Genomic DNA, 56,699 nt, shown 5'->3' with positions numbered 1-56,699 from the left:
CGTTGCGGTTTACGCTATTCTCGGCGGTATGAAGGGTGTGACATACACTCAGATCGCTCAGTACTGCGTTTTGATTTCCGCTTACACTGTACCGGCTGTGTTTATTTCTTTAAACCTGACGGGCTCTCCGCTGCCGCAAGTCGGTCTGTTCTCCGGTACGGAAGACGGCACACCGATGTTGACGAAGCTGAACCAGGTTATTACTGATTTGGGCTTTGCGGAATATACCGCGCAGAAGGGTGGAACGATGAATATCATCTTCTACACGTTCTCCCTGATGATCGGTACAGCGGGTCTGCCGCACGTTATCATTCGTTTCTTCACGGTACCGAAAGTCCGTGATGCGCGTGCGTCTGCTGGTTGGGCATTGGTCTTCATTGCGTTGCTTTACACAACAGCTCCGGCGGTTGGTGCTATGGCTCGCTTGAACCTGATGAACGCTATTCAAACTGGTGAAGTTGGATCGCCCGACGGTAACTTGGTCTATGCTGAACGTCCGGATTGGTTTAAAAACTGGGAAGCCACTGGCTTGCTGAAGTTTGAAGACAAAAACGGCGACGGCAAAATCCAGTACTACAATGAGAAAAACAAGGAATTTGCTGCGAAAGCCGAAGCTTGGGGCTGGAAAGGCAACGAAATGGTTAAGGTTGACCGCGACATCATGGTTCTGGCGAACCCGGAAGTTGCGCAACTCCCGAACTGGGTCATTGCCCTTGTTGCTGCCGGTGGTTTGGCTGCGGCCCTGTCCACAGCGGCTGGTTTGTTGTTGGCAATTTCTTCTGCCGTTTCTCACGACTTGCTGAAGTCTACCTTCATGCCTGAAATTTCTGAAAAACAAGAACTGTTGGCTGCGCGTATTGCGATGGCTGCTGCGATCTTGCTGGCCGGTTATCTGGGTATGAATCCTCCGGGCTTTGCGGCACAAACCGTGGCACTTGCCTTCGGTCTGGCGGCATCTTCTATCTTCCCGGTTCTGATGATGGGTATCTTCTCCAAGAAGATGAACAACAAAGGCGCTATTGCCGGTATGACAACGGGTATCGTTTCCACCTTGGTATATATCTTTACATTCAAAGGTTGGTTCTTTATTCCGGGGACAAACATGCTGGCGAACACGCCTGCGAACCACCTGTTCGGGATTTCTCCGGAAGCCTTCGGTACAGTTGGTGCAATCCTGAACTTTGCGGTTGCGTTCATCGTAATGAACATGACTGAGCCGGTTCCGGAAGAAATCGAGCACATGGTTGAAGACATTCGTATCCCGAAAGGTGCGGGTGCTGCTCAAGACCACTAAGATTTTATTTTAGTTGTCTGAATAGACCACAATTTAAGACGGGCTCTGCTGTTGGCAGGGCCCGTTTTTTATTTTTATTCTCCATATTCATAAAATGCATATCCGATCCGATAGGGTATCGCTTGACGAATGGTGGGAAAGAATTCAATCTACAACAAACTCATACCAGACCGTATGAAATTTGGTATTATTTCCATGTTGTAGGGGGCACTATATGGACATTGAACTTATTGAGATCCGGGATTTTTTAAAACAACATCATCCTTTTGATCTGTTGCCGCAAGAGGCGTTGGAAAAACTGCCGAAAAGCATTGAGGTTCGTTATGCCCGACGGGGAACTGTTTTGTTCGAACCGGGTGAAGAGAATAAATTCTTGTGGGTTGTGCGCACAGGCGCCGTTGAAACATTAGACCCGGAAGGCAATCTGCTTGCGCGTTTGTCGGAAGGGGAATGTTTTGGTGTACGCGCGATTTTGCGCGGTGGCATTGCGGTAAACCGCTGTGAAGCGATTGAGGACAGCCTGCTGTATTTGATGCCGGTAACGGAATTTGACCGCTTGCGTGAAGCCTATCCGCAATTCGCATTCTTTTTCTCCCCGATGGGGGGGGATCGTTTGCGTTCTGCACGTGAATTGGCGGAAACAGGTGGTGAAAACGGCATGGGGTTGATGTCGGCAAAGGTCCGCGACATGTTGAAACGCGCCCCGGTGACAACATCTGCCGATGTGACCATCCAACAGGCCGCCCAGCAAATGTCCAAAGAGGGGGTTTCCTGCCTTCTGGTAACGGATGGCGGGAAATTGATCGGGATCGTTACGGACAAGGATTTACGCAACCGGGTGGTCGCCAAGGGCATTGCCTACGATCACCCCTTGTCTGAAATTATGACAACCGATCCTATTTTCATTCAGGCTGATGATTATCTTTTTGATGCCTTGCTGACGATGTCGCGGAGCAATATTCGCCATTTGCCAATTATTGATAATGGTGAGGTTGCGGGCGTTGTCACCACGACAAATATTATTCAAAAACAAACGACGTCGATGGTTTATCTGGTGGGCGATATTTATAAACGCAACAGTATCGCCGGCTTGCGCGAGGTTGTGAAACAGGTCCCGGCAATGGTGATGAATTTGGTGGATACCGGGGCGAGTGCCCATAATATCGGCCATGTGGTCTCAACCGTTACCGATGCAATCGCCACACGCTTGTTGCAACTGGCAGAAGAGAAATTCGGCGAACCACCTATACCTTATTCATGGATTGTTGTCGGTTCCGAAGCACGCCATGAACAGACCGCGTTGTCCGATCAGGATAACGGACTGGTCTTGCATGACAGCTACGACGAAACCCTGCATGGGGAGTATTTCCGCAATCTTTCGAAATTCGTCAGTGATGGCTTAAATGATTGTGGGTACATCTATTGTCCGGGGGACGTGATGGCGACCAATGATAAATGGCGCCAACCTTTATCGCAGTGGAAAAAATATTTCGCCAAGTGGATCGATACACCGGAACCCGAAGCCCTGATGCTGTCGAGTGTCTTTTTCGATATGCGCAGTATTTATGGGGATGAAAGCCTCTATACGAACTTGCGTGAATTCGTTCTGAAAAAAGCCACCGGCAATCGTATTTTCCTGTCTTTCATGGCGGGCAACGCTTTGACACACCAACCGCCGCTTGGCTTTTTCAAGAATTTTGTCCTTATTCGCGGGGGGGAAAATGATCACACATTCGATCTCAAACACAATGGGGTTGTGCCGATTATTGATCTTGCACGGACCTATGCGTTGGATGCGGGATTGAGCGAGGTAAATACCGAAGATCGCTTGAAAGCGGCTGTTGAAAAGAAAATCATTAGTCAAGCGGGTGCAAATGATTTGTTGGATGCGCTGGAATTCATTAGTATTACGCGTTTGCGCCACCAAGCTAGACAAATCCGCAATTCGCAAAAAGCGGATAACTTTATGCCACCGGATGATATGTCGCATTTTGAACGCAACCATCTAAAGGATGCTTTCAATGTGGTGAAAACCATGCAGTCGGCTTTAGCTTCTGCCTATACCTAGAACATTTTAATTTAATGCAAATGCGTCGGTGCAGGTTGAGATAACCTGCTCGGGATTTGCTCTAAGAGACGACTGTTATGTGGAAAAGAATATTCGGCCCGGACCTGCGTCGTGAATGGTATCTACTCAAGATGCCGGAAGGGCCGATGAAACAATTTTATCGAAAACCGATCCCCTGGCCGGAGACTGATTACCGGGAACTGGAATATCTGTGCATTGATCTGGAACTGACCGGATTAAACCCGCATACCGATGAAATCCTCAGTATTGGTTTTGCGCCTATTGTCGATCAAAATGTTGTGTTATCTGAATCTGCACATTATTTGGTTCGCCCGTCAGGAGATTTACCAGAAAATTCGGTTGTTGTGCATGGCCTGACGGATGACCGTCTGGCCGAGGCCGAGCCACTGGAAAATGTTTTACCGCATGTATTGATGGCTTTATCCGGGCGGGTTTTGCTGGCCCATCATGCACCGATTGAACTGGGTTTTCTGAATATTGCGTGTGAACGGCTCTATGGATATCCGCTTTTGACACGGGCGGTGGATACGCTTGAGCTTGAAAAACGCAACCGCTTACAACGCAACCAGCCGATTGATGGCGGTGTTCTCAGGCTGGCGAAGGCGCGCGAAACGTATAATTTGCCACGTTACAGGGCACATAACGCTTTGGTGGACGCGGTTGCCTCCGGTGAATTGTTCCTTGCCCAAGCCGCGCATAAGGCGGCGAAGGGTGAAAAATTGATGCTACGTGAACTTATGTTCAAAAATCGTTGAAAAAGTAGCGAATTTGATAGGAAAAGCTTGAGTTTTTTCTACTTTCTGCGCATTTTCTCAGACCTAGTTTTTTAAGAACGAGAAAAGATTTTTCCTATGTGGGATATTATTATTGCGCTTTGTTTGGTTGCGGTTGTTTGTGGGCCTGTTTGGGCGATTTCGCGTTATTTACGTGTTGATCTGCCCAAGTTTGTTTTACCGATGCTGGCCGGGATTTCCTTACTCACTTTCAACGCTTACATGCGCTACACATGGGGGGATCGCACGGCGGCGGCCTTTCCGCCCGAAGTTGTTGTGTTAAAAGAATATCGTTTCTCTTCCATCTTTGAACCGTGGACCTATCTGGTGCCGCGCGTTTCACATTTTATTGCAGCCGATACCACGCAAACACGCACCAACGAAGAACATCCTGAAATCATCATGGGGGCAACCGTTATGATGCAGGAACATCAGGAAACATTGAATATGACGGTGCTGGTAAATTGCGAGAAAGATATCGTTGCGGTATTGCCGACCAAGCAAATTGCACAAGGCCAAAATCCACTTGAACTCGCACAGTGGTCCGGGAAAAATGAATTCCCTTATATCGCGGATTTTTATTGCAAGAAGTAATCGTCTTTAAGGGTTACAAAGTGCCCTGCTTGATGTAATCACGGATTTTTAAGTCTTTTTCGACCATATGTTTGACGATCAGGGCGCGCAGGAAATTGACGGACGGTGAGAGCTCAGCACCGTCTTTCCCGTCTTGCAAATCCGTGAGGATCAAATCAGCATCTTGGCGCAGAATTTCGTGATGTTCTTTGTGGGCGCTATATTCCGGGAAGCCGATATTTTTCATAATCTGTTCTTCATAAGCAAAATGTTTAAGTGTTTCGCTTATGATGTGTGTGTACTGTTCAACGAGAACAGTTTGCGATGAACCTGTTTCCATCGCGTCAATAAACTCGTTGAACAACTGGAAAAGCGCAGCGTGTTGTTCATCGAGGCTGAGAATCTCGGTACTGAGTTTCTCATTCCAGTCGATCTTCTTGGGCACGAGTAGTTCTTTCTAAAATTTTTGGCACATATTGCCTGCATTTTAGAATCATTTCAAGTGGAAAGCCGGCTTATTCAATCAACCGGGCGGCTTGGCGAATGACATCGCCGTTGGCGTGGGGGTGGAACATATGTTCACTCAGGTAACGTCGCCATGCTTTGGCCCCGCGTTCCCCTTGGAACAGGCCAAACAGATGCTTCGCCATATGCCGGACATAGACGTCATTTGCAACTTTGTCATCGACATAAGGCAGAAAGGCGGCAAGGGCCTCTTCACGGGTGATCACAGGGCGCGTGTCGCCATAAATCAACTGGTCGGCATTTGCCATGATGTAGGGCGTTTCATAAGCCGCCCGTCCGATCATCACACCATCAACTTTGTCCAGATGGCTGGCGGCTTCTTCAACCGTTTGAATGCCACCGTTGAGGATAATCTCAAGATGTGGGAAATCTTTTTTGACCATATGCACGATATCGTGGCGCAGGGGTGGGATCTCCCGGTTTTGTTTGGGGCTTAAGCCTTTCAGCCATGCCTTGCGCGCATGAATGATAAAGGTTTCGCACCCGGTTTGCGCCACCCGCTCAATAAAGGTACAGAGCAATTCATAACTATCCAGATCATCAATCCCGATCCGATGTTTGATGGTGACGGGAATATCACTGGCATCCTGCATCGCCTTGATGCAATCAGCCACCAAATCAGGTTCCGCCATCAAACAGGCGCCAAATCGCCCGGCACTGACCCGATCACTGGGGCAGCCAACGTTCAAATTAAACTCGTCATAACCCCATTCTTGTGCGATTTTACAACATTGCGCCAACTGCGCCGGATCACTACCGCCCAGTTGCAGGGCAATGGGGTGCTCAATATCGCTGTAATCCAAAAACCGCCCGGGTCCGTCCTTGCTGAAAATAATCGCCGGTGCGACAACCATTTCGGTATAGAGCAACGTTTGCTTGGTCAACCCCCGCATAAAGACCCGCTGATGACGATCCGTCCATTCCATCATCGGTGCCACGGACAGCCTGCGGTCTACCTTCCCCTGTTTTCTGGGTGTATTGCTAGACTTTGGCATTTGGTTGGACACGGTGCAGGCTTTCAACAATGGCAGAAAATATTGGCTTAAAAGATACGTGAGGCTGTAAAAAAGATTGGATGGTGACGTATTATTTTGCCTGTATTTAGTCTAAAATCCTCTAAATTAAAACTGAAAACTGCGTTTGCAAATAAAGATTGTTGTAATTTATATCTTTTCTATTTTTGAATGTTTACGTTATTGTGTGATATATAAGCTCTAAGTAAAACGTAAACTATATAAGGGTCTTTATATGTGGAATATTTTAGATTGGCTTATAGCCAATCCAGCTACGGTTTCAGCGCTAGTATCGGCTGCTGCTACTGCTGTGATTTCTGTTTTGACAATAAAGCTTGCCAATGAAAATACAAAGATGCGTAAAGCCTCAACGGAACCACATGTTGTTGCTTACCTTTCACCGGATCAATCTGGGAATGGCGCTATTAATTTTATCATTGCAAACGTTGGTCAAGGGCCAGCATTTGATGTCAATTTCATTTTTAAGAATGATATTGATAATTTTAAAGCAAACGGGGTGGCTGTTGGAAATCATACAGGAAGAACCCCACTAAATACTTTGCCTCAAGGGGAAAAGTACATAAATTTCTTTGCCATTATTCAGGTTCTTGCAAGCGAACCTTATCTTAAACCGTTCGAAATCCAGTTAACTTATAAAGGGATTAATGAAAAAATAATTAACAAGAAAACGACGATCGACGTTAAGCAATTTTTAGGAACGAATGTGCCACGGCGTTTAGGTGTGCATGATATTGCAGAGAGTTTACAAAAAATTCAGAAACATATGTGCTCTAAGTAAGCCTATGACAATACGCGAAGGCTTGAGTATATATGTGATTTTTATAAGGACGTCTATCTCATCACAGGCGATGCTTCGGCGGTGTTCTGTTTATTTTAATACAAAACCATAACGACTTCGCACGAAAAAAACATTCAGGCCGGGCCGCCGAAAACGGACCAGTTGTAGTGGGTGGAGAGGTCTTCCAGGGCTTGGGTACCGAGCAGGGAGTTTCCGCATGAATCAAGGCCCGGGGACCAGACGGCGATAGAGGCCTGATTGGGCACGATGGCGAGGATGCCGCCGCCGACACCGCTTTTACCGGGAATGCCGACACGATAGGCGAATTCACCCGACCCATCGTAATGGCCGCAGGTCATCATTAAGGAATTGATGGAACGCACCCTTTGTTTGTCGATCATATGATGTTTATCAGTACCGCCACTGAGAAAACGCCCGGCGCGGGCCAGTTGTTCACAACTCATTTCAATGGCGCATTGGTGAAAGTACGTGCCCAATGTGCAATCGCAATCATTTTCAATATTCCCCATAGATTTCATAAAATGGGCGAGGGAGTAATTGCGGTGTCCGGTCTGGTTTTCAGATTTCGCCACGGCTTCGTTAATATAGATATCGTCATCTGAGGCCGCCGCGCGTACAAACATCAGGATTTCCGCCAAGGCTTCTTTTGGGGTGCTGCCGCTCAGGATACTGTCGGTGGTAACAATGGCCCCGGCGTTAATGAAGGGATTGCGCGGAATGCCGTGTTCTGTTTCCAGTTGAATGATGGAATTGAACGGATTGCCCGATGGTTCCTTGCGCACACGTTGCCACAGCTTATCGCCCAACCGCCCCAAGGCAATGGCAAGGGTAAAGACCTTGGAGATGCTTTGAATGGAAAATTTGGTGGTGGAATTCCCCGTGCTGAATTGCCGTCCGTCATTAAAACAAATGCTGAGGGCAAATTGATTGGGGTCCACGCGGGCCAATTCGGGAATATAGTCGGCAACCGAGCCTTTTTGTGGCGTTTTTTGCAGGCGCGTACCCAGTTTATCCAAAAAAAGCTGTAAATCCTGCGGGTGTTTGTCTGTAACGAACATGACGTGCGTCACCTATCCTCTATTTTAAATGTGAAGGAAAAAGGCATGGCATGTTCACGAAGGGATGTCCACCATATTTGAGTTATTGGTACTACCTATTTGTTTGTGGCTTTTAAGGGAACAGGTGTAAAATCAATTTTTATGCCTTATTTGACTGTAATAAAACTTTAAACAATAAAAATATATCGAAAAACGATAAAAAAATATTGACTATCAAAAGGCGTGCTGATACCTATCCTCATATTGGTCCCAGTTGGAGGTAAGAGGATGTCGGTTCGAAAATCAGTTTTTCATGTGGCGCTTTTTGCTGTCCTTCTTTTGGTGCTGCAAGGTGCGTACACATATTATTTCAAAGTAAAATTAATGGACTGGATCTGGCAGTTGTAGCCGGGGCAAGGGTATAGGTGGTTTGCGTGTAATGAATGAAGTGAAATTAACAAGGCTGGTCCTGATTTTAAGATGGTTAATTATCTCCGTTATGATCTTGCAGATCGTTGAGGGTGTAAGTCTGTTTTTGACCGACCAGGATGTTTATCTCAAATTTGATGGCGAGATATGGAAGCGAAGTATTTCTGCCTTTGAAAATATGGATCAGATATTTATTGGCCTGATTGTATTCATTCCGATTTTTGTTTTGCTCTGGGGATTATTTCAGTTGATCAAGATGTGCAATCTTTTTGATCAAGGGGTGATTTTTGCGCACGAGACAATAATCTGTTTTAAACGGTTCTCTGTCAGCTTAATTGTTTTATCCGGTGTCGAAACGCTTGGAAATCCAGCCCTTTTAATCTATTTTTGGGTGCGCGGTATCTATGATAAGTTCCCCGACATCGGGATTATGCTGATCCTGGATACGCTGGAAATATCGCTTTTGGCATTCGGTGTGCTGTGCTTTTTGATCACGCGAATTATGGAAATTTCGCTGGAGCAGAAAGAAGAATTGGAATTGACCATTTAAAGAATGGGTTTGGGCAAGGAACACTCAATTGGGGATTGTTGTAAATCTGGATGTCATGTTGGCAAAACGAAAAATGAAGCTGGGTGAACTGTCTGAAATTGTAGGGGTAACCAATGCGAACCTGTCTGTTTTGAAAACAGGAAAGGCGAAAGCCATCAGGTTCAGTACGTTGGAAGCAATTTGCCAAGCTTTAGATTGCCAACCGGGCGATATATTGGAATTTGTAAATGATGATGAAGAAGACGTATAAGTCGATTGTTCTTCCCGCGAGTCTTTTTTTCCTTTCAATGAACGGCATAAACACGGCTTTTGCAGGGGAATATTCTGCAACAGCTGGCCTTGGTGTTGCTTATTCAGCGGAATATGAAGGTTCAAATGATGGGGAATTGCGCGTTGTTCCCATTGCCAGTGTCGGTTGGGAGATGGACAAAATCAAACTCAAAAACGAAAAGGCGATAGAAGTAGGTCTTTTAAGTGCGGAACTTAGCCTGTTTGACGGACTTGATGTGGGGCTGGTACGACTATATCGCCCCGAAGGTATGTATCGGGTGAATGCCGGTGTTGTTTATTCAGGTGGTCGTGATGAAGATGACAATGAGGCCCTGCGCGGTCTTGGCGATGTCAATGGTCATGTCCTTGGGAAAATTGCGTTTACCTTTGCCCAAGAGGGCGTGGGGTGGAATGCGGGCGCTGTGATTTCCCAAGATGTCAGTGATGAAACTGAAGCGACTATGTTGGACCTTGCTGTGGGTTATACTTTTGGTCTTTCAGAGACGGTTTCATTGTCAACGCAAGCCTCAGCCAATTTTGCAGATGATGATTATATGCAAAGTTATTTTGGTATTAGTCAGCAACAAGCAACACGTTCCGGCTATGCCCGCTATGATGCGGAAGGTGGCTTGAAGTCTGTTGGCGTACAAGTGGGCTTAAACTGGGGAATTACGGAAGAGATCGGGTTTGGGGTATCTGCCAATTATACAAAGCTGACGGGGGATGCCGCAGATAGTGTTCTGGTAAAGACCAAAGGGGACGAAAATCAATTTTCCGGTTTTATGGGCATTACTTATAGCTTTTAAACCAGTTTAGAATAAGTTCTGACCCTAAAAAGCAAAAGGCTCTGACGGCGGTGTCGTCAGAGCCTTTTTCATTTACTTTTTTTGATTACAATTTTATGCTGCAAAGCAGCAATCGGAATGCAGAGACAATGCCTGATTGATGAGGGCATATTGATCGGATGGAAAGATGATGGAAAAGCCGCACACAGATCAGAACCAAAAATCGTGGCATGCGTTATCTGCCGAAAAGTTGTTGGAAAGTCTTGATGTTTCAACGGGTGGGCTGTCGCATGACGAAGCGACAAAACGGCTCGTGAAATATGGACCTAACCGCCTACCGGAAACTGCCCGACGCAGTGGGTTTATGCGGTTTTTGCTGCAATTTCATAATATTCTGATTTATGTGCTGATTGGTTCTGCTGTGATTACGGCTGTGTTCGAACACTGGATTGATATGGGTGTCATCCTGGCGGTGGTTGTCGCCAACGCCGTTATCGGTTTCATTCAGGAAGGCAAAGCGGAAAAGGCGATGGATGCAATCCGCTATATGCTGGCGCCTCGTGCCAATGTGCTGCGTGAAGGCGAAAGGTATAGTATTGAAGGGGATACGCTTGTTCCCGGTGATGTTGTCTTACTTGAAGCGGGGGACAAAGTGCCCGCTGATCTCCGACTTTTGAGCGCACATGGCTTGTCGGTACAGGAGGCAATTCTGACCGGTGAGTCCGTACCTGTCGATAAACAGACAAATCCGGTTCGCGGGGATGTTGCCCTGGGGGATCGTTCTTGTATGGCCTTTTCCGGTACTTTGGTAACCGCTGGTCAGGGGCGTGGGGTTGTTGTCGGCACCGGTAGTCTGACCGAGATCGGGCGCATCAGTGGCCTGCTTTCAGAAGTTGAGACGCTGACCACGCCGCTGGTTGCACAGATGGGGGTCTTTGCCAAATGGTTGACCCTTTTGATTTTACTGATTGCTGCGTTGTTGCTGGTCTACGGATCTTTTGTCGGTCACTATGAATTTACAGAGATGTTTATGGCGGTGGTCGGGTTGGCTGTCGCGGCGATTCCCGAAGGTTTGCCTGCTGTTCTGACTATTACACTGGCGATTGGTGTGCAGGCAATGGCGCGCCGCAACGCCATTGTGCGGCGTTTGCCCGCAATTGAAACATTGGGGGCGGTATCTGTGATCTGCACAGACAAAACCGGGACACTTACACGTAACGAGATGATGGTGGCTTCCGTCCTCACCGGCAAGCATCTGTTTGCGTTGGAAGGTGATGGGTATGCGCCCAAAGGGTTGCTTAGGCTGGAAGAAACACAGGTTGCACCGTCTGAACATGCTGTGTTGGAGGAACTCGCACGGGCCGCAGCACTCTGTAACGATGCGTTCCTGCGCGAACATGATGGCGTATGGACCGTGGAAGGCGACCCAATGGAAGGTGCGCTGCTTGCTTTCGCTGGGAAAATGGATGTCGATGCCCGCAAAACGCAGGCCGTGTGGACACGCACCGATGCCATTCCGTTTGATGCCAAGCACCGCTTTATGGCGACATTGAATCATAACCATGAACATCATGCCTTCATATTTGTGAAAGGCGCGCCGGAACAGATCCTCGCCATGTGTCAAGATCAACGCAGCATGACCGGTGGGTTAGAACCGCTGGATATGGATTATTGGCATGGAAAAGCCGAAGCCATTGCCGCCTTGGGACAACGTGTTCTGACCTTTGCCGTGAAAGCGGTGCCGTCAGAACATACGGTGCTGGAACATAAGGATGTGGACGGGACGCTCACCCTGCTTGGCATGACGGGAATGATTGATCCGCCCCGTACGGAGGCTATCGCCGCTGTCAAAGAGTGTCATAGTGCAGGGATTCGGGTAAAAATGATTACCGGTGACCATGCGAAAACAGCGGCCGCGATTGGTCAAAAAATCGGACTTAAAAATTCGGAAAAAGTTCTGACAGGTAATGATCTCGATGATATGGATGAGGCTGTGTTGCGTCAGGCTGTTCTGGATTGTGACATCTTTGCCCGCACCAGCCCGGAACATAAACTGCGCCTAGTTATGGCATTGCAATCGCATGGGATGACCGTGGCGATGACCGGGGACGGTGTGAATGATGCACCTGCCCTGAAGCGTGCCGATGCGGGGATCGCTATGGGGATGAAGGGGAGCGAGGCGGCAAAGGAAGCGTCGGAACTGGTGCTGGCCGACGATAATTTTGTTTCTATTGCGGCCGCCGTGCGTGAAGGTCGCACCGTTTACGACAATATTAAGAAGGTTATCAGCTGGACGCTTCCCACCAATGCGGGCGAAGCGATGACGATTATTGTGGCGTTACTGGCCGGAATGACGTTGCCGATTACACCTGTTCAAATTCTCTGGGTCAATCTCATTACCGCCATCACATTGGGGATTGCGCTTGCGTTTGAACCGACAGAAGAAAGCACCATGCGCCCCCCGCCGCGCCGCCGCGATGAACCGTTGCTCACCAGTGGGCTTGTTTGGCACATTATATTGGTCTCAACGCTGTTTCTTTGCGGTGTATTCGGCATGTATCATTATGCCGTTGAACGGGGATATTCGGTCGAACTTGCCCGTACCATTGCCCTTAACACGCTGGTTGTGATGGAAATATTCCACCTGTTCTTTATCCGCAATATCTACGGTACCTCGCTTACATGGAAGGCGGTGCGTGGAACGAAGATCGTCTGGGCGGTGGTTCTTGTTGTCGTCGTGGCGCAGTTCGCCGTTACCTATTTACCGCTTTTACAGGCGGTATTTTCTACAGAACCTATCCCGTTTTTGGATGGAATGCTGATTGTTGGTGTTGGCGTCGCGCTGTTTGCAATCGTGGAAACCGAAAAACAAATTCGCCTTCGGATATCACCGAACGTGACGAATGATTACACCGGGGTTTAGAGCGTTCCAGGTTTGCACATTATTCCAGTCTAAAACCAACCTTAAGGACAACCTGATAATGACCGACTTTACCATCGGTAATATGTCCACGGGTTTCCTTGACTTCGAACCAGTCCATATTCTTGATGCTTTTGGAGGCTTTGGCCAGTGCGGTGTCGATGGCGTCTTCGATACTGTCTTTTGAGGAACCAACAATTTCGACTTTTTTGTAGACATGATCGCTCATTTTACATTCCCTGTTTCTGAATTTCGAAATTACTCATCTACATCATATAAGTTTTTTAATAATTTTTTACAGGGGAAAATTTATTGATATGTATGATTCGCAAGTGGAGCATAACTTGTAATTGATTTAATTTTTTGTTTTTCATTAAAGAGTAAGAATTTAGGATTTGTTGAGACATAAAGTCTCATTTGAAGTGTGATTTTTTTATTTTATTCACTTGATTTAAGTCTGTCAGATAAAGCTGCCATAAATATATAACAAAAATATGTGCGCAAAAAATTTTAAATATTAATGATCACAAAAACAGTCACATACAATTGTCTTTAAAATTATTCTTAAACTACATCCAACTTGAGGAAATAGTGGTAAGACATCTCTTTGGTGCATTGCAAAAGTCATTGTAACTTATCCATTATTTTAAATTGATTAGAGTTAATGTAATTTACAACAAACAACTGGAATAAGGGATTGTTAAAGAATATAACCTACCCTGTAAGTATATTATATTTTTGTATAGGTCTTGAACGGAGTATCTGATGGGCGGTCTATCCGAAGCTTTAACAGGTGTCGAGCGCACCTTTAAGGAAGACGAAATTATCGTGAGCAAAACGGATATGAAAGGTCGGATTGTATATACCAACCAGACATTTCTAACGGTTGCTGATTACACGGAAAAAGAAATGTTAGGGCAGCCTCATAGCGTGATCCGTCATCCGGATATGCCCCGATGTGTCTTTAAGCTTTTGTGGGATACGATTTCACAAGGAAAAGAACTTTTTGCCTATGTGATGAACCGAACCAAACATGGTGATCATTACTGGGTTCTTGCCCATGTGACACCAACGTTTGAAGAAGATGGAAAAACGCTCAGGGGATATCATTCCAGTCGGCGTGTGCCCGATCGTGATGCCTTGGAAAAAATTAAGCCTCTCTATGCAGAATTGCTACGCGAAGAACAACGTCATCCCAATAAAAAAGACGGCATGAACGCCGCTTATCAATTATTGATCGGAAAACTTGCAGATGCAGGAATGGAATACGATGAATTTATTCTCTCGCTCTAAGGCGGAAAGATATTCGCTGATCGCGTTGACAATGACGCTTGTTGCCACGGTTTATTTGTTTGTCACACAAGGTGTTTCTGTGGGCCTTGTTGGATTGGGGATCGTGTTTTTTCAATCCTTGTCTTTATATCGGACGGTTCAGGCGAACAATCTGGTGGAAAGAATTCGTCATGTGGCGCGTGAAGCCGCTTGCGGGCGCATGGATGCACGTATTTTGAATATTGAGGGAAATGGCAATATTCATAAATTGATGCATGATATCAACCATTTGCTGGATCAGACTGAAGCTTTCGCCAAAGAAGCTGGTGCGGCGCTGGAATATGCCGCAAAGGGTCGCTATTTCCGCAAAATTATTTTACGCGGCATGAATGGTGATTTCATTACCCATGCGGGCATTGTGAATAATGGTTTAAATGCGATGGGGCAGAAAACACGCGATTTTGTTGAGGGGGCCAGCACGATCGGGTCCAACATCAAGGGGGTCGTCAGCGGTGTGTCGTCTGCGGCACAGGAACTGGATGCATCCTCGCAATCGCTTGCCCATTTGGCGGAACAAACCAGTGCCTTGTCTGAAACGGTGCGCGCAGCAGCCAATAGTGCCTTTGGCAATGTGGAAAGTGTGGCTGCAGCCACGGAAGAATTTAACGCCTCCATTCACGAAATTCATACACAGGTCACGCGGTCTGCCCAAATGGCATCGGCCGCCGTACAATCCGCCGCGCAAGCCAGCGATGTCATTGAAACATTGCATGAAGCAACGGGTCGCATTAATGAGGTGGTGAGCTTGATTAATGATATTGCCGAACAGACCAATATGCTGGCCTTGAACGCAACCATTGAGGCGGCAAGGGCAGGGGAGGCCGGTAAAGGCTTTGCAGTTGTTGCCGGCGAAGTCAAAAATCTTTCCAACCAAACATCACGGGCCACACAGGAAATTACCGGACAGGTTCAGGCCATGAAAAAGGCAACGGATTCTGCTGTGGAAGCCATTCAAGCCATTAGTCAGTCTATTGAGGATATCGACGCAACAGCAGGTGATATTGCGGCGACCGTAGAACAACAAAGTGCAGTGGTTAAAGAAATCAGCGCCAATTCGCAATATGCGGTTTCCGAGGTAAGTACCGTTGCCTCAACCATTGGCGAAGTGGCAGACGGGGCATCGGAGTCCAATTCTGCTGTTACGCAAATTCGGGCCGCAGCCAGTGAGCTGGCGCAACAATCACAGTTGCTTTCAGATGATGTCGGTGGTTTTGTCGACAGGGTGGTTGCCACAAACTAGGCCGGATAAGAAAGGCTACAAAAAATCCCCTGCACGATAGGATCGGCAGGGGATTTTTCTTTGCGAAAAACGCTGTGCCTAATGGGTCATAAAGACCGGTACGGTCATATGTTTCAGCATATGGCGCGTCACGCCGCCAAGGACAACTTCACGCCATCTGCGGTGGCCATAACCACCCATGACGATCAGGTCGATCCCGCTGTCGGCGGCATAGGAAAGCAGTGCATCACCGGCAGACAGATTGCTGGAAGCCAGATGTTCGGCCTCGGCATTGATGTCATGGCGGGCAAGGTGCAGGGAAATATCGGCACCCGGAATATCACCGTGATGAGAATTTTTCGGATCAACGGCAAGGACATCGACCTTATCGGCTTTTTCCATCAAGCTAATCGCATCGTTGACGGCCCGTGTTGCCAAACGACTACCATCCCAAGCAACCATAATATGTTTGCCAACCGTTTCAAAGGAACCGGAATGAGGGATAATCAAGACCGGACGACCGGAGCGCAAGAGAATTTGATCGGGCATTTCACTGGCACCCGGATCTTCAAGCGTTTTGGAATCTTTTTGGCCTAAAACGGTGAGGTCGGCGTAACGGGCATGTAACATGACCTGTTCAACCATATCGCCTTCCACGCAGCGCCATTCGGTTGGAACGTTATTGCCGTCTGTTATGGACGCGAACATGGTTTGAATTTCTTTGGCAGCATTTTCAGAAGCCGCAACCTGCGCTTTGATAACCTCTTTGCTCAGTTGTGCTTCGATAAAGCCGGGGATCATTGGCTTTGTCATAACGTAAAGTGCCGTCAAATGGGCATTGTGAAGCTGTGCAAGCTTAAGGGCTGCCTTGATGCGTTCTTTACAGCTGGGTGAATGATCGACATGCACGAGGATATCTTTGAGGGACATGAGTGTCGTCCTTATTTTTTGTTTTAACAGAGAAGCGTGCGAACCTTTTTTTAAGGGTGGGACGCATTTTTTTATTGGTAATACCTTTATAGTCCCCAATTGTACAAATGCTATGATTTACATCAAGACTTTATTGTAGAATTTGAAAATGAGCATGAAAAAAACAAAAGATGGACACATTGAGGTCACAATCATTGGTTAGGACATTACAGCAGATACAAGGGGTGCCGGGTGCTATCCCCCCGGGTGGAGAAGAAAAAATGAATTACGAAAACTTTTTTGCTGAACGTATTGCCGACCTGCAAAACGAAGGCAACTATCGCGTCTTTGCCGATCTGGAACGCAAAGCAGGCGATTTTCCGCATGCAAAGAATTACCGCGCAGATAAAGTTGCGGATGTCACAGTCTGGTGTTCCAACGATTATCTCTGTATGGGGCAAAATGCGGAAGTTTTGGCTGCCATGCATGAAGCGTTGGACAAATGCGGTGCGGGCGCGGGTGGAACGCGCAATATTTCCGGGACCAACCATTATCACGTTTTATTAGAAGAAGAACTGGCGAACCTGCATAAAACAGAAGCCGCGCTGGTCTTTACCTCTGGCTATGTCGCCAATTTTACGACCTTGTCGACATTGGGGTCAAAAATGCCGGGAATGTTGATTATTTCCGACGAATTAAACCACAATTCCATGATTGAAGGCATTCGTCTGGGCCGCAGTGAAAAAACTGTTTTCAAACATAATGACTTGGAAGATCTGGAACGTATTCTAAAAGAACAGCCCCATGATCGTCCTAAAATGATCGCTTTTGAATCTGTTTATTCGATGGATGGGGATATTGCCCCGATCAAGGAAATTTGTGATCTGGCAGATAAATATAATGCCATGACCTATATCGACGAAGTTCACGCCGTTGGCCTTTATGGTGAGCATGGTGCCGGTGTTGCCGAGCGTGAAGGCCTGATGGATCGTTTGACGATTATTCAGGGCACAATGGCAAAAGGTTTTGGTGTTGTCGGGGGCTATATCGCAGGGTCCAAGGCCATGTGTGATTTCGTGCGTTCCTTCGGCCAAGGCTTCATTTTCTCGACCTCTTTACCGCCGGCAGTGGCGGCGGGCTGTTGTGCCTCCATTCGTTATGTGTCCCAGCATAACGAAGTGCGTATCAAACATCAGGCCAATGCCCGTATGTTGCGTGACAAACTGGATGCTGCAGGTATCCCGCATATTGAAAACCCCAGCCATATTGTACCGGTTATGGTGGGCGATCCCGTTTTATGTAAACGCGCCAGCGATATGCTGATGGAAAAATTCAATCATTATGTCCAGCCGATCAACTTCCCGACAGTTCCAAAGGGAACGGAACGTTTGCGCTTTACGCCGTCACCGTTCCATACGGAAGAAATGATGGATGATCTGGTCTCCTGTTTGGTGGAAGTCTGGCAATCACTTTCCTTGAAAAAGGCTGCGGCTTAAACATTGACATAAACGTTTAACCTGCAAACTTAAAGGGCGGTATCTGAGGGGGTATCGTCCTTTTTTGTTTCTTGCAAATCGTTCGCAAATCAGGCATATCTCAACTGCATTGCCACTTGTTTTGTGGTATGGTTTTGATCGGGAAGAACAGGATCGCGAAATTATGTATGCTGATAACACATTAACGCCAAAAGAAGCCGTGCGGCTTTGCGCTTTGGGGACATTGGCCCTAAGCAATGAGGCGATGCGTTATAGTGTACTTGCCCATGCCGCGCGTCATTTTATGAGCCGTGTGACCGGTCCATCATTGGAATTGATGGGAACGTCACTTGAATTGCTGAAATTTGAAGGCTTAATCGCGCCCAGTGATGGTCAAGGCATGGAAGATGATGCCGCGATGGACCTGACCGAAAAAGGCCGGACGGAGTTGCGAAAACTGCTGACTGCGCGTGTGCGTGCAGAAAGTAACGATCTGAATAAACTGATTATTACGCTTAAATTCCGTTTTCTGCATCTTTTGCCGTTGGAAGAACAATGTAATCAGGTTGACAGTTTGTGTGATGCAGCGCAGGCCGAGTTATCGCGCCTGGGGGATTTGCGCGACAATCATTGCACGGAAACTGGACATCTCACGGCTTGGCTGGATCACGATCTGGATTTGGTCGAAAAACGTCTGGAGTGGTTGGAAAGCTTGCGCAATGACCTATATGAAAAGGCCTTTCCAAAAGATTAGACGTTAATTTTTAGCGACGGACACACCGTAGTCGATATTTAATTTTCGAAGCAGGTGGTGATAACTGCCATCATGTCGCATACGTTCAACAATCAGATCAAATTCTGCCAGAAGGTCGCGGTTGTGTTTGGATTGCTTTGATAACAATAGATAAAATTTTGGACTTTCTGCCATCACTTGTGGATGGGGTTTAATCTGGTCTTGCCAGCCGTTATTTTTGATGATGTCAGATAAAATATGGTCTGAATGAATAACGATATCCATGCGCCCGACGGTCAGTAAACGCAAGCAAGCTTCAAATGAACGTGTCACATGAAATTTGATATTATGCTTTTCGTAAAACCGTTTGCCCCATTGATTGCCGTGAACGTCGCAAAATCTAAATTGCGAGAGTGTTGAAATATCAAGAGTGGTCTGCAAGGCCTTGGATGCAGGTGAATTAACTTTGGTAAAGGGGCGGAAACTGAGTGTGAAAACAGGTTGTCTTGACTGATAGCTATATTGCGCACGTTCAGGGGTGGCTGATGTGATAAGCAAGTCTGCACGTCCATTCCAGACTTCTTCCTGTGCCCGTTTCCAGGCTTTACCATTATTAACAACTGCATAGCCCATTTTTTGGACGAGGATGGCATCCATCAATTCAGGAAGAACGCCTTTCACACTGTCGTGTTGACCATAAGAAAGTGGTGGATAGGAATCTGCGTAGTTGATATGAAGAAGATCGCCTTCGGCTCGCGCTGTTAAGGCGGAGCCAAGTGATATACATAAAGCTAGCATGCATATCATGTTGCGCATTTCTATCTCTCTCCAAAGTTTAATCTAGGGGGTAGCGAATGCAAAATTATATGCCGATTACCAGAAGCGCACAATTCAGGAATATACCTAATCCGAATGTATTACCTTTTGAAGTTTGTTCTTTTAAGTGGTGAATTAAAAGAGATGCTGACCGCCTGTAAGCCACATTTCTGTGCCGGTAACATAAGAAGAATCTTCAGAACATAGATAGTAAATTGAGGCGGCGACCTCGCTGGTGGACCCCATGCGGTTTAAAGGAATACGGGGAATAAGGGTTTCATATTCTGGCTGGATCATATCGGTCTGAATTTCACCGGGGGCAACGGCATTGACGCGCACACCAATTGTCGCAAATTCGTTTGCCATTTCGCGGGTCAGTGCGGATAAGGCCGCCTTGGAAATAGAATAGGCAGAACCGGCAAACGGGTGAATATAATGACCGGCGATTGAGGTAACATTGACAATGGCCCCGCCGCCACGATGCAATGCCGGGGCAAAGCCGCGCGAAAGTTTAAGGGGCGCATAGAAGTTAAGGTCAAACACCTTTTGCCACGCGTCCAAATCCCCGTTCAGACAACCCAGTCTTTCTTTATAAGGTGTTTTTGGCGACATTCCGGCATTATTGACAAGCGCATGTAGCGGATCGTCGCCGAGGAGTTTATTGGCTTCTTTGACAAAGTCGGCGAGACTGGCATCGTCTCCTAGATCGGTGGGATAATGAAAGACATAATTGGGGTCGCTCATACATTCCGGCGGCATTTCCGTTCGGGCACAGGTAATCACCCGCCACCCTTTGTTTAGAAAATATTTCGCGGTGGCATGGCCAATTCCTTGGCTTGCCCCTGTAATCACGGCTGTTTTTTGTACGCTATTTGTCATAGGATGGAGATTACCCGCACTTTTCAGTCAGGACAATCAGAAATGCAACAGCGTGATGTCATTGATTTTCTTTCCCGACCCGAGAGTTATGGATTGGCAGCGGGTGAAAAGGTGCAGCGTCTTGATACACATATTTCCATTGTGTTTTTGGCGGGGGACTATGCTTATAAACTAAAGCGGGCCATCCAGTTGCCTTTTGTTGATTTTCGTACGATTGAAAGCCGACAACATTTTTGTGAACTGGAATTGGAGATCAACCGCACTTTTTCCCCAAATCTTTATATTGAGACGCTTGCGGTCGGCGTTGAGGATGGTTTTGCCTTAGGTGGCAACGGCGAGGTCGTTGATTGGTTGGTCAAAATGCATCGTTTTGATCAATCCAATCTGTTTGACAGGTTGTGCGAAGAAAATAAGCTTGAAGAAGATGCGTTGCTTCGCTTGGTCGACCGTGTGTTTGAATGTTACGAGCACGCAAAACGAGACTCTTCGTTTGGAGGGCTGGGAGGTATGCAACGTGCGTTTGAGGGACATTACCTTGCCCTTGATGCCTGCCCCGCCCATGTGTTTGAACAGGGCCAGATAAGTGATCTGAAACAGCGCGTTTCTGAGACTCTCGGTATGTGTGGCGAGTTATTGGAGGGGCGCAGGTACAATGGGTTTGTGCGTCATTGTCATGGTGATTTGCATCTGCGCAATATCTGTTTTTTTAATAATGCGGTCACCCTATTTGACGCCATTGAATTTGAACCAGATTATGCCGTTATTGATATTTTGTATGATCTATCCTTTTTATTGATGGATTTGATACATCGCGGGCGTTCTGACTTTGCCAATCTGGTGCTGAATAGATATTTGGCGCTGAGTGGTGATATTTCAGGTTTAAAAGTTTTGGGGGTGTTTTTATCGTCACGGGCCACGATCCGCGCTCATGTCAGTGCGGTTGCTTCAAAAAATCAAAAGACGAAAAGAGAGACAGAATTTTTAGAAAAAGAAGCCCGTTGTTATTTGCAAGAAGCGCGACAATTTTTGAAAAAACAGTCTCCCACCTTGATTGCCATTGGCGGGTTGTCAGGGTGCGGGAAATCTGTTCTTGCAAAAGGGTTGGCCCCCCACATCGGGCATGCCCCCGGTGCGTTTGTTGCGCGCACAGATATGATCCGCAAGCGTGTGCTGGGTGTAAAACCGTGGGAAAAATTATCACAAGATGGCTATAGCCGTGCGGCGACACAACGGACCTACAAGCAGCTTTATCAGGAAATTGAAGACGCCTTGCAATCTGGAAATAGCGTGATTGTGGATGGTGTTTTTGCCAAGCCGGGAGAACGCAATAAACTGGAAAAGCTTGCGGCAAAGTTGGGTGTTTCTTTTTTGGGCTTTTGGCTTTCAGCGCCATTGGATGTTTTGGAACAAAGGGTCACGCATCGTCGAAATGATGTATCGGATGCAGATGTGTCTGTGGTACGTATGCAGGCGGGTTATGATATTGGCAAGATGGATTGGGTAAAGCTGGACGCAAGCCAAGATATTGAAAGCGTTTTAGAAAAATCCTTATCGATACTTGATGCAGGTCTGGAAAGTTGTAAAAATTAAGCGTATCCTTATGTAAGTTTTAAAGACAGGAGGTTGTCATGAGCATGAAGTCCATCTTAGCCCCCATTGACGGGACGGCCACATCGAACGGTGTGCTACAGGCGGCCTTTGTTTTAGCGGGCGCATTTAAGGCCCATGTCAATGCATTGCATGTCCGACCGGACCCAAAAGCAGCTGTGCCACTGCTGGGCGAAGGGATGTCAGGCGCCATGATCGAAGATATGATTTCGATGGCGGAAAAAGAAGGCAATGAACAACGCCAAAAAGCACGTACCCTTTATCTGGATATGCTGGCAAAGCATGACGTGAGTGAAAGTGATATGCCGCTTGCGGGTGTCGATATGAGCGCCAGTTGGGTTGACGATCAAGGCCGCGAAGACGAAGTCATCGCCCATCATGGTCGTCTTGCCGACCTGATTCTCGTTTCCAAACCGCAACAGGATAATGAAGTTTATACGACACTGGCCCTGAATGCAGCGTTGTTCGAAACCGGGCGCCCGATGTTGTTGCTTCCGCCGTCCTCTATGACGGCTTTCCCGCAAGTTGTGACGATTTGTTGGAACGGGTCTATGGAGGGTGCGCGTGCGGTTGCGGCTGCCTTGCCCTTTATTAAAATGGCAAAAACCGTCCATATCATTACGGCAGATACATCTTCTACGGATGGTCCTGTTGGTGAAAATTTGGCTAAATACCTACGCTGGCATGGTGTGGAAACGGAGTCTGTCTTTTTCTCTCCGGCCGGTAAAACTGTTGGTTTGGCCTTGTTGTCTGAAAGCAAAAAACTGGGTGCGGAACTGATGGTTATGGGTGGATACACCCACAGCCGTATGCGTGAATTGATCTTGGGCGGGGCGACTCGTGATGTGATTGAAAATGCGGATATCCCGGTTGTTATGGGCCATTAAAACAGGGGAAGTTGACCCGTTTCGGGTTTGATTTCCAATCTGGTAAAAGCAATATTGCGCGGCGTTTGCAAAAGGCCGCGCAATTCTTGTGTTGGAATGGAACTGTCCAGCCAATCGCGGTAGTGCGCAGGCGCAATCAGGATAGGCATGCGATTATGGATATCCGCGATTTGTGAATGGGGCGGACAGGTTAAGACGCAAAAACGATCCTCTTGCCTTATAGCGCCTAGGGCAAAGCACTCAATGCCTTCAATGGAAATCCGGGTTTTATGTTTTACAACGCCGTCTTTTCGCCATTCTGTCCAGGCCTGAACCGGGATTAAACATCTGTTATTGCAGGCTTTTGCAAATGTTTCTTTTTCCAATACGGTTTCGGATCGGGCATTGATAAGCAGTTGGGTGGACCAGTCAGCTTTAAACCCCCAACGTAAAAGGCAAGCCTGTTCAGGTGCGTCTATGATCAAGGCACTGTCGTTGGGACGTGTTTCTTGATTTTTGCGTTGTTCTTCCGGGATGACATTCAGGTGGAAATGTTTTTTAAGAAGAAAATGATCATAAAGATTGTCAAAATTGGAACACATAAAAATTACCTGAGCTCTTGGTGTAAGTGCAATTGGCGTAGTATAAAAGGCATGCGTTGATTTTTCCAATATTGCTATTTTCTCTAGGTTCTGTTCCCCATGTCTTTAACACTTCCGTCAAATGTGACAATTGATGCCCAGCATATATGGTGTCAGCTTTTCGACAGTGCAAAACGGTTTGAAACGGCGCGCCCCGCCCTGTTTCTGGATCGTGACGGTGTTATTGTGGAAGAAGTTCACTATTTACATAAAGTTGATGATGTCGCGCTCATTGATGGGGCGGCTGCGGTGATTGCACAGGCAAACGCAGACAACAGGCCTGTGATTATCGTTACCAATCAGGCAGGTATTGCCCGCGATATGTTTGGATGGGAAGAATTCAATGCCGTGCAGGAACGTATGCTTGACCTGCTGGCACAAGAAGGGGCCTTTGTGGATGCGGTTTACGCTTGTCCACATCACAAGGTGGGGAAAGCACCGTACAATCATCCCGACCATGAGGCGCGCAAGCCTAATCCGGGTATGTTAACGCGTGCAATGCAGGTTATTGATGTTATATGCGAACAGTCGTGGATTGTCGGTGACAAAGCCGGTGATTTGCAGGCCGGACGTGCTGCCGGTCTATGTGGCGGGGTCCATGTTCTGACAGGGCATGGCGGGGATGACGGCGAAGCTGAGCGGGCAAAAGAAATCGCTACCAAAGATTTTTATATCAAGTCAGTAAAATCAATTAAGGATTTATTTGGTTAATATTTCAACTGTTTGATGTACACTTATTATCAATACGTTATGGGGTGGTGAATTATATGGTGTGTACGTAAATAACCGTAGAAAAAATATAACTAATGTGTATAATTGGTTCATTGTCCGTTTCTGGTGGGGGAATAACGGATCTTTCAAATGGCACATTTAGATCGATATAAACTTTTCTTCGAAGCATCAACAGATGCAATGCTGACTATTCAAGATGACTGCTTTGTTGATTGTAACAATGCAGCACTGGAGATGCTTGGATTAAGCGATAAGCAATCTTTAAAAAACCTGCATCCGGGTGATATTTCACCGCCACGACAGCCTGATGGTCGCCTCTCTTTTGAAAAAGCGGGGGAAATGATCAATAAGGCGTTTGACAATGGAACACACCGTTTTGAATGGGTGCATTGTCGGGGAAACGGGGATGAGTTTGCGGTTGAGGTTGTGCTTATTTCTGAAAAATCATCGCAAGGAAATTTCCTTCATGTTGTCTGGCATGACCTGTCTGCACGTCACGCGTTAGAAGCGGCCCTGTGGGAAGCCAAGCTGTTGGGTGAAGCGGTCAATCAATCGGGCGCCAGCACCCTGATTACGGATGTGGAGGGACGCATTGAATATGCCAATGCTGCTTTTTGCGAAATTAATGGATATCAGCTGGATGAAGTGATCGGGCAGACGCCGGGACTTTTAAATTCCGGCCAGCAAGATCCTGCGTTTTATGAAGATATGTGGCAAGTCATTAAGGCGGGAGAAACGTGGAGCGGTACTCTGCGCAATGTGCGTAAAAACGGTGAGCCTTACTGGGCCAGGTTGAAAATTTCGCCCGTCAAAGATGAAACAGGCAAAGTCATTAAGTTTGTCGGTATTGAAACTGATATCTCTGATTTTATCGAAGCAAAAGAAAAAGCGGAACAGGCCAGTCGGGCGAAATCGGATTTTCTGTCATCCGTCAGCCATGAATTGCGCACACCGCTTAATTCTATTCTTGGGTTTTCCCAATTGATCGCCTTGAATAAAACGCATCCCGTATCGGAGCGACAACGCACACAACTGGACCATATTCATAATGCGGGAACTCATCTCCTTCATTTGATTGATGAAGTTCTCGATTTGGCAAAAATTGAAGCCGGGAAAATGGCTTATCGGATCGAGAAGATTGAGATCAACGATATTTTGAATGATTGCCTGACTTATATTGATACAGCGCATAAAGAGATGAACGTGTCGCTGCATGATGAAACATTCAAACCGTTGCCCTGTATTAAGGCCGACGGTATGCGCGTGCGTCAGGTTTTGTTAAATCTGTTGTCGAATGCCAAGAAATATAACCGCAAGGGCGGAATGATCCGGGTCAGAAGTGAACAGCTGGACAATGGTTATTTGCGCATTGTGGTTGAAGATACCGGATATGGAATCCCTTATGAATTACAAGATCAGATATTTCAACCTTTCAACCGTTTAGGGGCTGAACGGTTGGATGTGGAAGGGGCTGGTATCGGTCTGGTTCTGACCAAGAAAATGATTGAAGAAATGTCGGGACATATAGGATTCTCCAGTGTGGAGGGGGAAGGGTCTTCTTTTTGGCTGGATTTTATCATAGCTGAGGAGATCAAACCTGTTTTTGACCCTATTCATATTGAACGCAGTGACTATATGCTCAGCTGTTGTGCAGCTAAGCACACGATCCTGTATATTGAGGACAATCCCTTGAATAGAGAATTGATGGATGGGTTTGTCTCTGAAATCCCAAATCTGGATATGGTTATGGCGACGACGGCTGAGCAGGGGATTGAAATGGCCAAGGTCCGTAAACCCCATTTAATCTTGATGGACATTAATTTACCGGGAATGGATGGTTTTCAAGCTTTCCAGAAGCTTCGGGAAATGGAAGAAACCATGAAAATCCCTGTGGTGGCCCTCAGTGCGAACGCTATGCCTGATGCTATTGAAAAAGCGGGTCAAATCGGTTTTCAAGACTATATCACCAAGCCATTCATGTTGGATGATGTGATGAAGGTTTTGGATAAACATATCGAAAACTAGGCGTAACGTCTGAGATTACGCCTAGTTTTCTTGTTTCTTATAAATGACTGGTGAAGACTTTTTCATCCACTTGAGGAATATCTTTCAGACAATCGAAGACCGCATTGGCGTCTTTGGCAACACTGAATAGATTGCGTGCACTGTTATGGGCAAAACCTGATGAAATTGTTGCCTCGACCAAGTCTTGAAAAGGTTTCCAGTAGTCTTTCGTATCCAGAATAACAATCGGCTTATCATGCAAGCGAAGTTGTTTCCATGTCATAATTTCAAAGGTTTCATCCAATGTGCCTAATCCACCGGGCAGAACGATAAAACCGTCAGATCGTTCAAACATGGTGCGTTTGCGGTTATGCATGCTGTCTGTGATGATCAGTTCGCTCAGGTTGGAATGACCGACTTCGTGTTTTTGCAGGAATTCCGGGATCACGCCTGTGACTCGACCGCCATGATCCAAAACTTCCTGCGCGATAACTCCCATAATTCCGATAGATCCGCCACCATAGACAAGTTCAATGCCTTTTTCAGCCATTGCACGGGCCAGTTTTTTTGCTTCTTCAACAAATGCGGGATCGTTTCCGTTGCGTGAACCACAGAAAATACATAAGGATTTAGGTGTGAAACTCATTTTGGCCTCTTTGCGATTTGGTAATGATTTAACGCTATGTTTACACCATGCTTAATTCAATAAATAGCTCCTTGTTGTTTAGTTTTTTCTTTCCTGCCTTCACTCTGTTGGGGGGCGTGCCGCTATTGCGATGGGCAACGACGGGGGAAAACAAAGATATTGTGGGATCCTTCGCCGTTGGCCTTGCCTGCTGGATCGGCGTGATTTGTGCTTTTGGGCAAGTGGGGGAACCTTTTCAGTTCGGCATGAATGCTCTTGCCTATGGGGTGGGGATAATCACGTTGGGTGGTTTGTTTGCCGCATTGTTCCTAAGGCATCCGGTGTTGCGTATGTGTGCGGGAGTGTTGCTTTGTTTCGTCTGGGTTTGGGTGATAACCGGCATGACGACACAGATGGATATGTTTATTAAGGCCTTGCTGGCTGGATCTGTCTTGTTGGTGTTATCGCTTATTTTCACATTCAAGATGCGTGCGGAATTTGGAAACCCCGAAACACCCCTTTCGTGGTTGATTACACCGTTGGTTTTAAATTGCACTCTAGCGGGCTTTGCTTTTTATCTGGGCGACCAAATGGCAGGTCATTTTGCAATAAGTTTGGTCGTTGTTGTCGTTGGGACCATTATTTGGGGGCATGAACGTACACCGGGTGCGTTAAGTGAAAATGCCGTGTTTCCTATAAGCTTGTGTACGGCAACTCTGGTTTGGGACATGTGGTTGCAGGGGCATTTGCCATTACTTTCCATTTTCTGTTTTGTTCTGGTTTTATTTAGCCATTATGGCGCGGAACAGGTCCTTAATCGTGCGCCGGCATGGCTACAAAAATCAGAACCACTGATTAGAGTCGTTGTATCGTTGCTGCCCATAGGGTTAAGTGTTGTGTTTTTTGATATTTTGCGCTCTTTATAAGACTTCTTGAATTGCGCAAATGATGTTTTAAGGATACCCTGTCAGCTTAATTCAAGGTTTAGGGCATATCCTTTTTAAAGGCGGAGAGAGTACGTTGCGTTCAATCGTTTTAATCGGCTTGGGGCTTGCAGTTGTTGCATTGGCGATCTTTTTAACCTTGTTTAATGACGAGGAACCGATAGCTCCCCAACCTCAGGCAGAAAGGCAACAAAGTCAGCAATCTGCAAATACTCCCTCTAAACCGGCGATGCAGCCGCAAAAGACCGAGAATACGGCACCGAGTTTTGATGTTGTGCGCATAAATCCCGATGGGGATGTTGTCATGGCAGGGCGCTCTACACCCAAGGCGGAAGTCACCGTTCTTGATGGTGAGAATGAATTGGGAATGGCCAAATCTGATGACCGTGGGGAATGGGTTTATCTGCCGACCAATCCGCTGGAAACAGGGGAACGCCAACTGAGCCTGAGTGCATTGAATCCGGACGGTACAATCCAAAAATCCGAGGATGTTGTGGTCCTTGTTGTACCAGAACGCAAAGGGGATCAGACCTTGGCCGTGTCTATGTCAAAAGATGGCAGCGGTCCGGTTACCGCCTTGCAGGTGCCCGGGGCGGAAAGTTTAACGCTTTCTATTGATGCAGTGAACTATGACGATAAGGGGGAATTGTCTATTTCCGGTACAGCACCGGAAGGGGGCGCGGTTTTCCTTTATCTGGATAACGAGTTTTTAGGCAACACGGCGGCCGATGATAAAGGGCATTGGGTTGTCGCACCGTCACGGGTTGTCGAACCGGGTGTATATCAATTACGTGCCGATCATGTGGATGAAAATCGAAAAGTTTTAAACCGGGTGACTATTCCGTTCTCTCGCGCGCCAAACATGAGCAATGTCCCACAAGATCGCCAAATCGTCGTTCAGCCGGGCAACAGCTTGTGGCGTATTGCGCGTCGCATTTACGGGACAGGATTTGATTATGCGGTTATCTATCGCGCCAATAAAGAACATATCAGTGACCCGAACCTGATTTATCCGGGGCAGGTTTTTGAAATTCCGGCGCAGTAAAGCAAATTGAGCTCAATAAAAAAAATCCCCATCTTGTGCGGGGATTCTGCTTATTGACAAAGCCACTAAACTGTCATCCCCGACCCTGATCGGGGATCCATTTTTGCTCAATGAGTAATATATAGTCCATTGATTTTAAATGGATCCCGCATCAAGCGCGGGACGACGGATTTTGGTCAATTATTTACTAAAAACACTTTGTCAGCAGTCTGAAACCCCGTCTTGTGCGGGGATTTTTTTATGTTTTGAAATGCCTGTTTAGTTTGGCTTCAGCTTAATGACGGGTTTTACCTTGAGCTTCACACTATTGGTTTTCAATTTTAGCGTGACTTTTTCTTCCTCCATCCGCTCCTGTGGCTCATCGGTGAGCGAGGGGGCCGGAACGGTTTGTGGCGGAAGTTGCTCGATATAATTCTTGGGCGCGTGAAAGGCCAAATCTTTTGGCGGCTGAAGGGTATGAACCAGTTGCAGGTAGGGTTTAACGCGTAACAAAACTTTGGTGGTTTCTGCCAATAAGATTTTGGGGGATATATTTCCCTCGAACGTCAGTTTGTCAATCAGGATAATGTTTTGATTATCATCGATCTTAACACTGCCGCCTAACGCTTTTCCCGCCGCTTTGACAACGGCCAGAACGTTGGCACGTGCAAAAGTACTTTCATACGAATAAGGCAGTTTTCCAATGATGCCATGAATATGCAGAAAAGATTTTGTTCCTTCCGGTTTGACATGGACGGCGAACCAATATCCTTGATACTGGACCATAAAATCGATTTGAGAGAGTTTGTTGTCCTGAATGATTTTACCATCTTTGGCGTGCAAATTATCCGTTACGGACAATTCCCTTGTTGTTGAATTCGAAAATTCAACCAGACTTCTCGCTTTGGAAGGGAATGTGTTTGGATTGCTCACTGCTATCAGCCCGTAAAATCAAGATTTTTATCAATTTAACATGCATCTTTGTTGCAAACAAAAAGAAAAGTCGTCTTTACGCATCCGGCGTATCCTGTTACGAAAGGCAATTGGATTTGGATAACATGGACGAAGAACGTGCTTAAAGTAATTTTGGTGCCGATCAACCGCGAAGGTTGGCCGTTTATCGCAATTTTTGCCATCTTGACAGTGGCCCTTATGGTTGGGGCATATGCCTTGGGATGGTTGGGTGCAGTTCAGCCGATTGGTTGGGTCGGTTTGATCCTGACAGTATGGTGTATTTGCTTTTTCCGTGACCCGCATCGTGTCACCCCGACTCGTGATGGATTGGTGATCTGTCCGGCCGATGGTGTTGTACAACTGATTGACCGCGCCGCACCGCCTGCGGAATTAGGCATGGGCGATCAGGAACGCACACGCGTCTGTGTTTTTATGAATGTGTTTAACGTTCACGTAAACCGCTCTCCTTTAAGCGGGACGGTTAAGAAAGTGGCTTACCGCCCGGGGAAATTCCTCAATGCCTCTTTGGATAAGGCCAGCGTGGATAATGAACGCATGAGCGTGGCGCTTGAAACCGAAAATGGAACGCAAATTGCTTTTGTTCAAATTGCGGGACTGGTTGCACGCCGTATCATTTGCTGGACAAAAGAAGGTGATCAATTGAAAGCCGGGGAACGGTTCGGCATGATCCGTTTTGGCAGCCGTGTCGATGTTTATCTACCCGAAGGGGTGGAACCTATGGTAGCCTTGGGGCAAACGACCAAAGCTGCTGAGACTGTTTTGGCTGATTTAAATAGCACCGAAGCCGCCCGCCAAGGCGAAGTGAGATAATCATGGAAAAACGCCGTCCAAAACTGAAACGATTACCGATCAATCACCTGATCCCGAATATTCTGACCATTTCTGCATTGTGTGCAGGCATGACCGCGATTAATTTTGCCGCGCGCGATATGTGGGAAGCATCGGTCTTTGCAATTGTTGTTGCGGCGATTTTGGATGGTTTGGATGGACGTGTTGCGCGTTTATTGAATGCGCAAAGCAAATTTGGTGCGGAACTGGATTCCCTGTCTGATTTTATCAGTTTTGGTGTGGCACCTCCCATGATCCTTTATTTCTGGGTTTTGGAAAATGCGGGTCGGATCGGCTGGGTCTTTGTTTGTTTTTTCACCGTTTGTATGGCCTTGCGTCTGGCACGTTTCAATACCGCACTGGAAGATCCCGATAAACAGCCGTGGGAAAACAATTTCTTTACCGGCGTACCGGCCCCGGCTGGCGCGTTATTGATTATGTACCCGTTGGTGCTGTCTTTCATGTTCGGGGATGATTTTTTCCGCAGTCCGGCAATGGCCTGTTTTTTCCTGACGGTGATCGGCGGCTTGATGGTCAGTCGTTTTCCGACTTTTTCCTTTAAAAAGGCGAAGGTTCCAGCGGCTTATGTTTTGCCGGTTATGATTGGTGTCGGCTTGCTGGTTGCCTTCTTAGTCAGTGCACCGTGGGCGATGTTGTCTGTTATTGGTGCGATTTATCTGGTGAGCATTCCTTTGAGCTTTAATTCCTACAAGAAATGGCAAAGGCGTGCGGCAGCCGGGGAACTGGATGAAGATGACGATGCAGAGATCGAAATCTGCGAAAAAGAAGACTGACGATAAAAAAGAAAGGGTTCCAGAAGGAACCCTTTTTTAGTTTTACGGGAGGGGAAGGAGATTTAAGTTATTAGCGCAAGGGGGTTTGTGCGCCTGTTTTTGGGTCGATTTTGAAAGTTTCGACCAGTGAGTTATCTTTTGTGACCAGTTTGGCAATGATATTGCCATTTTGATCGGTGGTGACATCGCCGACTTTGAGGTTGTCGTTACCGCGCCAAGCGAGACGACCTTCCATAATTTCTTTGACGCGTTCCGGTGTCAGTTGCAGATCGTAATTGCCGTTTTGCATGAAACGTCCCATGCGGGGGCCGTTCATCATGCCAAATCCCATACCATATCCGTGTCCACGCATCATGTATCCGTATCCACCGCCGGGGCCACCATTGGGGCACCAGCCATTATAGTTGGGTTTGCTGTTGTCTTGAGCGACGGCCAAAGTCGTCAAAGTGATCAGGGCAACGGCGCTAACGGCGCTGAGAATGAGTGTAGTGCGTTTCATAATAAGTCTCCATCGACTAGAGTTAACCGGCGATAGCGTTCGCCCTTTCGATAAGTTTATTATTGGCCTGTTATGTAACGGGGATGTGTCGTAAGAGGTACGATAAGGTGACGCATTGTTTCTACGCCCATTTCTGTTACAGTTTGTTACACATTCAACCGCGCAGTTTTGAAAATAGCGATTATATTAGTCTCATGGAAAAGCAATCACACATACTTGTCGTCGATGACGACCGCGAAATTCGCGACCTTGTTGCGAAATTTCTAAAGCAGCATAACCTGCGCGTGACAACCGCACAGGATGGGCGCGAAATGAAACGTGCGCTTGAGGACTGGTCCATCGATCTGGTTGTTCTGGATGTTATGATGCCGGGTGAAGACGGTTTGACCCTTTGCCGCAATTTGCGCGCCAGTTCGCAGATTCCGGTGATTATGCTGACTGCAATGGGCGAAGAAACCGACCGGATTATCGGATTGGAAATGGGTGCGGATGATTATTTGGCAAAGCCGTTTAATCCGCGTGAGTTGTTGGCCCGTATCAAGGCGGTTCTGCGGCGTAGCGGTGGACAGGAAATCGTAACGGCTGAGGATGCCGATGTCTTTATCTTTAATAAATGGGAATTTCGTCCCGAACGGCGTGAATTGTTAAACGATGAAGGGGTTCTTGTTTCCCTTAGTCGAGGGGAATTTGAATTGCTGGATACATTTGTGCGTCATCCCAACCGTGTTTTAAATCGTGATCAACTTTTGGATATGGCGCGTGGCCGTGAAGCCATCCCGTTTGACCGCGCCATTGACGTTCAGGTCAGCCGCCTGCGCAAAAAATTGAAAGATGATCCCAAAAATCCGACGTTAGTAAAAACGGTGCGCGGGGGCGGCTATATGTTCACGGCGAAAGTGGAGCAATCTTGACAATGCGTTTGATCCCGCAAACCATGCTGGGGAGAACCCTTGTGACCCTGATCGGTGGTATTTTACTGGTACAGGCACTTGGGGGTGTTTTCTATTATCGGGATTGGAAAAATTTCCGCGAAAGTGCTGAACACAGCCGTTTGATTGAACGTATGGCAACTTATGTGCAGTGGATGAATGCAGCAAGCCCTTTGCAGCGTGAATTCCTGTTGCGCACCAACCGTCCGCGCGGGATGCGGACATGGCAAAGCACACAAAGTGCAGTTGATGATGAAGCGAACTGGTTTGGGGTTGAGGCTTTTATTCGATCCGGTTTGTCCGAAGAACTTGGCGGAATAGATCTAAAACGTATTCGTGTTGATGATGATGAACGTAGACCTTTTCCCCCGGGGGGCGGTTTTGGTCAGCACCGTATGCAAAACAACAATAATGTCCCGGACGACCAACGCCCCCATTGGGGACGCATGATGAATGGACATAAGTATAATGCGCGTCTGATGGTGGCGGTGTTGCTGGATGATGGCACATGGCTGAATATGCGCATTCCGTTTGAACGTCCAACCCCGCCGGGTTTCGTTCCCTTTGCCATGCCGTTGTTGTTTTTGTCTCTGTTGGTTGCCTTGGTCGCCTTTGTTATTATGCGGCGTGCGAATAAACCCTTGGCCCGCATGGCACAGGCGGCAGAAACATTGGGGCGCGATGTCAATGCCCCACCGATGAAAGAAGATGGTCCGCGTGAAGTGCGTGATGCCGCGCGTGCTTTTAACGAGATGCAAACCCGTCTGCGTCGTTTCGTTCAGGATCGTACACATATGCTGGCGGCGATTTCCCATGATTTACGTACCCCCATCACCCGTATGCGTTTACGGGCTGAATTTGTGGAAGACGATCAGCAACGTGAAAAAATGCTGTCTGATCTGGATGAAATGGAATCCATGATCAAGGCAACCATGTCTTTTGCCCGTGACGATGTCGCAAACGAGGCCGTTTCCCCAATTGATCTGGCCGCGTTGGTTGAAAGTTTTTGCGAAGATATGCGTGAAACCGATGGGGATGTGACCTATAGCGGCATGGAAGAACTCCCCTTTAAAGGCCGTCCTGTTGGCTTGAAACGCGCGGTTGCCAATTTGGTCGGCAATGCCTTGAAATATGCAGGTGCCTGTGAAGTGGTGTTAGAGGCTGATCAACGTCAGGTGAGCTTAACCGTAAAAGATAACGGTCCCGGTATCCCCGAAAACGAACTGGAAGAAGTTTTCAGACCCTTTCGCCGTGTTGAAGGCTCTCGTAATAAGGAAACAGGCGGTGTTGGCCTTGGTTTGGCGGTTGTGCGTTCTGTCGCCCATGCGCACGGCGGCACTGCCCAGTTGATGAACCGACCGGAAGGTGGTCTAGAAGCGAAAATCGTTTTACCGAGATAAGAAAATGCCCCTAAGCAATCGGCTCAGGGGCATTTTTTATATCAAGGCATCAGCATTGGAACGACAAAGTATCCAATGGCGACAAGGGCCATGATCTTTATCGAAATCCAGAAAGCCAGCTTTTTTGGGGTCATCACTCGCCGCCGTTTTTGCTGGACCAGCCGAGCGGGTCTTCCAAGAATTCTTTCACACCGGCGATTTTTTCTTTGGTGAAATAGCCGTATTTTTCAGCAGCATGAATAACATCCCACCAATTACACAGGTAATGCAGCGTGACACCGGCCTGATCCAGAGATTCAAGGGCGCCGGGGATTACACCATAGAAAAAGACGACGAAGGCATCATCACATTTGGCACCGGCATTGCGCAGTGCATTGACGAAGTTCAGCTTGGAACCGCCATCGGTCGCCAGATCTTCGACGAGAAGAACGCGTTTGTCTTCTTCCATATAGCCTTCGATCTGAGCGTTGCGACCAAAACCTTTGGGTTTTTTGCGCACATATAACATAGATGCATCTAACTGATCCGCCATCCATGCGGCATAAGGGATCCCGGCTGTTTCGCCGCCCGCGACATAGTCGAAAACCTCAAACCCTGCGTCTTGTTGAAGTTGGTTTTTGGCAAGCTCCATGACTGTACGACGCGCACGGTTGAAAGAGATGAGTTTGCGACAATCGATATAAACCGGGCTGGCTTTGCCGGAGGTCAGGATATAGGGTTCTTCCGGGCGGAAGTTGATGGCTTCGATTTCCAATAAAATCTTGGCAACGGTTTCACCTGTTTTTTTATGTTCCGGGCTGCGCGCAACAATGGCCATAGTTTATTTATCCTCTGATCAGAAATGCATTGCGTTGTTTTAGAATCAAAATGGATTCAAATCAACGGCTTTCCCTGTTCTTGCGAAATGGAAATTGCAGCAAAAAGCAATGACGCTATATCAGGTAAACAGAAAGTTGAAGGTGAAACCACTGAGCACGGCCATTGCAAAAACGACCAGCAAAAAGGCTGATAACAAAGGCCAGTAAAAGAGTTTATGCAGTAAGATCGCTTCCGGCAGACTTGCCCCGCCACTGCCGATGGCAAGCGCCATGATGGCACCCAGGCTGACCCCCTTTGCCAGAAAGGCCGAGACCAGTGGTAATAAGGTGCTGACCCGCATATAAAGCGGTATCCCGATCAAGGCGGCGGCTGGAATGGCAGCGGGGTTTTGCGGGCCTGCAACCTCTGTAAAAAAGTCAGCCGGTAAAAAGCCATGAACGCCTGCGCCAATGATCATGGCGACAAACATGTAAGGAAACATCTGTTTAAACATGTCCCATGTTTCGCGACCTGCCGTTTGCCAAATTGTGGGGGTGATTTGAGGGGCAGCCCCGCAAGATGATCCGCAGCACCGTGGCTTTTCTTCGAGTAATTCAGATTTGATGAACCGTTCAAACCCCAGTGTGTTGAGGGTCAACCCCGCAAGGACGGAAACACTAAAGGCCAAAAGGGCGTAAAGGGCGGTGACCTGCCAACCTAAAACCGGGATGAAAAGGGCAATGACTAAGGGGTTGAGCAACGGAGATGTGAATAAAAAAGTCATGGTCGGGCCGAAGCCTGCACGCGCTTTTAAAAGGCCAACCAAGACAGGAATACTGGAACAGCTGCAAAACGGGGTGATGGATCCTAAAAGGGCGGCTGTCAGATATCCTCGCCCTTTTTGTCCGCCAAGGATATTGCGGATTTTACTATCGGGAAGCTTTTGTCGCAGCAAGCCAACCAGAAAACTGATGATGAGGAAGAGAATGCTCAATTCCGCGAAAAGCTGGATAAACATCCAGAAGCTTTCTTGCAGCATGTCACTAAGCGGCATTGTGTTGAGGTAATTTTGCAGTTGGTCAAACATAATTTAATACTTCCACAAATGTTGAAATAACTGCGCAAAAAAAAGGTTTAAAGTGTGCAGCATTCCGCTTCTAAAAAGTTCATAATCTCGCGTAACGCATCCAGTTCTGCATAACAGTACAAACTGCGTCCGTCGCGTTTCTGACGGATCAGGCCAACGCCGATCAAACGGTGAATGTGATGGGAAAGGTTTGGGGCAGAAACATCCAAATGACGTTGTATATCCCCAACGACCATGCCTTTTTTACCCGCTTTCACCAGAAGCCTGAACACGGACATTCGGGTGTCGTGGCCCAGTTCACCAAGTCTTTTTACTGCAATTGTCTGATCCATATTGAGAAGTATATACCACTACGCTCAATATTTCAATTATTATTGAAATATTGAACTGTTGTCAGCGCAAATGCATGAAATCCAGATCGGAGACTTGCGAGAAAATTTCGCGGGACCCTTCGAAATATGAACGGATCATACTGTTGTCCATATCTGGGGTGGGGCCGCGTGTATCGGCGATTTGGCGAATTTCCATAATTTCAATCAACCCTTCCTGCGGGTTTTCCTTGCGCCAGATATAACTTTTATTTTCAACGGTTTTGCGCAGTAATCTGGTGTTGCGTACAAATGAATTTGTCGCAGGGCCATATTGATTTTCATAGTATTTTACAACATCTTGGAAGCCATCACTTTTAAAAACACCATAAAGGCGGGTTGCGATACTGCCTTCATACTGCACAATTGCGCGTGTACCTTTGTACAGATGGGTGGAAACTTCAAAATGTCGTGCAATGGCGTCCGGCCAACGGGTTGGTGTTGTACAAAATGCAATAGTGCCACGATTTTTGGTAAAACACTTTGCTTGTTTGCTGAGATCGTTGTCCCCTTGGCCCAGCTTAATGTCAGCTCCCAGACCAAACTCGGCTTTTACAAGTCGCGGGTCAATGGGTTTGGGGGCTGCAACGGGGGCAGGTGATTGAACTGGAGCAGCGGGTTCGCCCGTAAGTGCAGGGGGCTGTTTTTTTGCAGGGATTTCTGCGGGTTGTGCTGCTTTTTCCTCACGGGAAAAGGGGGAACTGAAGAAATCACCGATTTTATTTAAGAGGCTGGTGTTTTCTTGTTCCGGTACCGGGGGCACCTGTGGCGTTTCCTGTTGTATGAGCGTGGGGTCCGGTTCCGTTTTTGTTGCCGGCTCTGGTGCGATATTCGGCTTTTCTTCCGTCACCTGTTGTGTTGTCTCAGCCTTGGGAAGGTCTTGATCTTTAGATGATTGCGTAGGCGTTAAGAAATTACGCAACTTTTCAAAAAAAGAGGCTTGTTCCGTCTTTTCTGAACCTGTGAGTGCCGGAGCCGCAACTTCCTCTTGGGGGGATGCGATTTGCGTATCAGGCGAGAGTGGCGTTTTCACATTTTGTTGAGTGGGGGCTAGGGCAGGCTCTTCGCTGGCTAGTTCCTCGTTTTGCGGTTCTGGCGCAGTGGGCTCTTCTGTTTTGCTAAACAGTTTGCCTAAACGTTCAAAAAATGAAGGGCTGTTTTCTTCGGCAATGGGCGCGCTTGGCGTGGTTGCTGTTACAGACTGCGCAGGTTCACTTGGTTGTGCGGGCACTTCTTGTGGGGTCACGGTTGTTGCTTGAACCGGAGGCGCCGCCAGTGGGCTGGCCGGTGTCGGTTGTGGTTGTGCCGAAATGACATAGGAAGGGGCAAACGGATCTGTTGTTTGCGGGTTCGGCGCGACGTTGAAAACAGGTGCAGGTTCCGCTTGTGGCTTGACAACAGACGGGGCTGGTTCAGCTGTCGGTATTTGAACCTGTGCTTCAACGGGGGCCGGGGGCGGTGTTTGTTCAACCGGTTTGACCTCAGGTGCGGGGGCACTGGGCGCGGGTGGGGCAATTTGACTGGCATCCACGACCGGTTTCTCTGGGGCTTTCTTTACGACAGGGCGTTCGGGTTCCACAGGACGGCGCACAATTTTAGGCGCTTTGGGTTCGGGGGCTTTGGGTGTTGCGTTTGGTTCGGTCGGGGCCACTGTGTCTGGCGCAAACGGATCAAGCGTGTTTTGTGTAAAACCCGGCGACGTCAGCGAGATCCAAACACCCATAGAGACGCCAATGCATAAGGCGCGGTGAAAACTGACCTGTCGCACGGACTTGCCCATATTTTATTATCCCTCGATTATAGAACCCTCTTGGTTGCGGATTTTGCGGTTTTGGTGGCGCCTATGCAAGGAAAAAGCTACCATTTTATCCTTTCTTCGCGCTGGCTGCGTCGATCGAAAATGCGAATGCCATCAATGTGCTGTTCCGCAGATCGGGCTTTTTGTCTTTTTTGTGGGGCTTCTGCTGTCTTTGATGGTTGTCTAACCATTTGATGTCTTAACATTTTTTGCAAGTTTAACCGACCGCCGCTGGCGACCTTATTGGCAAGGCCGGGGATGGGGTCAACGCTGTTCATCAGTGTTTCTTTGATTTGTAAATTGGTCAGGGTTGGTTGATGGGCAAGAAGTAACGCAGCAGCCCCGCTGACAATCGGGGTCGCCATCGAGGTTCCTGACTCGAAGTTGTAGCTATCACTCAGCGTCTTTTTTTCCTCATTCGGAAGAACAATGGTGCTAAAAATATCAACGCCGGGGGCTGCGATATCCACATTTTTGCGCCCCCAGTTTGAAAACTCCGCCAGATCGTCTGTTGGTGTTGTCGCTGCAACACTTAAGATGCCGTCGATGGGGTAACTCGCCGGGTATGATCGGGGTTCCCCATCGTTATCGACAGTTTCATTCCCGGCGGCAATGACAAATAAAACACCTTTGGCGGCAAGATCTTCATAGACTTTTTTAGCAATGAAAGAGTGTCCGAAACTACCGAGGCTCAGATTAATAATGCGCGCACCGTTTTCATAGGCATAAACAATAGCCCCGAGTGAGCCAAGTGTATGACCGCGACCACAGCCTCCACCTAAGGCTTTAAGGGGCATGATTTTCACTTTATCCGCGATACCTTTGATGCCTTTTGCGTTATTGCCCATTGCTGCGATGGTTCCTGCAACATGGGTACCATGTAAGTTTGTGTAAACGCCGCTTTGTCCCTCATGGCATTGGTAGTCGGGGGTTATGGTCGGGGCTGGATAAACGATGGGGCCGGGCCAGTTGTTACCTTCATAAAAATTCCATCCGAAAATATCATCGACAAAACCATTGTTATCATCATCAATCTTGTTGTCAGGAATTTCCTTTTTATTAATCCAGATGTGGCCTTTGAGGTCTTCATGGGTGAATTTGACCCCCGTATCGACAACAGCAACAATGATATCTTCTGTTGTTGAAGACGGTTGAGACCAGGCTTCAAAGGCTTTGATCTGGTCCAAAAACCACATTTTGTTAATGTGGGGATCATTGGGGGATGCAGGATTTGCCGTATTGGCATAGACGACATAGTTTGGTTCCACGGCATAGACATCGGGGTCGCTGGATAAAATATTGGCAAGATTTTCCCAATTGCCATCTCCGGCCGGGTTGCTGACTTGAATATGCGCGATATTGAATGAACTGAGCCGTGTATCAATTTTTACATCTTTGCCCAGTTTGGATATCCATTTGGGGTTGTTACCTTTTTTTATGGCATTGAGGGATTTGTCACTGCGAAACTGAACCAGAAATTCCCCTTCCAGTGCGACAGGGGCCAGGGGGGCTTTTAGGACTTTTGTCCCCTCGCGTACAGGTTGGGCAAAACTCTTTGAAATCTGCGGAGTCGCACCTATAAAGAAAAATGAAAAAATAAGTGCAAAACTGTGTATTTTTGCTAAAAATCCTGTATATTTTCTTAATGTTCGCATTTTTCTAACTTTACGGGTTGGATGAAAGATAAGAATTTCATTCTAAAAGTTGCATTGAGTTTATTTTTGTATCGTAAATGACGGTTTTTACCGTGCAAGGAAAATATGAACGGGAGTGAGGCCTTTTTTACGGCCTGTGAATACAGACACGAGTGGCACGATGAGCAATGATGGTTCAAAGCGAGAAGGTCGGTCTTCTATCGAAGTGGCTTTCGACGCAGAAAATCAGGCAGATCAGGTAAAAGATCAAGCCGGGGAAAAGACGGATGAAGAGGGCAAAAAAAATGCCATGCCGGAATTGTCCCCGTTGCAGAAAGATTACCTGCTTGATGAAGGCGACCGCATGGTTGATGTGGAACTGCTGGCGGAAGAAGACTGGCACGCCCCGTTTTATGTGCGTTATCGTTTTCTAAGCATTGTTGCGGCTCTATTGTCGGTGGGTTGGGTTTACGGGGCTTATGATTATATCGAAACCTATTTCGGTTGGTCGACGCTTAGTGAATTGATGCCCCATGAAATTGGTGGTCTGGCTGCGGGTCTCGTCACGCCCTTGGCCTTGTTGTGGTTAATCGCGGCTTATCTGGAACGCAGCCGTTTGTTGCAGACGGAAAGTCAGGCGCTGCGTTGGTATCTGCGCCGTATGGTTTATCCGTCTGAAACCGCAGAACAGCGCGTGCGCGCCATTACGGACTCATTGCGCGGCCAAACACAGGAATTGACCCGCGCGTCCGAAGATGCCTTGGTGCGATCACGTGCCATCCATGATTTATTGCGTTCGCGCAGTGTGGAATTGTCCGAAGTATCCCACGAGGCCGATACACGGGCGAAAGAAGCAGAAGACAGTTTGCGTCGTCAGGCCGAAGATTTGCTGAATGTATCTGATCGTGCGATTGACCGGGCGCGTGAAGTCGGCAACGTTTTACACCATCAGGCACATGATTTGGTGAATGTGTCTGAACGTGCCTCGTCGCGCACCGAAGATATTGCGGAAACATTGAAACGCCGTGCAAGCGAGCTGGATAGAGTATCTGACGGTATTGTCAATAAAACCAAGGAAACTTCGTCGATCTTTCAACGGGAAGGCAAGGCACTGGAAACGGTCTTTGAACAGGCCAAAGGGCGCAGTATTGAAATTGGCGACTTGTTGGGCAGTGCCATCGGCTCGGTCAACCAAATGGCCAATGAAGCCGCAGACCGTTTGAACCAAAACGCCAAATTGTTGGACGATCATACCGTAAGCTTGCGCAAAAGCAGTGAAGCGGCCCGCGATCAAGGCGAGGCAATGGGCAAGGTGTTTGAACGCCAGTTAAAAGAATTGAACGCCACATCAGAATTGGTGCAAACGCAAACCGGACAAATTCGCGAAAACCTTGTTTCCCAGACGGATCATTTAAATAAAACGGCGGATCAGGTTTCCGATCGTGTGCGTGAGATGCGCGAAAACCTGAAAGAAAGCGCACAGGAATTGATGAATTCCACGGATAACTCCTTGATGGGAATGCGCAGTACGTCGGATGTGTTCCGTCAGCAAGCGCGCCAGTTGGATTTAGCCACAGAACGGGCGATGGAACGTACTGGAAAACTGAATGATGAAGTTCAGGAAACAGCACAGAAAACATCCAGTGCCGCAAACCGTGTAGAGGAACGTATTAAACAAATCAGTGATCAACTATCGCAGGCCGGCCGTGATGTGACGATGATCAGCGAAGAGGCAAGCGAACAATTAAACGGGGCCGGTGAAGTTTTACGTTCACGCACGGATGAATTGCAGGAATTGTCCACCTTGTCGGAACAACGTTTGCAAAATGCCGGTATCCATTTACAGAAACGGTCCTTGGATTTGATTGATGCGGCAACCAATGCATCAAGCCGGATCCAGTCTGTGACGGCGGCGCTGCATGATGGTTCGCAAACCATCACGATTTTGTCGGATAAAGGGGCAGCAAGTATTGATCTCGCAACGGACAGTTTGCGCCGTAGTGCGCAGGAAGTTACCTTGTTGGGTGAGAAAGCACAAATTCAGGCCGACCATTTGACTGATCGCTTGGGTGAAATGCGCAATAATGCAACTGAGATGGATAGCAATCTGAAATCTTTAGGGGCTGAAATTTCTGAACAGAATGAACGTTTGCAAAAAACATCTTTGACCTCACGCGATGCGCTGGCGGAAGCCGGGCGACGTCTGTCCCATCATGCGCAAAATCTGGATCAGGCGTCCAGTGAAGCCGCCGGTCGAATGGAAAGTGTCAGTGCGACCTTGCAAGACCGGACCGAGGAACTGGATCAGGTCAGTGCGCGCACAGCTGAGCGTTTGCACGATATGGACGCAACGTTACAGACCAGTACCCGATCCCTTAAAAATACAGCAGACGCGGCGGCCCGTCAGATGGAAGGCTATTCCGTTCGTCTGGATGAACAAACGACCCTTTTGCGCAGTACCTCGGAACAAACAGCAGGGCAGTTGGAACAGGCGCAATCCGCTATTCGCTTAAGCGGGCAGGAAATGGCCAGTGCTTCTGACCGTGCCGCCAAGCTGATGGGACTGGTTGGGTCCGGGTTCCAACGCCAACGCGATGCCGTGATGAATGCGACTGAAGAAGCCGGAAAACGCGTCTTTGAAATTGGTGAAGGGTTGGAAAATCATGCCTTGCGTGTCAATCAGGTTGCTGATCAGGCCGGGGCCACGCTGGTGGATACGGTTACAGAAATGGAACACCGCGTAGAAGATGCCGGGATCAACCTGACCAAGCGTGTGCAGCGGGTGGGAACGCAGGCGCAAACTGTTGTGGACAGTGTTGAAGGTGCCTCACGCAGTTTGGAAGAGCAGGCACAAAAGATCAGTCAATTTGGCGATCATTTGACCCGTCAATTGACGCAAGTCAGCGAAAATACACAGGCCTCAGCCCGTGATACATTGAAGGTAGCCGGGGAAACCCGCGATGAATTGAAAGATGTCGGGGATAAACTTCAGTCTCATATTGCGAATTTGAACAATGTGACGCAAGGGGCGCAGGGTAGCCTGTTCGATATGAGCGAGATGTTGGGCAAAAGCGGTGAAAAGATTGCCCGAACAAGTGAAGAGGCGCAAGAACGGGTACAATCGGTTAACCGGGAACTGGAACGCCAAAACAGTAAAATCAATGATGTGGCGGATAATGCGCTGGCACGGGTCAGCCAGTTGGGCGCGGAAATTGATACCCGCAATGACGAGATTGCAAATTCAATGGATCGCGCGGCCAAATTGATGTCGGAAATGGCGGAAAATATGTATAAGGCCAGCCGGGATACGCAAACCAGTACAGAACAAGCCAATGCGCAATTGCAAAGCGTAACGCATAATATGGAACGCAGCGGGGATCATGTGGAACAAGTGACCCATCAGACGGTATCCCAGCTGAAAGAAGCCATTCTGGCCATGCAGGAGTTTGTCACGCAGTTAGAGGGACGTTCGGAAAAAGCGGCACATCGTTTGAACAAAGCGGGTGAACTGGTGCGTGAACGTTCCGATCTGGTCGCCGGGGCAGCACATCAAATCCATGCCGATATTGCGCAAGCCGCCGATCATTTGGAAGAACGGGCCAAGGATATCCTGTCTGCAGGGGAACGTTCAGCCATGCAATTGGATCAAGCAACCAAGTCGCTGGAACGCAAAACACGCGCGGCACAAGTCAATGCGATGGAAATCAAGAAAGGTTTTGATGTTGCCGGGGCGGCCGCACGACATCAGATGGATGAGCTGGCCAGCACCGTGAACCAGACCTTGAAAGAAATTACCAAAGCCAGTGATGATCTGGAAAGTCGCAATACGGAAGTGACGCAAATCTCCGATCTGGCGATGGAAAAACTGGGCGCATGGGATGACAACCTGAAAAAACGTTCTGATCTATTGCGTAAAACATGGTCGGAAGCCGCCCATCAGGCTCATGATGCCGCCAAGGCGATGGAACAACAAACCAAGTCCATGAGTCAGCTCAACCGTCATGCCACAGATTTGGTGAAAGACCTATCTGAAGTGGACAGTAAAGTTGGTACGGATGAATTTATGCGCCGTCATGCCTTCGTTGTTGAATCGCTGCAATCTCTGGGCGTGGATATTACGCGTGAACTTGAAATCGGGATCAGCGAGGAAGAGTGGCGTCGTTTCACCCGTGGGGATCGTTCCATCTTTGTACGCAAACTCGCGGCCTTGAAAGATCGCAACAAGCTGAATGCCATCAAGGATGCCTATCGGGACCATGAAGCCTTTAGAACCTATGCAAACCGCTATTTCAGCGAGTTTGAACAATTGATCGTTCAGGCCAAGGATAAAGATCAACACGGTATCCTCGCCAATACGTTCTATGGTTCCGATGTGGGTCGGGTATATCTGGCCTTGTGTCAAGGATTGGGACGGGAACCCAAATAACGCTTTGATCTGGGCTTGACTTAATCTTGGCTTGCAAGTTTTTCGCGGGCAATATCGACAATAAACTCGGCCATGCGCGGATGGGACCCTATGGCTTGCATTAACCAGATGTGACGTCCGGTTGCAGCTTCAAACGGGCCTGTGGGGCGACCGTTTTCGTGAAGGTCGATTTCTTGTTGTGGGCTGAGTTCGATTCCCAAAAATTCAGGGATATCGCGTGCGCCGTGGGTGCCCGCCGCAATCATAAACGGCAGGACGATAACATTGGGGGTATTGACCCGCTTTTCCCAGTTTTTCAGAAAAGGTTTTTCTTCTAAAAAGGCGGGTAGCATGGCTTGAACCGGGAAATGACTGTAGGTGCGTGTCGCCAGCATGACCGCACTGTCGTGAGAGGCCGGACGGTCCGGGTCCGGGTTGCCGTGGGCAACGACAAAAACGGTTGTTTCACTTGGGGAAAGTTGTTGATCCTCCATCACTTGATGGAGGCGTTCGGCCATAAGCGCCGCCAGGTTCGGGTGTTCCCCCACTGGTTGACAAAGATGGATCGTTTGTCCGTTACGCCGGGTCAAAAGGCCATCCAGCCCCATTTCACGCGGAATGACGACCTTATTGATAAAACCGGAACATGCCAGATTGGGGACAACGACAACTTCGGGGGTGTCCACGTCCTCAAGGGCGTCTTGAAGAAAGGTTTCTTCCTTCCAGAAGGCGGTTTTGACATCGGCAAATATATTTTGATCTTTAATCCATTGCGCATGCAGACGGGCCGGGCGCCCCATGTTTGGGCTTTTGCTCGATCCATGTCCAGCAATAATCAAAGTGGTCTGTTTTAATCTGTCATTCATGGTTTAATATTTGGGCAACGTCGATCACATGACCGATAATCAGCAAGGAGGGTGGTTTAAAGTCGCCTTGTCGTTTGGTTTCAGGGAGGCGCTCTAATGTGGTGTAGGCGATGCGCTGGGCCGGGGTTGCCCCGTTTTCGATAATGGCGGCAGGCGTATTTGCCGCGCGGCCTGCCTTGATCATATTCTCGGCAATCGAGTCCAGATTTTGCAATCCCATATAAATCACAACCGTCATTTCCGGGTCATTTAATGAGGCCCAGTCGATGTCGAGGTCTGCACCCTCTTTATAATGCCCCGTGACAAAACGGACACTGCGTGCCACACCGCGATGGGTGAGGGGAATGCGCGCGGCGGCCCCGCATCCCGCAGCAGCCGTAATACCGGGAACGACTTCAAACGGGATGTTTTTTTTCAGAAGGAATTCGGCCTCTTCGCTACCGCGTCCAAAGACAAACGGGTCGCCCCCTTTTAAACGTACGACAAGCTTGTGTTTGCAAGCGAGTTCAAATAACAGGGCGTTGATTTCTTCCTGTTTTAAAATATGTCGCCCTGGTGCTTTTCCAACGAAAACTTTTTCGACATGATCGGGGACGAGGCTGAGAATTTCGTCCGTGACAAGGCGGTCATGCACGATGACATCGGCCTGTTCAATCATGCGTAAGGCACGAATGGTCAAGAGATCAGGGTCACCGGGACCGGCCCCAACAAGAACAACACGATTACGGATATTTTGATCACTCGGCATAAGGGACTGTATCCATCTGGCGATTGGCCCAAATTGTTTCTGCTTGTTCATGTGCGTCATCACAAGACGTTGCGCGCCCCATCAGGCGTAACGCAATGGCGATGGTGCCTGTAATGGCAGCAATGGCATATGGATGACAGTCTTCGCCGGACCAGACCTTTTTCAGGCGGGTTATGTCCATATCTGTATCATGGGCGGCATTTTCCGGCGCAAGGAATGCGGGCCATTCTTCTTCAAAACGTTCTCCGTCTATCAGATATTGGATGTTGACGGGTTTGGCAGCGCGGCGTTCAATCTCGCCCCCTTCACCTTTAAAGACACACATACGTTTTTGCCCGAGCAAATCTGCGCAATCACGATGAATGTCGCGGTAGGCGGAATGGGTAATACATTGCAAGACGCACGGGGCATTAAAGGCATTGATCATGCGGGCAAAGGTATTGACCGGTGTACGCACACCCAACGTGGATTTCAGGTCCATGATTTCCTGCAAGACAGGGCTGATTTTATCCAGTGACAGATAGCTGAAGTTTTCCTTTTTTAGGCGCAGGGCCGCATCTTCCAAAGATGTGCTTTGGGCTATTCCCAGCTCAGCCAGGGCTTGATCTGTGTATAGGCGGTTCGCCGTATGGCCTGAAGCGCCATGCATGAAAATTTTAATACCACTTGCCGCCATCGCAAGTGCAGCCAGCAGATAGTAAGGTAATTGCCGTGCCTTGCCAGCATAGCTTGGCCAATCCAGATCAACTGCCGGTATATCGTTTGGAAGTTTTAGCTCATTTCGAACGGCATCAACGAAACCAGCCCCTTCCTCCGGGTCTTCTGTACGGACGCGCAGAATACACAGGAATGCCCCAAGTTGTATTGGGTCAACCTTATGATTTAAAACCATTGTAGCGGCTTGAAAAGATTCTTCACGGGTTAAAGGGCGCGATAGACGCGGGCCTTTGCCGATGATACGAATATATTGTGCGAAGGGATGTTCTTGTTGCATGATAATGTCGATTATACTTGTTTCTTGAGTGTTTCTGAAACATATTCCTTTCGCATTTGCGATAAAAGACATTTGTGCGATTTTTGAGAATTAATTCACCTTCTTGCTTGCCAAGGGGCTGTTCTTTTTCTTAATAATTAAACTCACACAATTTTTTGGTGACAATCCGATGGATTTTAACAAGTTAGCCCGATTACCGATTTTAAATCGTTTGCCGCAAGATGTGTTGGAAATCGTTTTTCGTACCGGTGAAGTAAAACAGGTGAAGGCCGGGGATATCCTCAGCCGTGAAGGTGCGCAAGCCTGCCACGTCATCTGGATTTTGTCCGGGCGCGCCAAAACATCGGTTGAAAATATAAATGGCGAAGAAACGGTCATTGATATTATTTCACAAGGGGCAAAGGTCGGTTTGGCTGAAGTCTGTGAAGAAGGGGCTTATTGCCTTTCCGTACAGGTTCTGGAAGACAGCGTGATTTTCCAATTACCTAAGGCAGAGTTTCTAAGCCTATTGGAAGAACAGTTTGATTTGCAGATGGCTGTTTTTGCCAATATCTCGGTTGAGATGCGCGGTGCTGTTCGTGAAATCAACGATTTGAAGCTGAAAAATACGTCCCGACGTCTGGGTGCTTATTTATTGGGTATGACATCCGCAGAAGAAGGCGAGGTCGTGATTGACTTGCCATTTGGTAAACGTCTTTTAGCCGCCCGCTTGGCGATGAAACCGGAGAGTTTGTCCCGCGCCCTTGCAAAATTGAAAAAAACGGGTGTCGAAACCATGCGCAATCAGGTCAAAATTATGGATATTGAGGTTTTGAAAAACTATTGCGGTGAAGATGACTGGCTGTTTGAAGAGGGCATGGTATGAGTAAGGCATTAGGACCGGCAGAGGTACAAAGGGCCGGTGAGGTTCGTTTCTTCAAGGGGTTGGGGGCGGATGATCTGGAAGCTTTGCTGAAAAGTGCCGTTTTGATCGAAGAGGAAAAAGGTAGTTTACTGTTTTCCCAAGGCGATCCGGCAGACCGTTTTTACATTATTCTGGAAGGCCGCGTGAAGCTTTTTACCGCCAATGAAGAGGGCGAGGAAAGCATTGTTGAAATCTTCAACCCGACAAACAGTTTTGCCGAAGCGGCGATGTTTGCTTCGGGTCGTTTTCCGGTTAATTGCGAAACCGTTATTCCTTCTCGCCTTATTCGGATTGACGGGGATCCTTTTTTAAGTGTGTTGAAAAATAAGCCGCGCATCGGACGGACAATCTTGTCTAAAATGGCAGGGCGTTATCGTCATTTGCTCAATGAAATTTCACAACTGAAAACTCAATCACCGGCGCAGCGTTTGGGTGCGTTTTTCCTGTCCTTGACGGAAGGGAACGAAGGGACAGCCGTTGCTTTGCCTTATGATAAGAACCTGATTGCTGCCCGTGTTGGTATGAAGCCGGAAAGCTTGTCACGCGCCTTATCGCGGTTGCGCGAAATCGGTGTGGATTGCCAGAAACGCGAATTGATCGTGGAAGACCTCGACAAGCTGCGTGAATTTTGCGGCGACTAATTTAAGTATTCAAGGCTTGAACAAGGGCGCAGAACTCCTGAACGCTAAGCTCTTCGGCGCGTTTTGTCGGTTCGATCCCGGCTTTGGTTGCAAGCTCTTCACCATTTACACCTAATGACTTCAGGCTGGCGCGCAGCATTTTCCGGCGTTGACCGAATGCCGCTTGGGTGACGCGTTCCAATTGTTTGCGATCCACATCGACCAGTGGTTTATCGCGTGGCACCAGTGTGGCAACCGTGGACATGACTTTGGGGGGTGGGGTGAAGGCGGTGGGTTTGATGTTGAAATCCAAACGCACGTCGCATAGCCATTGGGTGAGAACGGAAAGCCGCCCATAATCCTTGGTGCGCGGTTGAGCCGCCAGTCGATCCGCCACTTCCTTTTGAAACATCAATGTCAGGCATTCATATTCGGTGATGTTTTCCAACCAGTTTAAAACAAGCTGGGTCGAGATATTATAAGGCAGGTTGGCAACGATCTTACGCGGCCCGTCGCACAGACTGGCGGGATCGATTGTCAGGGCGTCCCCTTCGATAATTTCCAGACGACCGGGATAAGCGGCTGCAATTTCCTGCAAGGCAGCAATGGGGCGTTGGTCGCGTTCAATTGCAATGACCTTTTTGGCCCCTTCGGCCAACAGGGCACGGGTTAAACCACCCGGACCGGGGCCAATTTCAATGACGGTGCATTGGCTTAATTTGCCGGCTGCGCGCGCAACACGTCCGGTCAGGTTCAAATCCAACAGGAAGTGCTGTCCCAGCGATTTTTTTGCAGCTAGATCATATTTTGCGATGACATCGCGTAAAGGGGGCAGGGTATCTGTCGTCATGTGTTTTGTTTCTGTAGTTGTCTATGAGCCATATCGCCTGCCATTTTCAGGGCAGCACACAGGCTGGTTGCACTGGCGGTTCCGGTGCCTGCGATATTTAAAGCGGTGCCGTGATCCGGCGAGGTCCGAATAAAGGGAAGGCCAAGGGTCACATTGACCCCCAGATCAAAGGCAATTGTTTTAATCGGGATCAATGCCTGATCATGATACATGCACATGGCGACATCGTACGTCTTACGCGCAGCCTCGTGAAACATAGTATCCGGCGGTAAGGGGCCGAAGGCATTAATCCCCATCTCTTGTAATTTTTCAACTGCCGGGGTGATGACATCAATTTCTTCGTGACCCATATCACCGTTTTCACCGGCATGTGGGTTAAGCCCGGCAAGGGCAAGCCGAGGGTGGTCAATACCGGCACGTTCCTGTAATGCTTTTGCCGTGATGACACACTTTTCAACGATCAAATCGGTTGTCAGTTCCGCAATGGCCTGTTGTAAAGAGACATGTACCGTGATCGGCACAACACGCAGTTCTTCACAAGCCAACATCATAATTGGCGGTGTCTGAATGCCGGCAAGCTCTGCTAAAAATTCCGTATGACCGGGAAAGCCAAATCCGGCGTTATGCAGGTTATGTTTATGAATGGGGTTGGTCACAACGGCGCTTGCTTCCCCCTTAAGGCAAAGTTCCACCGCCCGTTCAATCGACGAGATAACGGATTTCGCGCTATGCTTACTTAATTGTCCCGGTTCAACGGCTGTGACGGGATGTTCCAGAACAGGTAAAGCGTCTGGAAAAACATCGTGGGCTTCTTGCGGGGTTGTAATCGGGCAGATCGGAACCGTCCAGCCCAGACGGTTGGCAAGATGGGCAAGGCGATGCGGGCAATCAATCACAAAAAAGCGGGGAATGTTTTCCCGGTTTTCGCGCCATGCCTTCAGTGTGATTTCACCGCCAATTCCGGCAGGTTCCCCCATACTAACGGCAAGCGGTGCGATCATAGGCGGATGTCCACAAAAGCGTTACGGCGCAATGTTTGCAACTGACGACGACTTTCCCGGTTGATCTTTTCCATGCGCAATTCACGTTTCAAATTATTGCGTATGGTAATTTCCGGTGTGGTGGGAACCGGGGCACGGTTGCAAATCATCAAAACCAGAACAGCCCCCTTCTTTTGTTCCAAGGTTGTGATTTGATTTGCACTCATGGGCATGAGCGTATTGCGGATATCTTCCGGCATGTTGGAAAGTTTCAACTGGTTTAAAATTCCAGCATTTGCACCTTCAACCTGTTTGCCGATCTCCACAAGGTTTTCACAGCTTCGTGCTTGATGCGCGATGGTGCTGGCTTGCGTATTGCGCGCGGCCCAAACTTCTGGTGTTGCATCTGTGGCAACGGGAAGAATGACCTGGGCAATGTCCAGCAATTCATCTTGTTCTTCAACACCTGCAAGGCGTTTTTCATGTAATTTTACAATGAAGAAACCGGACGATGTGCGGATCGGCTTGGAATAGTCGCCTTCCTTCATCTGGATCAGGGCGGCTTCGATCTTCGGATCAATATGCCCTGTTTGGACCCAACCCAAGGCGCCCCCTTCCGGTGCGGATGCACTTTGTGAAAAATCACGGGCAAGGCTTTCAAACGGAGAACCGCTTTTGATGTGACCAATCAAACTATCAGCCATTTGCAAGGCGGTTGCTTCTTGCGACGGGCTGTCAACGGGTAGGTAAATTTCAGAATAAAGGTATTCGGGCTTGCCTTTGTTGGCATTTTTTTCAGCCAAGGCTTTATCTATTTCTTCTTCGCTGACACTGATCCGGCCTCCGGCTGTGCGCGAGATGACCGTGCTCCAGCCCAATTCCGCACGGGCTTGATCGGCAAGAACTTCGCGGTCAATGCTCAACGATTTTAAAAATTCATCAAGTAGTCCATCACGAATACGTTGTGTTCTGGCATAGCGTTCAAGGGCTTGATCGACTTCTTTGTCGGTGACTTCAATTTCCAGACGTTCGGCTTCCTGCATTTTCAGGCGTTCATCGATCATGACGCGCAACAGGTTGGCGGCAAGACTTTTTTGAACTTCGGGTGTGTTCGGCATGCGGGTGGTTGCCATTGTTAAGCGCACGCGTTGGGCGATATCCAATTCGGAAATGATATCGTCATTAACAACAGCAGCAATACGCATAACCCCTTGTGCATGTAACACAGTGGAAGGGACACAGGCAACGAAGGCGCTGAACAGGCCAATAAGGAAGAAGGAACGGCAGCAATTGAACATGATAAATCAGTCTTTTGTTTCGTTTAGCACGTATAATTTAAAGAGATTTTTACAGAAGTATAGTCCTTTATAGGAATGCTTCCTATCCGTCTTCCAAATGCAAAATCATGGCGCAGCCTAAAAGCATGCAAATACTGGCAGGCGCCCATGCCGCCAACAGGACGGGAATGGCGCCAGACAGCGCCAATGCCATTGAGATATCGGAAAAGAAATACAGGATAAAACCGGTCAACATACCGGCCGCAACCACAAAGGTCGTGCCGCCTTTTCGTGTATGGCGCAGGGTAAATGTCGCTGCGATTAAAATCATGGCAGCCAGCAACAGCGGCGTGGATAAAAGACTATGCCAATAAAGTTTGTGGCGTTTCCCGCTAAAACCGGCTTTCTCCATTGTGTTTATGAAGTCCGGCAAAGCCCAGAAAGACATGGTTTCCGGTGGGGCAAAACTGTCTTGAATTTTGTTTAAGGTCAGGTCGGTTTCAAACCACAATTCTTCCTGAAATTCCGTGGGTTGTTCCGCCACATGGATTTGCACATCATAGAGATGCCAGAAACCGTCTTCCAATGAACCGCGCTGGGCTTCGATCCGGTGGGAAAATTTATCACGCTCGCTATAAATAAAGATGGTGACGTTGTTGAGGTCCACATTGTCCTTTTGTTGCAGGACGTAGCGCGAATGTAAAACCGATTGTCCGTCCGGATTGCTTTGGCGCAACCATAAACCGTTTGCCGATAGGCTCAACATACTTGTGTGCCCGTCAAAATAACGATTTTCCATTTGCTCATAGGCACTTAATGTCGCGGACCCCAACGGATTTATGACCATGATTTGAAAGAGCCCAAGGCAGAAAGCGACTAAAATCGCGGGGGTCATAAATCGCCATGCCGATACACCAGCAGCACGTGCAACGACCAGTTCGTGCGAGCGGGTCAGGCGGGTAAAGGCGGACATTGCGGCAAAAAGCACGGCAAACGGGAAGGTTTCCTGTCCCAGATGCGGTAATTTTAACAAAGCCATTTGCAGGCTGATTAAGGCGGAAATACCTTCCTTATTGGATGAGCGCCGCAGCAGTTCGATGGAATCGATCAAATAAATCAGACCCAGAAAAACCAGCATTAAAACGGCAAAATGCACCAGAAAATGACGACCGATATAAACAGAAAGTGTCGGGGCGAGCTTGATCATTGTCTGTACCTACGCTTCCAACTGGCCGGATTGGGCGAGTTTCAATTCTTTTGCCATGCGCTTGGGGCTGCGTCTGGGGTGCCAGCTCATAAAGAAACTGCTGACGGGGATGGGAACCAAGGTCGCAAAATAGAGCAGGGGCAAAAGCTGCAGATTTTTAGCGCTGACGTTTGCCAACCCAAGGGAGGCCACCTGCAAGAAAATCACGCCGAGGATGGCCAGCAAAATACGTCGGCTTTGTCCGCGTCGGCTGAATTGTCCCGCCGTTAAGAACATCAGGGCCGCCAAGGCATTGGACAGGCACAGGAACGGCGTTAATAAGCGTTGATGCCCTTCGACAATATGTTTGCCCCAGTCGTTTTTCCCGACCAATGGGTTATCTTGTGGGGTGAGCAGGTCTTCGACCATCAGTTCGCGCGCTTCGGGCTGGCGCTGAATATTGGTTTGGGTCTTAAGCGGAATTTCATGGGTGTAGCGGTCAAAATACAGCATGGAAAATTTACCCGTATTGCTATCAACGACCTGACGGTTGCCTTCAAACATAATGACGCGGGCAGACCCGTCGACCTCAACCAAGGCGCCGCGTTCCGCCATCAGGGTGACGGGGCGTTCGGGAATGGTTTCATCATGCACCAGAATGCCGAGAAGCTGCCCTTCCTGCGTACGTTCGCGCACATAGACCGTCACTTTGGAGCTTAGTTCGTTAAAGGCCCCTTCGCGCAACAAAAGGTGTGACATGCTGTTGCGGAGTTCCCACTGGAGTTCGCGAAACAGCTGATAGGATTTGGGCACCAAATACAGGTTCAGACTGTAAGACGCCATCATAACGCAGGCGGTCAAAATCAAGGCCGGTTTGGCGATGGCCCAGTTGCTCATGCCGCTGGCGCGCATGACGGGCAGTTCGCGGTCGATATTCAGACGGCTGTAGACAAAGGTGATCACAGCAAACAAGGCAACAGGCAGGATGACGGTCAGAAAGTTGGGTAACAGAAGGGCGGTGAAATAGATAAACATACCGATTCCCAGCCCGCGATTGACGATCATTTCGACAAAGCGCAAGGATTGTGTCAGCCATAACACACAGACCAAGGCTAGTGAGATCATCACAAATCCGGTAAAAATCTGCCGGAAAATATATCTGTCCAAACTTTTCATAACGTCGCGAAGTATATCCCTTGATACGCCAAAAGAAAGCAATATGATCACTGGAGGAAAAAAAGCAAGCATAGGGTGGCAAGATGGCCGGAAATAAATGGAATGCCCGTGGGATCGAAGTGGCACGTACAGTGGCAAAATGGTCCAAGGACAAAAGCACACAAGTCGGTGCCGTCGTGATGATGGAAGATGGCACACCCTTGACGTTTGCCTACAATGGATTTGCCCGTGGCGTGAACGATGATGTGGCATGCCGCCATGAACGCCCTGAAAAATACAAATGGACCAGCCACGCCGAAGAAAACGCCATTGCCAATATGGCGCGCATCGGGGCCACGGCCTTTGGCGCGACCTTGTATGTGACCCATTTCCCCTGTGCAGGGTGCGCGCGCAAAATCATTCAAGCCGGCATTGCCCGCGTGGTGGTCGATGGATCCTCCATGACCGATGATTTCAAATCGCGCTGGGAAGAAGACATGACCGTGTCACGCGAAATGTTCGGCGAAGGCGGGGTCGAGGTTCTCGTCGTCTGAGCAGTGAGGCTCCGCTTTTTGGGAAGATCGGATTGCGAGGCGGGATAGGTGTGAGCATACCGGACAGACTGGGTCCCCGCGAACGCGGGGACCCAGTATTTGCAAGGGAAAAAACGTTTTGTTTCTTGCATACATCCTCCCTAAAAGATGTTGTCAGCCCGCTATTGAAACCTGTAGTACTGTTTCGCCAAATCATGTTAACTTCCGCCCCAAGGGAAGATGAGAAATGGAAATAGGATAAATCAGCGTGACAGAGATTACTTCACCGGAAGAATTAGAAAAATGGCTGGAGGAGCAGGATAAACAGATTTGCGTCGCCATTGCCGCACGCATTGCCTTACGGGTTGTACCGTTTTTGGAAGAAGATGCTCATCAACATGGTGATATCCTTGTTCTGCCTTCTTTCTATGCTATTTCTACCTCTTGGCTTGCCACTACCGCCGCCGCCTACGCCACCACCGCCGCCGCCTACGCCGCCACCAGCATTGTCTACGCCGCCACCACCACCACCAGCACCGCCTACGCCGCCAGAGCCACCGCCGCCGCCGCCAGCACTGCCTACGCCGCCACCACCACCACCACCGCCACCGTCGCCGCCACCGTCGCCGCCAGAGCCACCGCCGCCGCCGCCGCCAGAGCCACCGCTGCCGCCGCCGCCGCTATTTCAAACGTATGGCGAGAAATTTCATATGATGTGACGTTCCTTGAAGAAGGCAGGACTGTTGACGCCCTGATGGAAAGGCCACTCTTTTTAGGTGGGATGGACTTAGAGCTTAAAAAACGCTGGCAGTCGATGAAAGAAACCTTGCTCAGTTTGGATGAAAACTGGCAGGTCTGGACCAATTGGTACGAAGACCGTTTGGTCGGTGGCCCTCGCCCCAACGGTCGCCTCGTGCTTGAAGCATTGGAACGCGAACGCGTCCTCATCACCGATGAAGATTGGAAAAAAGGTGCCGCCCATGTCAACGCCTTGATTGCGGAGATGGAAAAACGCTATCAGGTGCCGGAACCAGAAGATTTGAAACAACGTCCGGCTATTGTGGAAACGGAAGTGTGTGAAGATGGAAAGCTTCACCGCAAAAATGATGAAAACGAAATTACCGATGCAGACTTGCAGGAGAGTTTGCAGGAAGCGTGGGAAGCGCATAAAGATCATTTCGAAGATTTAAAAAGCTTAAGCCCCGGTCAAAATGAACCGACATTGCAACGTGTACTCTCGGCTTATGAAAAAGCAATGGGGGAAAATTATGTTGATTTGAAAATCATTGCCTTAGGCGTGCATGGACAACGCTTGCAAGAATTGGCTTTGCGCGCGGATGATCGTTTTTTGGAAAATGTCGCAAGCGAACTTTCTGCCTTGGCAGCCGCCCATGCTTTGTTTATTCAGCAATTTCCCAAATGGCGGCGCTACCATGCCAATAGTGAACCGGATCCAAGTGGGGAACAGCTAGATGCTGCCTTGAAATTCGCCAAGGAAATTAAAGGTTATGATGACATTATTGACGAAGATGTCATTGAACCAACGTTAGACCTTGTTGAGGATGTCGAAGAAAGTCTGTTTGCCGACCCCGATGCAAAACCGCTTTTGTCAAAAGAGCTGTTGAATGTAAATGCCAACATTCTGGCAGGGTTAATGCGACCTTGTTTAAAATATGTTCGTGATTGCGCGGGTGCTGTCCGAAAAGGTTCCCTCAACGGTGTTGAGAAAGGGTCGGAAGAACTGGTGCGCCGGACCATTAGTCTGGGCGGCTTGGCCCTTATCCTATCACAGATTGCACCTGATAAATTTGGCTGGATTAAGCTGGTTTTGGATGCGTTAAAAAACGCAATGAAGTAATTTTAAAGACCATAAGTACATGGGCTGGGTTCCCGCTTTTGCGGGAATGACGGTGTTTGTGTTGTGCTGCCCCCCACTTTGTCATCCCCGCGAACGCGGGGACCCAGTGTGTCCGGTTTTACAGGAAGGATACGTCTTGTTCAGGGATGTGTCGCAGCAAGGAGGTTTTTGAGGCTGAAATCGTAAGCCGTCAGTGTTTTGTTTTGGGTTTTGCTGAAACGGGTAAAATCGATTTTTGACCAGTCGCGGGTGCCGAGTTTCTTTTCAAATTCGTCGATATTCTTCAAGGTAATGGCTTCCATGGGGAAGTGGATTTCTTTTTCCAACA

The 56,699-nt window shown here is 48.3% G+C and carries 53 protein-coding genes (2 of these 53 cut by a window edge); 28 read left to right on the top strand and 25 right to left on the bottom strand.

What is annotated here, in order from left to right; all coding sequences use genetic code 11:
* The 4 genes from ACN0VA_RS07530 to ACN0VA_RS07515 form a co-directional block, all read left to right on the top strand.
* Positions 1 to 1,294 carry the 3' portion of a sodium:solute symporter family protein gene (locus ACN0VA_RS07530; protein ID WP_417820556.1) on the top strand. 482 nt of this gene lie to the left of the window's left edge, so only the last 1,294 of its 1,776 coding nucleotides appear in the window; its start codon lies off the left edge, out of view; it ends in the stop codon at positions 1,292 to 1,294.
* 214 nt (positions 1,295 to 1,508) lie between these two features.
* Complete coding sequence (locus ACN0VA_RS07525; protein WP_417820555.1) at positions 1,509 to 3,362, top strand: DUF294 nucleotidyltransferase-like domain-containing protein; 1,854 nt, start codon at positions 1,509 to 1,511, stop codon at positions 3,360 to 3,362.
* A 77-nt stretch (positions 3,363 to 3,439) separates the two neighbouring features.
* On the top strand, positions 3,440 to 4,138 hold the full coding sequence (locus ACN0VA_RS07520; RefSeq protein WP_417820554.1) for an exonuclease domain-containing protein: 699 nt from the start codon (positions 3,440 to 3,442) through the stop codon (positions 4,136 to 4,138).
* Between the two features lie 96 nt (positions 4,139 to 4,234).
* Positions 4,235 to 4,750: a hypothetical protein gene (locus ACN0VA_RS07515; RefSeq protein ID WP_188662789.1), complete on the top strand. Its 516-nt coding sequence runs from the start codon at positions 4,235 to 4,237 to the stop codon at positions 4,748 to 4,750.
* A 13-nt stretch (positions 4,751 to 4,763) separates the two neighbouring features.
* On the opposite strand, the gene ACN0VA_RS07510 is transcribed toward ACN0VA_RS07515, so the two are convergent.
* Together ACN0VA_RS07510 and dusA are read right to left on the bottom strand one after the other, a co-directional pair.
* Positions 4,764 to 5,174, bottom strand: a complete 411-nt coding sequence (locus ACN0VA_RS07510) for a bacteriohemerythrin (protein ID WP_417820553.1) — start codon at positions 5,172 to 5,174, stop codon at positions 4,764 to 4,766.
* A gap of 70 nt (positions 5,175 to 5,244) precedes the next feature.
* Entirely contained in the window at positions 5,245 to 6,249 is a 1,005-nt protein-coding gene (dusA, locus tag ACN0VA_RS07505; protein ID WP_417820606.1) for a tRNA dihydrouridine(20/20a) synthase DusA, read from the bottom strand.
* Between the two features lie 253 nt (positions 6,250 to 6,502).
* Here dusA and ACN0VA_RS07500 point away from each other — a divergent pair, with 253 nt between their 5' ends.
* A complete protein-coding gene (locus ACN0VA_RS07500; RefSeq protein ID WP_417820552.1) occupies positions 6,503 to 7,066 on the top strand; it encodes a hypothetical protein in 564 nt (187 codons plus the stop codon).
* Between the two features lie 134 nt (positions 7,067 to 7,200).
* Here the strand turns inward: ACN0VA_RS07500 and ACN0VA_RS07495 are convergent, their stop codons facing one another.
* Positions 7,201 to 8,145 carry a glutaminase gene (locus ACN0VA_RS07495; RefSeq protein ID WP_417820551.1) on the bottom strand — a complete coding sequence of 315 codons (945 nt, stop codon included), beginning with the start codon at positions 8,143 to 8,145 and terminating at the stop codon, positions 7,201 to 7,203.
* A gap of 418 nt (positions 8,146 to 8,563) precedes the next feature.
* Between ACN0VA_RS07495 and ACN0VA_RS07490 the strand changes: the two genes are divergently transcribed.
* From ACN0VA_RS07490 to ACN0VA_RS07475, 4 genes are all read left to right on the top strand, one after another.
* A complete protein-coding gene (locus ACN0VA_RS07490; protein ID WP_417820550.1) occupies positions 8,564 to 9,103 on the top strand; it encodes a DUF2975 domain-containing protein in 540 nt (179 codons plus the stop codon).
* A 55-nt stretch (positions 9,104 to 9,158) separates the two neighbouring features.
* The gene (locus ACN0VA_RS07485) at positions 9,159 to 9,353 is read left to right on the top strand and encodes a helix-turn-helix domain-containing protein (protein ID WP_417820605.1); all 195 of its coding nucleotides are present in this window, start codon (positions 9,159 to 9,161) and stop codon (positions 9,351 to 9,353) included.
* Positions 9,331 to 10,179, top strand: a complete 849-nt coding sequence (locus tag ACN0VA_RS07480) for a MipA/OmpV family protein (RefSeq protein ID WP_417820549.1) — start codon at positions 9,331 to 9,333, stop codon at positions 10,177 to 10,179. Before ACN0VA_RS07485 ends, ACN0VA_RS07480 begins: the two co-directional genes overlap by 23 nt.
* Positions 10,180 to 10,345: 166 nt before the next feature.
* A complete protein-coding gene (locus ACN0VA_RS07475) occupies positions 10,346 to 13,081 on the top strand; it encodes a cation-transporting P-type ATPase (RefSeq protein WP_417820548.1) in 2,736 nt (911 codons plus the stop codon).
* Between the two features lie 19 nt (positions 13,082 to 13,100).
* Here the strand turns inward: ACN0VA_RS07475 and ACN0VA_RS07470 are convergent, their stop codons facing one another.
* The gene (locus tag ACN0VA_RS07470) at positions 13,101 to 13,307 is read right to left on the bottom strand and encodes a dodecin (protein ID WP_188662801.1); all 207 of its coding nucleotides are present in this window, start codon (positions 13,305 to 13,307) and stop codon (positions 13,101 to 13,103) included.
* A 536-nt stretch (positions 13,308 to 13,843) separates the two neighbouring features.
* On the opposite strand from ACN0VA_RS07470, the gene ACN0VA_RS07465 reads away from it, so the two are divergent.
* The gene (locus ACN0VA_RS07465; protein WP_417820547.1) at positions 13,844 to 14,371 is read left to right on the top strand and encodes a PAS domain-containing protein; all 528 of its coding nucleotides are present in this window, start codon (positions 13,844 to 13,846) and stop codon (positions 14,369 to 14,371) included.
* Complete coding sequence (locus ACN0VA_RS07460) at positions 14,349 to 15,650, top strand: methyl-accepting chemotaxis protein (protein WP_417820546.1); 1,302 nt, start codon at positions 14,349 to 14,351, stop codon at positions 15,648 to 15,650. The genes ACN0VA_RS07465 and ACN0VA_RS07460 overlap by 23 nt, the downstream gene beginning before the upstream one ends.
* Before the next feature lie 78 nt (positions 15,651 to 15,728).
* Here the strand turns inward: ACN0VA_RS07460 and ACN0VA_RS07455 are convergent, their stop codons facing one another.
* Entirely contained in the window at positions 15,729 to 16,559 is an 831-nt protein-coding gene (locus tag ACN0VA_RS07455; protein ID WP_417820545.1) for a universal stress protein, read from the bottom strand.
* Positions 16,560 to 16,819: 260 nt separating this feature from the next.
* On the opposite strand from ACN0VA_RS07455, the gene hemA reads away from it, so the two are divergent.
* Together hemA and ACN0VA_RS07445 are read left to right on the top strand one after the other, a co-directional pair.
* Complete coding sequence (gene hemA / locus ACN0VA_RS07450; protein ID WP_417820544.1) at positions 16,820 to 18,034, top strand: 5-aminolevulinate synthase; 1,215 nt, start codon at positions 16,820 to 16,822, stop codon at positions 18,032 to 18,034.
* Positions 18,035 to 18,098: 64 nt separating this feature from the next.
* Positions 18,099 to 18,767, top strand: coding sequence for a hypothetical protein (locus tag ACN0VA_RS07445; protein ID WP_417820543.1), 669 nt, complete (start codon positions 18,099 to 18,101; stop codon positions 18,765 to 18,767).
* 3 nt (positions 18,768 to 18,770) lie between these two features.
* Here ACN0VA_RS07445 and ACN0VA_RS07440 read toward each other — a convergent pair whose 3' ends face one another.
* Both ACN0VA_RS07440 and ACN0VA_RS07435 read right to left on the bottom strand, forming a co-directional pair.
* On the bottom strand, positions 18,771 to 19,562 hold the full coding sequence (locus ACN0VA_RS07440) for a transporter substrate-binding domain-containing protein (protein ID WP_417820542.1): 792 nt from the start codon (positions 19,560 to 19,562) through the stop codon (positions 18,771 to 18,773).
* Between the two features lie 135 nt (positions 19,563 to 19,697).
* A complete protein-coding gene (locus ACN0VA_RS07435; RefSeq protein ID WP_417820541.1) occupies positions 19,698 to 20,441 on the bottom strand; it encodes an SDR family NAD(P)-dependent oxidoreductase in 744 nt (247 codons plus the stop codon).
* A 42-nt stretch (positions 20,442 to 20,483) separates the two neighbouring features.
* On the opposite strand from ACN0VA_RS07435, the gene ACN0VA_RS07430 reads away from it, so the two are divergent.
* Together ACN0VA_RS07430 and ACN0VA_RS07425 are read left to right on the top strand one after the other, a co-directional pair.
* Complete coding sequence (locus tag ACN0VA_RS07430) at positions 20,484 to 22,031, top strand: AAA family ATPase (protein WP_417820540.1); 1,548 nt, start codon at positions 20,484 to 20,486, stop codon at positions 22,029 to 22,031.
* Positions 22,032 to 22,069: 38 nt separating this feature from the next.
* Positions 22,070 to 22,936 carry a universal stress protein gene (locus ACN0VA_RS07425; protein WP_417820539.1) on the top strand — a complete coding sequence of 289 codons (867 nt, stop codon included), beginning with the start codon at positions 22,070 to 22,072 and terminating at the stop codon, positions 22,934 to 22,936.
* On the opposite strand, the gene ACN0VA_RS07420 is transcribed toward ACN0VA_RS07425, so the two are convergent.
* Positions 22,933 to 23,517, bottom strand: coding sequence for an SOS response-associated peptidase (locus tag ACN0VA_RS07420; RefSeq protein WP_417820538.1), 585 nt, complete (start codon positions 23,515 to 23,517; stop codon positions 22,933 to 22,935). The genes ACN0VA_RS07425 and ACN0VA_RS07420 overlap by 4 nt on opposite strands.
* A gap of 99 nt (positions 23,518 to 23,616) precedes the next feature.
* Here ACN0VA_RS07420 and ACN0VA_RS07415 point away from each other — a divergent pair, with 99 nt between their 5' ends.
* Positions 23,617 to 24,267, top strand: a complete 651-nt coding sequence (locus tag ACN0VA_RS07415; RefSeq protein ID WP_417820537.1) for a D-glycero-alpha-D-manno-heptose-1,7-bisphosphate 7-phosphatase — start codon at positions 23,617 to 23,619, stop codon at positions 24,265 to 24,267.
* Positions 24,268 to 24,417: 150 nt separating this feature from the next.
* Entirely contained in the window at positions 24,418 to 26,313 is a 1,896-nt protein-coding gene (locus ACN0VA_RS07410) for a PAS domain-containing protein (protein ID WP_417820536.1), read from the top strand.
* A gap of 37 nt (positions 26,314 to 26,350) precedes the next feature.
* Here ACN0VA_RS07410 and ACN0VA_RS07405 read toward each other — a convergent pair whose 3' ends face one another.
* On the bottom strand, positions 26,351 to 26,938 hold the full coding sequence (locus ACN0VA_RS07405; protein WP_417820535.1) for a TIGR00730 family Rossman fold protein: 588 nt from the start codon (positions 26,936 to 26,938) through the stop codon (positions 26,351 to 26,353).
* Positions 26,939 to 26,985: 47 nt separating this feature from the next.
* On the opposite strand from ACN0VA_RS07405, the gene ACN0VA_RS07400 reads away from it, so the two are divergent.
* Both ACN0VA_RS07400 and ACN0VA_RS07395 read left to right on the top strand, forming a co-directional pair.
* Positions 26,986 to 27,843: a hypothetical protein gene (locus ACN0VA_RS07400; protein WP_417820534.1), complete on the top strand. Its 858-nt coding sequence runs from the start codon at positions 26,986 to 26,988 to the stop codon at positions 27,841 to 27,843.
* A gap of 94 nt (positions 27,844 to 27,937) precedes the next feature.
* Positions 27,938 to 28,906 (top strand): LysM peptidoglycan-binding domain-containing protein, encoded by a 969-nt coding sequence (locus tag ACN0VA_RS07395; RefSeq protein WP_417820533.1) that lies wholly within the window; start codon positions 27,938 to 27,940, stop codon positions 28,904 to 28,906.
* Between the two features lie 258 nt (positions 28,907 to 29,164).
* Here the strand turns inward: ACN0VA_RS07395 and ACN0VA_RS07390 are convergent, their stop codons facing one another.
* The gene (locus ACN0VA_RS07390) at positions 29,165 to 29,818 is read right to left on the bottom strand and encodes a hypothetical protein (protein ID WP_417820532.1); all 654 of its coding nucleotides are present in this window, start codon (positions 29,816 to 29,818) and stop codon (positions 29,165 to 29,167) included.
* Positions 29,819 to 29,956: 138 nt separating this feature from the next.
* On the opposite strand from ACN0VA_RS07390, the gene ACN0VA_RS07385 reads away from it, so the two are divergent.
* Both ACN0VA_RS07385 and pssA read left to right on the top strand, forming a co-directional pair.
* Positions 29,957 to 30,670 (top strand): phosphatidylserine decarboxylase, encoded by a 714-nt coding sequence (locus ACN0VA_RS07385; protein ID WP_188662831.1) that lies wholly within the window; start codon positions 29,957 to 29,959, stop codon positions 30,668 to 30,670.
* 2 nt (positions 30,671 to 30,672) lie between these two features.
* Positions 30,673 to 31,482, top strand: coding sequence for a CDP-diacylglycerol--serine O-phosphatidyltransferase (gene pssA, locus ACN0VA_RS07380; RefSeq protein ID WP_417820531.1), 810 nt, complete (start codon positions 30,673 to 30,675; stop codon positions 31,480 to 31,482).
* Positions 31,483 to 31,552: 70 nt separating this feature from the next.
* On the opposite strand, the gene ACN0VA_RS07375 is transcribed toward pssA, so the two are convergent.
* On the bottom strand, positions 31,553 to 31,981 hold the full coding sequence (locus ACN0VA_RS07375; RefSeq protein WP_417820530.1) for a hypothetical protein: 429 nt from the start codon (positions 31,979 to 31,981) through the stop codon (positions 31,553 to 31,555).
* 194 nt (positions 31,982 to 32,175) lie between these two features.
* Between ACN0VA_RS07375 and ACN0VA_RS07370 the strand changes: the two genes are divergently transcribed.
* Positions 32,176 to 32,892, top strand: coding sequence for a response regulator (locus ACN0VA_RS07370; RefSeq protein ID WP_417820604.1), 717 nt, complete (start codon positions 32,176 to 32,178; stop codon positions 32,890 to 32,892).
* 2 nt (positions 32,893 to 32,894) lie between these two features.
* Positions 32,895 to 34,310 (top strand): ATP-binding protein, encoded by a 1,416-nt coding sequence (locus tag ACN0VA_RS07365; RefSeq protein ID WP_417820603.1) that lies wholly within the window; start codon positions 32,895 to 32,897, stop codon positions 34,308 to 34,310.
* A gap of 133 nt (positions 34,311 to 34,443) precedes the next feature.
* Here the strand turns inward: ACN0VA_RS07365 and ACN0VA_RS07360 are convergent, their stop codons facing one another.
* From ACN0VA_RS07360 to ACN0VA_RS07340, 5 genes are all read right to left on the bottom strand, one after another.
* Positions 34,444 to 35,127 carry an orotate phosphoribosyltransferase gene (locus ACN0VA_RS07360; RefSeq protein WP_417820529.1) on the bottom strand — a complete coding sequence of 228 codons (684 nt, stop codon included), beginning with the start codon at positions 35,125 to 35,127 and terminating at the stop codon, positions 34,444 to 34,446.
* Positions 35,128 to 35,247: 120 nt separating this feature from the next.
* Positions 35,248 to 36,195 (bottom strand): permease, encoded by a 948-nt coding sequence (locus ACN0VA_RS07355; RefSeq protein ID WP_417820528.1) that lies wholly within the window; start codon positions 36,193 to 36,195, stop codon positions 35,248 to 35,250.
* 47 nt (positions 36,196 to 36,242) lie between these two features.
* Positions 36,243 to 36,527: an ArsR/SmtB family transcription factor gene (locus ACN0VA_RS07350; RefSeq protein ID WP_417820527.1), complete on the bottom strand. Its 285-nt coding sequence runs from the start codon at positions 36,525 to 36,527 to the stop codon at positions 36,243 to 36,245.
* Between the two features lie 61 nt (positions 36,528 to 36,588).
* A complete protein-coding gene (locus ACN0VA_RS07345; RefSeq protein ID WP_417820526.1) occupies positions 36,589 to 38,343 on the bottom strand; it encodes a hypothetical protein in 1,755 nt (584 codons plus the stop codon).
* Between the two features lie 77 nt (positions 38,344 to 38,420).
* The gene (locus tag ACN0VA_RS07340; RefSeq protein WP_417820525.1) at positions 38,421 to 40,016 is read right to left on the bottom strand and encodes a S8 family peptidase; all 1,596 of its coding nucleotides are present in this window, start codon (positions 40,014 to 40,016) and stop codon (positions 38,421 to 38,423) included.
* A gap of 160 nt (positions 40,017 to 40,176) precedes the next feature.
* Between ACN0VA_RS07340 and ACN0VA_RS07335 the strand changes: the two genes are divergently transcribed.
* On the top strand, positions 40,177 to 44,421 hold the full coding sequence (locus ACN0VA_RS07335) for a hypothetical protein (RefSeq protein WP_417820524.1): 4,245 nt from the start codon (positions 40,177 to 40,179) through the stop codon (positions 44,419 to 44,421).
* Between the two features lie 20 nt (positions 44,422 to 44,441).
* Here ACN0VA_RS07335 and ACN0VA_RS07330 read toward each other — a convergent pair whose 3' ends face one another.
* The 3 genes from ACN0VA_RS07330 to ACN0VA_RS07320 are packed head-to-tail and all read right to left on the bottom strand — an operon-like array spanning position 44,442 to position 47,008.
* Entirely contained in the window at positions 44,442 to 45,266 is an 825-nt protein-coding gene (locus tag ACN0VA_RS07330; protein ID WP_417820523.1) for a CbiX/SirB N-terminal domain-containing protein, read from the bottom strand.
* Positions 45,259 to 46,014: a uroporphyrinogen-III C-methyltransferase gene (cobA, locus tag ACN0VA_RS07325; protein WP_417820522.1), complete on the bottom strand. Its 756-nt coding sequence runs from the start codon at positions 46,012 to 46,014 to the stop codon at positions 45,259 to 45,261. Before cobA ends, ACN0VA_RS07330 begins: the two co-directional genes overlap by 8 nt.
* On the bottom strand, positions 46,004 to 47,008 hold the full coding sequence (locus tag ACN0VA_RS07320) for a glycosyl transferase family protein (RefSeq protein ID WP_417820521.1): 1,005 nt from the start codon (positions 47,006 to 47,008) through the stop codon (positions 46,004 to 46,006). Before ACN0VA_RS07320 ends, cobA begins: the two co-directional genes overlap by 11 nt.
* Before the next feature lie 169 nt (positions 47,009 to 47,177).
* Between ACN0VA_RS07320 and ACN0VA_RS07315 the strand changes: the two genes are divergently transcribed.
* Both ACN0VA_RS07315 and ACN0VA_RS07310 read left to right on the top strand, forming a co-directional pair.
* Positions 47,178 to 47,873, top strand: coding sequence for a Crp/Fnr family transcriptional regulator (locus tag ACN0VA_RS07315; RefSeq protein WP_417820520.1), 696 nt, complete (start codon positions 47,178 to 47,180; stop codon positions 47,871 to 47,873).
* Positions 47,870 to 48,553, top strand: a complete 684-nt coding sequence (locus ACN0VA_RS07310) for a Crp/Fnr family transcriptional regulator (RefSeq protein ID WP_417820519.1) — start codon at positions 47,870 to 47,872, stop codon at positions 48,551 to 48,553. Before ACN0VA_RS07315 ends, ACN0VA_RS07310 begins: the two co-directional genes overlap by 4 nt.
* Before the next feature lies 1 nt (position 48,554).
* Here ACN0VA_RS07310 and rsmA read toward each other — a convergent pair whose 3' ends face one another.
* The 5 genes from rsmA to lptF form a co-directional block, all read right to left on the bottom strand.
* Positions 48,555 to 49,382, bottom strand: coding sequence for a 16S rRNA (adenine(1518)-N(6)/adenine(1519)-N(6))-dimethyltransferase RsmA (rsmA, locus tag ACN0VA_RS07305; RefSeq protein WP_417820518.1), 828 nt, complete (start codon positions 49,380 to 49,382; stop codon positions 48,555 to 48,557).
* Positions 49,379 to 50,383, bottom strand: a complete 1,005-nt coding sequence (gene pdxA, locus ACN0VA_RS07300) for a 4-hydroxythreonine-4-phosphate dehydrogenase PdxA (RefSeq protein WP_417820517.1) — start codon at positions 50,381 to 50,383, stop codon at positions 49,379 to 49,381. Before pdxA ends, rsmA begins: the two co-directional genes overlap by 4 nt.
* Positions 50,380 to 51,660 (bottom strand): peptidylprolyl isomerase, encoded by a 1,281-nt coding sequence (locus ACN0VA_RS07295; RefSeq protein WP_417820516.1) that lies wholly within the window; start codon positions 51,658 to 51,660, stop codon positions 50,380 to 50,382. The genes pdxA and ACN0VA_RS07295 overlap by 4 nt, the downstream gene beginning before the upstream one ends.
* Positions 51,661 to 51,742: 82 nt before the next feature.
* Entirely contained in the window at positions 51,743 to 52,846 is a 1,104-nt protein-coding gene (lptG, locus tag ACN0VA_RS07290) for an LPS export ABC transporter permease LptG (RefSeq protein ID WP_417820515.1), read from the bottom strand.
* Positions 52,847 to 52,855: 9 nt separating this feature from the next.
* Positions 52,856 to 54,001, bottom strand: a complete 1,146-nt coding sequence (gene lptF, locus ACN0VA_RS07285; protein WP_417820514.1) for an LPS export ABC transporter permease LptF — start codon at positions 53,999 to 54,001, stop codon at positions 52,856 to 52,858.
* An 83-nt stretch (positions 54,002 to 54,084) separates the two neighbouring features.
* Between lptF and ACN0VA_RS07280 the strand changes: the two genes are divergently transcribed.
* On the top strand, positions 54,085 to 54,534 hold the full coding sequence (locus ACN0VA_RS07280) for a deoxycytidylate deaminase (RefSeq protein WP_417820513.1): 450 nt from the start codon (positions 54,085 to 54,087) through the stop codon (positions 54,532 to 54,534).
* 247 nt (positions 54,535 to 54,781) lie between these two features.
* Positions 54,782 to 56,371 carry a hypothetical protein gene (locus ACN0VA_RS07275; protein ID WP_417820512.1) on the top strand — a complete coding sequence of 530 codons (1,590 nt, stop codon included), beginning with the start codon at positions 54,782 to 54,784 and terminating at the stop codon, positions 56,369 to 56,371.
* A 140-nt stretch (positions 56,372 to 56,511) separates the two neighbouring features.
* Here the strand turns inward: ACN0VA_RS07275 and ACN0VA_RS07270 are convergent, their stop codons facing one another.
* Positions 56,512 to 56,699: the 3' end of an ABC transporter substrate-binding protein gene (locus tag ACN0VA_RS07270; protein WP_417820511.1), read on the bottom strand. It continues 946 nt past the right edge of the window; 188 of the gene's 1,134 nt are visible here — the last part of the coding sequence; its start codon lies off the right edge, out of view — the gene reads right to left on this strand; the stop codon is at positions 56,512 to 56,514.

Origin of the sequence: Terasakiella sp. (assembly GCF_048267425.1) — a bacterium.
Lineage (GTDB): Bacteria > Pseudomonadota > Alphaproteobacteria > Rhodospirillales > Terasakiellaceae > Terasakiella.
The sequence above is the reverse complement of the archived record's forward strand: the minus strand, read 5'-3'. Positions and strand labels throughout refer to the sequence as shown.

What these genes read in the sequence shown, in the direction of transcription:
- ACN0VA_RS07460 (WP_417820546.1), top strand. Translation starts at nt 14,349, where the DNA reads ATGAATTTATTCTCTCGCTCTAAGGCGGAAAGATATTCGCTGATCGCG.
- ACN0VA_RS07400 (WP_417820534.1), top strand. Translation starts at nt 26,986, where the DNA reads ATGCTTAATTCAATAAATAGCTCCTTGTTGTTTAGTTTTTTCTTTCCT.
- ACN0VA_RS07440 (WP_417820542.1), bottom strand. Translation starts at nt 19,562, where the DNA reads ATGCGCAACATGATATGCATGCTAGCTTTATGTATATCACTTGGCTCC.
- ACN0VA_RS07420 (WP_417820538.1), bottom strand. Translation starts at nt 23,517, where the DNA reads ATGTGTTCCAATTTTGACAATCTTTATGATCATTTTCTTCTTAAAAAA.
- ACN0VA_RS07435 (WP_417820541.1), bottom strand. Translation starts at nt 20,441, where the DNA reads ATGACAAATAGCGTACAAAAAACAGCCGTGATTACAGGGGCAAGCCAA.
- ACN0VA_RS07520 (WP_417820554.1), top strand. Translation starts at nt 3,440, where the DNA reads ATGTGGAAAAGAATATTCGGCCCGGACCTGCGTCGTGAATGGTATCTA.
- ACN0VA_RS07365 (WP_417820603.1), top strand. Translation starts at nt 32,895, where the DNA reads ATGCGTTTGATCCCGCAAACCATGCTGGGGAGAACCCTTGTGACCCTG.
- ACN0VA_RS07455 (WP_417820545.1), bottom strand. Translation starts at nt 16,559, where the DNA reads ATGTCCCTCAAAGATATCCTCGTGCATGTCGATCATTCACCCAGCTGT.
- ACN0VA_RS07340 (WP_417820525.1), bottom strand. Translation starts at nt 40,016, where the DNA reads ATGCGAACATTAAGAAAATATACAGGATTTTTAGCAAAAATACACAGT.
- pdxA (WP_417820517.1), bottom strand. Translation starts at nt 50,383, where the DNA reads ATGATCGCACCGCTTGCCGTTAGTATGGGGGAACCTGCCGGAATTGGC.
- ACN0VA_RS07375 (WP_417820530.1), bottom strand. Translation starts at nt 31,981, where the DNA reads ATGAAACGCACTACACTCATTCTCAGCGCCGTTAGCGCCGTTGCCCTG.
- lptF (WP_417820514.1), bottom strand. Translation starts at nt 54,001, where the DNA reads ATGAAAAGTTTGGACAGATATATTTTCCGGCAGATTTTTACCGGATTT.
- lptG (WP_417820515.1), bottom strand. Translation starts at nt 52,846, where the DNA reads ATGATCAAGCTCGCCCCGACACTTTCTGTTTATATCGGTCGTCATTTT.
- ACN0VA_RS07355 (WP_417820528.1), bottom strand. Translation starts at nt 36,195, where the DNA reads ATGTTTGACCAACTGCAAAATTACCTCAACACAATGCCGCTTAGTGAC.
- ACN0VA_RS07335 (WP_417820524.1), top strand. Translation starts at nt 40,177, where the DNA reads ATGAGCAATGATGGTTCAAAGCGAGAAGGTCGGTCTTCTATCGAAGTG.
- ACN0VA_RS07330 (WP_417820523.1), bottom strand. Translation starts at nt 45,266, where the DNA reads ATGAATGACAGATTAAAACAGACCACTTTGATTATTGCTGGACATGGA.
- ACN0VA_RS07345 (WP_417820526.1), bottom strand. Translation starts at nt 38,343, where the DNA reads ATGGGCAAGTCCGTGCGACAGGTCAGTTTTCACCGCGCCTTATGCATT.
- ACN0VA_RS07465 (WP_417820547.1), top strand. Translation starts at nt 13,844, where the DNA reads ATGGGCGGTCTATCCGAAGCTTTAACAGGTGTCGAGCGCACCTTTAAG.
- ACN0VA_RS07405 (WP_417820535.1), bottom strand. Translation starts at nt 26,938, where the DNA reads ATGAGTTTCACACCTAAATCCTTATGTATTTTCTGTGGTTCACGCAAC.
- hemA (WP_417820544.1), top strand. Translation starts at nt 16,820, where the DNA reads ATGAATTACGAAAACTTTTTTGCTGAACGTATTGCCGACCTGCAAAAC.
- ACN0VA_RS07525 (WP_417820555.1), top strand. Translation starts at nt 1,509, where the DNA reads ATGGACATTGAACTTATTGAGATCCGGGATTTTTTAAAACAACATCAT.
- ACN0VA_RS07470 (WP_188662801.1), bottom strand. Translation starts at nt 13,307, where the DNA reads ATGAGCGATCATGTCTACAAAAAAGTCGAAATTGTTGGTTCCTCAAAA.
- ACN0VA_RS07490 (WP_417820550.1), top strand. Translation starts at nt 8,564, where the DNA reads ATGAATGAAGTGAAATTAACAAGGCTGGTCCTGATTTTAAGATGGTTA.
- ACN0VA_RS07360 (WP_417820529.1), bottom strand. Translation starts at nt 35,127, where the DNA reads ATGGCCATTGTTGCGCGCAGCCCGGAACATAAAAAAACAGGTGAAACC.
- ACN0VA_RS07500 (WP_417820552.1), top strand. Translation starts at nt 6,503, where the DNA reads ATGTGGAATATTTTAGATTGGCTTATAGCCAATCCAGCTACGGTTTCA.
- ACN0VA_RS07295 (WP_417820516.1), bottom strand. Translation starts at nt 51,660, where the DNA reads ATGTTCAATTGCTGCCGTTCCTTCTTCCTTATTGGCCTGTTCAGCGCC.
- ACN0VA_RS07350 (WP_417820527.1), bottom strand. Translation starts at nt 36,527, where the DNA reads ATGGATCAGACAATTGCAGTAAAAAGACTTGGTGAACTGGGCCACGAC.
- ACN0VA_RS07410 (WP_417820536.1), top strand. Translation starts at nt 24,418, where the DNA reads ATGGCACATTTAGATCGATATAAACTTTTCTTCGAAGCATCAACAGAT.
- pssA (WP_417820531.1), top strand. Translation starts at nt 30,673, where the DNA reads ATGGAAAAACGCCGTCCAAAACTGAAACGATTACCGATCAATCACCTG.
- ACN0VA_RS07485 (WP_417820605.1), top strand. Translation starts at nt 9,159, where the DNA reads ATGTTGGCAAAACGAAAAATGAAGCTGGGTGAACTGTCTGAAATTGTA.
- ACN0VA_RS07320 (WP_417820521.1), bottom strand. Translation starts at nt 47,008, where the DNA reads ATGCAACAAGAACATCCCTTCGCACAATATATTCGTATCATCGGCAAA.
- ACN0VA_RS07425 (WP_417820539.1), top strand. Translation starts at nt 22,070, where the DNA reads ATGAGCATGAAGTCCATCTTAGCCCCCATTGACGGGACGGCCACATCG.
- dusA (WP_417820606.1), bottom strand. Translation starts at nt 6,249, where the DNA reads ATGCCAAAGTCTAGCAATACACCCAGAAAACAGGGGAAGGTAGACCGC.
- rsmA (WP_417820518.1), bottom strand. Translation starts at nt 49,382, where the DNA reads ATGACGACAGATACCCTGCCCCCTTTACGCGATGTCATCGCAAAATAT.
- ACN0VA_RS07415 (WP_417820537.1), top strand. Translation starts at nt 23,617, where the DNA reads ATGTCTTTAACACTTCCGTCAAATGTGACAATTGATGCCCAGCATATA.
- ACN0VA_RS07280 (WP_417820513.1), top strand. Translation starts at nt 54,085, where the DNA reads ATGGCCGGAAATAAATGGAATGCCCGTGGGATCGAAGTGGCACGTACA.
- ACN0VA_RS07475 (WP_417820548.1), top strand. Translation starts at nt 10,346, where the DNA reads ATGATGGAAAAGCCGCACACAGATCAGAACCAAAAATCGTGGCATGCG.
- ACN0VA_RS07370 (WP_417820604.1), top strand. Translation starts at nt 32,176, where the DNA reads ATGGAAAAGCAATCACACATACTTGTCGTCGATGACGACCGCGAAATT.
- ACN0VA_RS07430 (WP_417820540.1), top strand. Translation starts at nt 20,484, where the DNA reads ATGCAACAGCGTGATGTCATTGATTTTCTTTCCCGACCCGAGAGTTAT.
- cobA (WP_417820522.1), bottom strand. Translation starts at nt 46,014, where the DNA reads ATGCCGAGTGATCAAAATATCCGTAATCGTGTTGTTCTTGTTGGGGCC.
- ACN0VA_RS07310 (WP_417820519.1), top strand. Translation starts at nt 47,870, where the DNA reads ATGAGTAAGGCATTAGGACCGGCAGAGGTACAAAGGGCCGGTGAGGTT.
- ACN0VA_RS07495 (WP_417820551.1), bottom strand. Translation starts at nt 8,145, where the DNA reads ATGTTCGTTACAGACAAACACCCGCAGGATTTACAGCTTTTTTTGGAT.
- ACN0VA_RS07515 (WP_188662789.1), top strand. Translation starts at nt 4,235, where the DNA reads ATGTGGGATATTATTATTGCGCTTTGTTTGGTTGCGGTTGTTTGTGGG.
- ACN0VA_RS07315 (WP_417820520.1), top strand. Translation starts at nt 47,178, where the DNA reads ATGGATTTTAACAAGTTAGCCCGATTACCGATTTTAAATCGTTTGCCG.
- ACN0VA_RS07480 (WP_417820549.1), top strand. Translation starts at nt 9,331, where the DNA reads ATGATGATGAAGAAGACGTATAAGTCGATTGTTCTTCCCGCGAGTCTT.